The sequence below is a fragment of the Acidisphaera sp. S103 genome (assembly GCF_009765975.1).
Taxonomy (GTDB): Bacteria; Pseudomonadota; Alphaproteobacteria; order Acetobacterales; family Acetobacteraceae; genus Rhodopila.
Genome location: NZ_LMUJ01000032.1, coordinates 196,853 through 246,423 on the forward strand (window position 1 = coordinate 196,853; position 49,571 = coordinate 246,423).

50 protein-coding genes and 1 pseudogene (1 of these 51 cut by a window edge) are annotated in these 49,571 nt (G+C 64.8%); 20 read left to right on the forward strand and 31 right to left on the reverse strand.

Going from position 1 to position 49,571, the window contains the following annotated elements; all coding sequences use genetic code 11:
- Positions 1-1,926: the beginning of a Hint domain-containing protein gene (locus tag GSQ89_RS06930; RefSeq protein WP_158923365.1), read on the reverse strand. It extends 3,003 nt beyond the left edge of the window; only the first 1,926 of its 4,929 coding nucleotides appear in the window; the start codon lies at positions 1,924-1,926; its stop codon lies off the left edge, out of view.
- A gap of 735 nt (positions 1,927-2,661) precedes the next feature.
- Here GSQ89_RS06930 and GSQ89_RS06935 point away from each other — a divergent pair.
- From GSQ89_RS06935 to GSQ89_RS06945, 3 genes are read left to right on the forward strand one after another with little or no spacing between them, the layout of a single operon-like run.
- Positions 2,662-3,852 (forward strand): phosphoglycerate kinase, encoded by a 1,191-nt coding sequence (locus tag GSQ89_RS06935; RefSeq protein WP_158923367.1) that lies wholly within the window; start codon positions 2,662-2,664, stop codon positions 3,850-3,852.
- A 10-nt stretch (positions 3,853-3,862) separates the two neighbouring features.
- Positions 3,863-4,450 carry a nucleoside 2-deoxyribosyltransferase gene (locus GSQ89_RS06940; protein ID WP_158923368.1) on the forward strand — a complete coding sequence of 196 codons (588 nt, stop codon included), beginning with the start codon at positions 3,863-3,865 and terminating at the stop codon, positions 4,448-4,450.
- Positions 4,447-4,902, forward strand: coding sequence for a DUF3237 domain-containing protein (locus GSQ89_RS06945; protein ID WP_158923370.1), 456 nt, complete (start codon positions 4,447-4,449; stop codon positions 4,900-4,902). Before GSQ89_RS06940 ends, GSQ89_RS06945 begins: the two co-directional genes overlap by 4 nt.
- Here the strand turns inward: GSQ89_RS06945 and GSQ89_RS06950 are convergent.
- The 3 genes from GSQ89_RS06950 to GSQ89_RS06960 all read right to left on the reverse strand — a co-directional run bounded on the left by GSQ89_RS06950 (position 4,899) and on the right by GSQ89_RS06960 (position 6,730).
- A complete protein-coding gene (locus tag GSQ89_RS06950; RefSeq protein ID WP_158923372.1) occupies positions 4,899-6,029 on the reverse strand; it encodes a M20 family metallopeptidase in 1,131 nt (376 codons plus the stop codon). The two genes, GSQ89_RS06945 and GSQ89_RS06950, sit on opposite strands and share 4 nt — an antisense overlap.
- 121 nt (positions 6,030-6,150) lie before the next feature.
- Positions 6,151-6,450, reverse strand: a complete 300-nt coding sequence (locus GSQ89_RS06955) for a BrnA antitoxin family protein (protein ID WP_158923374.1) — start codon at positions 6,448-6,450, stop codon at positions 6,151-6,153.
- A complete protein-coding gene (locus tag GSQ89_RS06960; RefSeq protein ID WP_158923376.1) occupies positions 6,431-6,730 on the reverse strand; it encodes a BrnT family toxin in 300 nt (99 codons plus the stop codon). Before GSQ89_RS06960 ends, GSQ89_RS06955 begins: the two co-directional genes overlap by 20 nt.
- A gap of 234 nt (positions 6,731-6,964) precedes the next feature.
- Here GSQ89_RS06960 and GSQ89_RS06965 point away from each other — a divergent pair, with 234 nt between their 5' ends.
- The 3 genes from GSQ89_RS06965 (at position 6,965) to GSQ89_RS06975 (ending at position 9,797) form a co-directional block, all read left to right on the forward strand.
- The gene (locus tag GSQ89_RS06965) at positions 6,965-7,885 is read left to right on the forward strand and encodes a bifunctional riboflavin kinase/FAD synthetase (protein ID WP_158923378.1); all 921 of its coding nucleotides are present in this window, start codon (positions 6,965-6,967) and stop codon (positions 7,883-7,885) included.
- 179 nt (positions 7,886-8,064) lie between these two features.
- Positions 8,065-9,021 carry a bifunctional GNAT family N-acetyltransferase/(deoxy)nucleoside triphosphate pyrophosphohydrolase gene (locus GSQ89_RS06970; protein ID WP_371734223.1) on the forward strand — a complete coding sequence of 319 codons (957 nt, stop codon included), beginning with the start codon at positions 8,065-8,067 and terminating at the stop codon, positions 9,019-9,021.
- A gap of 11 nt (positions 9,022-9,032) precedes the next feature.
- The gene (locus GSQ89_RS06975; RefSeq protein ID WP_158923382.1) at positions 9,033-9,797 is read left to right on the forward strand and encodes a molybdopterin-binding protein; all 765 of its coding nucleotides are present in this window, start codon (positions 9,033-9,035) and stop codon (positions 9,795-9,797) included.
- Here GSQ89_RS06975 and GSQ89_RS06980 read toward each other — a convergent pair.
- Both GSQ89_RS06980 and GSQ89_RS06985 read right to left on the reverse strand, forming a co-directional pair.
- Positions 9,748-10,872, reverse strand: a complete 1,125-nt coding sequence (locus GSQ89_RS06980) for an FUSC family protein (RefSeq protein WP_158923384.1) — start codon at positions 10,870-10,872, stop codon at positions 9,748-9,750. The two genes, GSQ89_RS06975 and GSQ89_RS06980, sit on opposite strands and share 50 nt — an antisense overlap.
- A complete protein-coding gene (locus GSQ89_RS06985; protein ID WP_158923386.1) occupies positions 10,869-11,840 on the reverse strand; it encodes an HlyD family secretion protein in 972 nt (323 codons plus the stop codon). Before GSQ89_RS06985 ends, GSQ89_RS06980 begins: the two co-directional genes overlap by 4 nt.
- A 250-nt stretch (positions 11,841-12,090) precedes the next feature.
- Between GSQ89_RS06985 and GSQ89_RS06990 the strand changes: the two genes are divergently transcribed.
- Positions 12,091-13,413, forward strand: coding sequence for a replication-associated recombination protein A (locus tag GSQ89_RS06990; protein ID WP_371734224.1), 1,323 nt, complete (start codon positions 12,091-12,093; stop codon positions 13,411-13,413).
- Between the two features lie 240 nt (positions 13,414-13,653).
- Here GSQ89_RS06990 and GSQ89_RS06995 read toward each other — a convergent pair whose 3' ends face one another.
- Positions 13,654-14,727, reverse strand: coding sequence for an LLM class flavin-dependent oxidoreductase (locus GSQ89_RS06995; RefSeq protein WP_158923388.1), 1,074 nt, complete (start codon positions 14,725-14,727; stop codon positions 13,654-13,656).
- 95 nt (positions 14,728-14,822) lie between these two features.
- Here GSQ89_RS06995 and GSQ89_RS07000 point away from each other — a divergent pair, with 95 nt between their 5' ends.
- From GSQ89_RS07000 to GSQ89_RS07020, 5 genes are all read left to right on the forward strand, one after another.
- Entirely contained in the window at positions 14,823-15,812 is a 990-nt protein-coding gene (locus GSQ89_RS07000; RefSeq protein WP_158923390.1) for an RluA family pseudouridine synthase, read from the forward strand.
- Complete coding sequence (locus GSQ89_RS07005; protein ID WP_158923392.1) at positions 15,809-18,349, forward strand: AsmA family protein; 2,541 nt, start codon at positions 15,809-15,811, stop codon at positions 18,347-18,349. Before GSQ89_RS07000 ends, GSQ89_RS07005 begins: the two co-directional genes overlap by 4 nt.
- A 10-nt stretch (positions 18,350-18,359) precedes the next feature.
- Positions 18,360-19,073: an ATP12 family chaperone protein gene (locus GSQ89_RS07010; protein ID WP_158923394.1), complete on the forward strand. Its 714-nt coding sequence runs from the start codon at positions 18,360-18,362 to the stop codon at positions 19,071-19,073.
- Positions 19,070-19,339: an acylphosphatase gene (locus GSQ89_RS07015; RefSeq protein ID WP_158923396.1), complete on the forward strand. Its 270-nt coding sequence runs from the start codon at positions 19,070-19,072 to the stop codon at positions 19,337-19,339. The genes GSQ89_RS07010 and GSQ89_RS07015 overlap by 4 nt, the downstream gene beginning before the upstream one ends.
- Before the next feature lie 126 nt (positions 19,340-19,465).
- Entirely contained in the window at positions 19,466-19,924 is a 459-nt protein-coding gene (locus tag GSQ89_RS07020) for a cupin domain-containing protein (RefSeq protein WP_158923398.1), read from the forward strand.
- Between the two features lie 120 nt (positions 19,925-20,044).
- On the opposite strand, the gene GSQ89_RS07025 is transcribed toward GSQ89_RS07020, so the two are convergent.
- Positions 20,045-20,500 (reverse strand): NUDIX hydrolase, encoded by a 456-nt coding sequence (locus GSQ89_RS07025; RefSeq protein ID WP_158923400.1) that lies wholly within the window; start codon positions 20,498-20,500, stop codon positions 20,045-20,047.
- A 73-nt stretch (positions 20,501-20,573) separates the two neighbouring features.
- On the opposite strand from GSQ89_RS07025, the gene GSQ89_RS07030 reads away from it, so the two are divergent.
- Positions 20,574-21,347 carry an MgtC/SapB family protein gene (locus GSQ89_RS07030; protein WP_158923402.1) on the forward strand — a complete coding sequence of 258 codons (774 nt, stop codon included), beginning with the start codon at positions 20,574-20,576 and terminating at the stop codon, positions 21,345-21,347.
- A gap of 36 nt (positions 21,348-21,383) precedes the next feature.
- Here the strand turns inward: GSQ89_RS07030 and GSQ89_RS07035 are convergent, their stop codons facing one another.
- The 4 genes from GSQ89_RS07035 to GSQ89_RS07050 form a co-directional block, all read right to left on the reverse strand.
- The gene (locus GSQ89_RS07035; protein ID WP_158923404.1) at positions 21,384-21,920 is read right to left on the reverse strand and encodes a chromate transporter; all 537 of its coding nucleotides are present in this window, start codon (positions 21,918-21,920) and stop codon (positions 21,384-21,386) included.
- A complete protein-coding gene (locus tag GSQ89_RS07040) occupies positions 21,917-22,498 on the reverse strand; it encodes a chromate transporter (protein ID WP_158923406.1) in 582 nt (193 codons plus the stop codon). The genes GSQ89_RS07035 and GSQ89_RS07040 overlap by 4 nt, the downstream gene beginning before the upstream one ends.
- A 77-nt stretch (positions 22,499-22,575) precedes the next feature.
- Positions 22,576-22,932 carry a winged helix-turn-helix domain-containing protein gene (locus GSQ89_RS07045; RefSeq protein WP_158923408.1) on the reverse strand — a complete coding sequence of 119 codons (357 nt, stop codon included), beginning with the start codon at positions 22,930-22,932 and terminating at the stop codon, positions 22,576-22,578.
- Positions 22,933-22,997: 65 nt separating this feature from the next.
- Positions 22,998-23,339 (reverse strand): tRNA-binding protein, encoded by a 342-nt coding sequence (locus GSQ89_RS07050; RefSeq protein WP_158923410.1) that lies wholly within the window; start codon positions 23,337-23,339, stop codon positions 22,998-23,000.
- Between the two features lie 72 nt (positions 23,340-23,411).
- Here GSQ89_RS07050 and GSQ89_RS07055 point away from each other — a divergent pair, with 72 nt between their 5' ends.
- Complete coding sequence (locus tag GSQ89_RS07055; protein ID WP_158923412.1) at positions 23,412-25,010, forward strand: gamma-glutamyltransferase family protein; 1,599 nt, start codon at positions 23,412-23,414, stop codon at positions 25,008-25,010.
- A 3-nt stretch (positions 25,011-25,013) separates the two neighbouring features.
- Positions 25,014-26,504, forward strand: a complete 1,491-nt coding sequence (locus GSQ89_RS07060) for an amidase (RefSeq protein WP_158923414.1) — start codon at positions 25,014-25,016, stop codon at positions 26,502-26,504.
- A gap of 99 nt (positions 26,505-26,603) precedes the next feature.
- Here GSQ89_RS07060 and GSQ89_RS07065 read toward each other — a convergent pair whose 3' ends face one another.
- The 3 genes from GSQ89_RS07065 to GSQ89_RS07075 form a co-directional block, all read right to left on the reverse strand.
- The gene (locus GSQ89_RS07065) at positions 26,604-27,443 is read right to left on the reverse strand and encodes a nitroreductase family protein (protein ID WP_158923416.1); all 840 of its coding nucleotides are present in this window, start codon (positions 27,441-27,443) and stop codon (positions 26,604-26,606) included.
- A gap of 277 nt (positions 27,444-27,720) precedes the next feature.
- Complete coding sequence (locus tag GSQ89_RS07070; RefSeq protein ID WP_216856043.1) at positions 27,721-29,178, reverse strand: MFS transporter; 1,458 nt, start codon at positions 29,176-29,178, stop codon at positions 27,721-27,723.
- 418 nt (positions 29,179-29,596) lie between these two features.
- Positions 29,597-30,112, reverse strand: coding sequence for an outer membrane protein assembly factor BamE (locus GSQ89_RS07075; protein WP_254073106.1), 516 nt, complete (start codon positions 30,110-30,112; stop codon positions 29,597-29,599).
- Between the two features lie 173 nt (positions 30,113-30,285).
- Here GSQ89_RS07075 and GSQ89_RS07080 point away from each other — a divergent pair, with 173 nt between their 5' ends.
- The 3 genes from GSQ89_RS07080 (at position 30,286) to GSQ89_RS07090 (ending at position 33,562) form a co-directional block, all read left to right on the forward strand.
- Positions 30,286-30,825, forward strand: a complete 540-nt coding sequence (locus GSQ89_RS07080; protein WP_158923418.1) for a ubiquinol-cytochrome C chaperone family protein — start codon at positions 30,286-30,288, stop codon at positions 30,823-30,825.
- A complete protein-coding gene (locus GSQ89_RS07085; protein ID WP_158923420.1) occupies positions 30,822-31,307 on the forward strand; it encodes a DUF177 domain-containing protein in 486 nt (161 codons plus the stop codon). The genes GSQ89_RS07080 and GSQ89_RS07085 overlap by 4 nt, the downstream gene beginning before the upstream one ends.
- A gap of 197 nt (positions 31,308-31,504) precedes the next feature.
- Positions 31,505-33,562 (forward strand): BTAD domain-containing putative transcriptional regulator, encoded by a 2,058-nt coding sequence (locus tag GSQ89_RS07090; protein WP_158923422.1) that lies wholly within the window; start codon positions 31,505-31,507, stop codon positions 33,560-33,562.
- A 20-nt stretch (positions 33,563-33,582) separates the two neighbouring features.
- Here GSQ89_RS07090 and GSQ89_RS07095 read toward each other — a convergent pair whose 3' ends face one another.
- Positions 33,583-33,990, reverse strand: coding sequence for a hypothetical protein (locus GSQ89_RS07095; protein WP_158923424.1), 408 nt, complete (start codon positions 33,988-33,990; stop codon positions 33,583-33,585).
- Between the two features lie 101 nt (positions 33,991-34,091).
- On the opposite strand from GSQ89_RS07095, the gene GSQ89_RS07100 reads away from it, so the two are divergent.
- Positions 34,092-35,378, forward strand: a complete 1,287-nt coding sequence (locus tag GSQ89_RS07100; protein ID WP_158923426.1) for a YcaO-like family protein — start codon at positions 34,092-34,094, stop codon at positions 35,376-35,378.
- Positions 35,379-35,549: 171 nt separating this feature from the next.
- Here the strand turns inward: GSQ89_RS07100 and GSQ89_RS07105 are convergent, their stop codons facing one another.
- The 15 genes from GSQ89_RS07105 to GSQ89_RS07175 all read right to left on the reverse strand — a co-directional run bounded on the left by GSQ89_RS07105 (position 35,550) and on the right by GSQ89_RS07175 (position 48,880).
- Positions 35,550-36,647 carry an FAD-binding oxidoreductase gene (locus GSQ89_RS07105; protein ID WP_158923428.1) on the reverse strand — a complete coding sequence of 366 codons (1,098 nt, stop codon included), beginning with the start codon at positions 36,645-36,647 and terminating at the stop codon, positions 35,550-35,552.
- Positions 36,644-37,840: a CaiB/BaiF CoA-transferase family protein gene (locus GSQ89_RS07110; RefSeq protein WP_158923430.1), complete on the reverse strand. Its 1,197-nt coding sequence runs from the start codon at positions 37,838-37,840 to the stop codon at positions 36,644-36,646. The genes GSQ89_RS07105 and GSQ89_RS07110 overlap by 4 nt, the downstream gene beginning before the upstream one ends.
- A 109-nt stretch (positions 37,841-37,949) precedes the next feature.
- Positions 37,950-38,354 (reverse strand): VOC family protein, encoded by a 405-nt coding sequence (locus tag GSQ89_RS07115; protein ID WP_158923432.1) that lies wholly within the window; start codon positions 38,352-38,354, stop codon positions 37,950-37,952.
- Positions 38,355-38,375: 21 nt separating this feature from the next.
- Complete coding sequence (locus tag GSQ89_RS07120) at positions 38,376-39,275, reverse strand: VOC family protein (protein WP_158923434.1); 900 nt, start codon at positions 39,273-39,275, stop codon at positions 38,376-38,378.
- A gap of 24 nt (positions 39,276-39,299) precedes the next feature.
- Positions 39,300-39,767: a DUF1178 family protein gene (locus GSQ89_RS07125; protein WP_158923436.1), complete on the reverse strand. Its 468-nt coding sequence runs from the start codon at positions 39,765-39,767 to the stop codon at positions 39,300-39,302.
- A gap of 70 nt (positions 39,768-39,837) precedes the next feature.
- A complete protein-coding gene (gene grxC, locus GSQ89_RS07130) occupies positions 39,838-40,098 on the reverse strand; it encodes a glutaredoxin 3 (RefSeq protein ID WP_158923438.1) in 261 nt (86 codons plus the stop codon).
- A gap of 5 nt (positions 40,099-40,103) precedes the next feature.
- The gene (locus tag GSQ89_RS07135) at positions 40,104-41,255 is read right to left on the reverse strand and encodes a CCA tRNA nucleotidyltransferase (RefSeq protein WP_158923440.1); all 1,152 of its coding nucleotides are present in this window, start codon (positions 41,253-41,255) and stop codon (positions 40,104-40,106) included.
- The gene (locus GSQ89_RS07140) at positions 41,252-41,500 is read right to left on the reverse strand and encodes a hypothetical protein (protein ID WP_158923442.1); all 249 of its coding nucleotides are present in this window, start codon (positions 41,498-41,500) and stop codon (positions 41,252-41,254) included. The genes GSQ89_RS07135 and GSQ89_RS07140 overlap by 4 nt, the downstream gene beginning before the upstream one ends.
- A gap of 530 nt (positions 41,501-42,030) precedes the next feature.
- Positions 42,031-42,915 (reverse strand): dTDP-4-dehydrorhamnose reductase, encoded by an 885-nt coding sequence (rfbD, locus tag GSQ89_RS07145; protein ID WP_158923444.1) that lies wholly within the window; start codon positions 42,913-42,915, stop codon positions 42,031-42,033.
- Positions 42,916-42,990: 75 nt separating this feature from the next.
- The gene (gene rfbC, locus GSQ89_RS07150) at positions 42,991-43,548 is read right to left on the reverse strand and encodes a dTDP-4-dehydrorhamnose 3,5-epimerase (protein ID WP_158923446.1); all 558 of its coding nucleotides are present in this window, start codon (positions 43,546-43,548) and stop codon (positions 42,991-42,993) included.
- Positions 43,545-44,420, reverse strand: coding sequence for a glucose-1-phosphate thymidylyltransferase RfbA (gene rfbA, locus GSQ89_RS07155; protein ID WP_158923448.1), 876 nt, complete (start codon positions 44,418-44,420; stop codon positions 43,545-43,547). The genes rfbC and rfbA overlap by 4 nt, the downstream gene beginning before the upstream one ends.
- A complete protein-coding gene (gene rfbB, locus GSQ89_RS07160) occupies positions 44,417-45,493 on the reverse strand; it encodes a dTDP-glucose 4,6-dehydratase (RefSeq protein ID WP_158923450.1) in 1,077 nt (358 codons plus the stop codon). Before rfbB ends, rfbA begins: the two co-directional genes overlap by 4 nt.
- A gap of 66 nt (positions 45,494-45,559) precedes the next feature.
- On the reverse strand, positions 45,560-46,195 hold the full coding sequence (locus tag GSQ89_RS07165; protein WP_158923452.1) for a TetR/AcrR family transcriptional regulator: 636 nt from the start codon (positions 46,193-46,195) through the stop codon (positions 45,560-45,562).
- Positions 46,196-46,622: 427 nt separating this feature from the next.
- Positions 46,623-47,291, reverse strand: coding sequence for a glutathione S-transferase family protein (locus GSQ89_RS07170; RefSeq protein WP_158923454.1), 669 nt, complete (start codon positions 47,289-47,291; stop codon positions 46,623-46,625).
- A 539-nt stretch (positions 47,292-47,830) separates the two neighbouring features.
- A complete protein-coding gene (locus GSQ89_RS07175; protein WP_158923456.1) occupies positions 47,831-48,880 on the reverse strand; it encodes an extracellular solute-binding protein in 1,050 nt (349 codons plus the stop codon).
- Positions 48,881-49,148: 268 nt separating this feature from the next.
- Here GSQ89_RS07175 and GSQ89_RS39080 point away from each other — a divergent pair.
- Positions 49,149-49,347, forward strand: a pseudogene (locus GSQ89_RS39080) (type II toxin-antitoxin system Phd/YefM family antitoxin); the annotation flags it as partial.
- Positions 49,348-49,571 lie beyond the last annotated feature (224 nt).

Here is a 49,571-nt window from a genome sequence, read left to right on the forward strand (position 1 = left end):
GATCACATTTCCGACGCCCTGTCGTCCGATACCGAGCGCGGCGAGGATGCTCGAATTCGCGGTTCCGGAGACGACTGTGCCGCCTTGGGAGACCGTTAGAGTGCCCGAACCGTATTGGCCGACAGCGATGCCGTTGCCGTTGGCGTTCAGCAGCGCACCGGTGCCGCTGACAGTCGCGACCCCGCTTTCCGAGGGATTGGTGCCATTGTTGGATGAAGCGATGTAGACGCCATAGCTGCTGGTTTGCGCCGTCCCGGTCAGTTCCACGGTGCCGCCGGTGCCAATGCTGAGCGTGCCGTTACCGGATTCGGTGGTATCGTTGGCGATCACTCCGCCGGTCCCCGTGATCGTCCCACCGGTTCCCACGGCAAGGGTGGTGCCGACCTGCACCGTACCGCCATTGACTGTGAGTTGGCCGGCGGTTCCCCGCAGGCCGACGATCACATAACCCTGACTGAGCAGGTCGCCGCCGGTCGTGACATCAGCGATACCGGTGCCACCGACGCCGTTATCATTCCCCTCACCGATGATGACCCCTGCGACCCCGGTTGCGTCGGGCGTCGCCAGGAACGTGGCAGAATTCTCCACGGTCAGCGTGCCGGTCTCGGTATGGGCGACATAGACGAGACCGTTGGCGCTGACCCGTGAACCCGGGTCCGTAACGGTAAGAGTTCCGTTGCCAAGCCGGCCGATGGCGATTGAGTTATAGAGGTTCGAATTGTAGGTGGTCGCGTTGACGGAACCACCTTGGGAGACTGTCAGTGCGCCGTTTCCACCATCCTCGGCTATAACGATGCCATTGGCACCCATGTCGATGAGAGACCCTGCACCCGTTACCGTCACCAAGCCGACCGAGGCCGCCAGAGTCCCCGAGGCCGCGTTGCTGGCGATCTCCATATCGTACCCGTCGGGGTTCGCCGGGCCGTTCTGTCGCAGCAATCCGCCGCTGCTGACGGTGAGGGTTCCGTTGCCTCCGGGAGCATTGCCAACAAAAATATTGCCGCCACTGATCAAAATACCGCCGGCGCCGATTGTGAGGCTTCCGGTTGTCCCGCCTCCAACGAACAATCGCTGTGAGGCGAACATTTCTGTTCCGGCCCCGATGGACCAGGTGCCGGCATTGTTAAAAAAGAGCATCTCCGCTGTTATCGTGCCGATGAGTGCGCCGCCGATGCCGTTACTGAAAGAATCAGTATCGGTCGCGACGGGAGGCGCGAGGGCCGGATCCTTGCCATCCGTTTCATCGATCCAGTTGGAGGCCGTGGCAAGATTGCCGCCCGATGTGCCGATCCAAGAGAAATCCCGGGTGGGGAAGATGGCCGGATCATCAGTGGCGGGGTCGTTCTCCCAATTGAATACCGCCACGGTACTCGCCGCGAAGCTTATGTTGGTAAAAGCGTAGCTACTGTTCACACCGCCAGCGTTTTGCAGGTTTATCGTCAGCGTTTGGCCGTTTGTGAAAATGGGTCCAGAAGAGATCACCATGCCGTTGGCGATCTCGATCTTATCCCCGTCGGCGAAGCCGGTGATCGCGTTTGTCGTAGTGGCGGTGGGCGAGCCCAGAATCAGCGTCTCCGGCGCCCCGGGGCTGAAGACAATCGTCTGTCCCGCCCCGAGCGTGCCGTCGATCGCCAACGTTGCACCTGGCTCGATGGTTATGGACCCGTTGCCGCTGACCGACCCCTGGATTTCCAGTTCCCCACCGGTGGAGGAACCCGGGACGCTGTTGTTGGATGCCTCGACGGTGCCGCTATTGATGAGCGAGGCGGCGATCAGCCCGGAACCCACCAAAGTTCCAGTATTGATTGCTGTATCGCCGCTCTCTGGAATGTTTGTGGTGTTGCCTGGGCCGGCGGTCAGCTCCCAGTCACTGGGGCTGTCCACATTGATGGTACCGCCAATCCACGTCCAGGTAGATCCCGACATGAGAAACCACTCCCGGCCAATACGGATGCAATGGAGATATTATTGTTTTTATACTTTTATCGAAACAATTTGGCGTACTCCAAGTCACCCGACACCAGGACTGACTGACGATCCCTTAGCATCCGGTTTGTTCATGCTCATTACCGGCTAACTATGACAGCTGAATAGCTTCAATTATGTCTTATGTCAACTGCGCCAACCGATTGTCTGGCGCTTTCGCTAGGTAATTTTCTATTTTGTGGTTGGCGACGGACGTACAAGGCAGTCGAAATTACTGCCTTGACGGATAGGTGTAAGTTTTTACTTGTATACTACTTTAGTTTGATGTGGTGCCCTGGCATGGCATCTGCCAAGTAATCGTCGTGCGGAACATCCCTGTTCGGGTATCATAGAGGCGTTTGCCGGAGCATCCGCTTGTCTGGGCATTGCCCTCGACTTGTCACGCACCGCCGTAGCGCTTGAGATCGCGTGGTCGGGGAATTTGAGCCGAGCCTTTTGCACCCTATGCTCGGGCAATCTTGTTTCCGGCGAGGCGGAATTCACATGATTATTTGGCATTGCCGCGATGACCTACAATTGTCCTCAGGGCCTGACTCGAAACTACGTGGCCACCCTGGTCGGGGTTTGGCAAATCGCGGTATTATCGCGGCCGGCCGATCCGGCCATGCCGTCCAACACGCCACGCGCCGCCACGACGATCAAGGTCGAGAGGCGCCCATGCAGGAACCCCGTCTGATGCCTTTCCGTACCCTCGATACCGTTGACGTCTCCGGTAAGCGCGTTCTGTTGCGTGCCGATCTCAATGTTCCCATGCGGGACGGCAAAATCTCCGACCTGACCCGGATCGAGCGCCTGTCCCCAACGATTCGCGAATTGTCGGAAAAGGGGGCCAGGGTCATCGTGTGCAGCCATTTCGATCGTCCCAAGGGCAAGCGCGTGCCGTCCATGTCGCTGGCACCGATGGCCGCGGCGCTGGGGCAGGTCCTGGGCCGGCGGGTCCGCTTCGTCGAGGATTGCATCGGTCCTGCTGCCGAACAGGCGGTGGAGCTGTTGAATCCGGGCGATGTGCTGGTACTGGAAAACACCCGTTTCCATGCCGGCGAGGAAAAGAACGATCCCGGTTTCGCCGCGGCGCTGGCCAAGCTGGCCGATATATTCGTCAACGACGCGTTTTCCGCCGCGCACCGGGCCCATGCCAGCACCGAGGGGGTGGCGCATCTGCTGCCATCCTATGCCGGCCGGCTGATGCAAGCCGAACTGGAGGCGCTGGATGCCGCGCTGGGCAAGCCGGTGCGTCCCGTCGCGGCGATCGTCGGCGGCGCCAAGGTGTCTACCAAGCTGGAGCTGCTGGGCAATCTCGTAGCCAAGGTCGATGTCCTGATCATCGGCGGTGCGATGGCCAACACCTTCCTGGCGGCGCAGGGGAAGGGGGTCGGCAAATCCTTGCAGGAAGCCGAAATGCATGGCACCGCGCTGGATATTCTGGACAAGGCGCGGACGGCCGGCTGCAGGATCGTTCTGCCCACGGATGCTGTCGTCGCGCGCGAATTCAAGCCCAATCCGCCTACCGAAACAGTATCCATCGATGCCGTTCCGGCCGACACGATGATCCTGGACGTCGGACCGGCCTCGGTGGCGGCGCTGGGCCAGTTGCTGCCGTCGTTGAAAACCCTTGTCTGGAACGGCCCGTTCGGGGCGTTCGAGACGCCGCCGTTTGACGCCGCCACGGTCGCCGTGGCCAAGGCAGTGGCCGCTGCTACTGAAACGGCGGGGTTGCGCAGCGTGGCGGGCGGCGGCGACACGGTGTCGGCGCTGCGCCATGCCGGGGTCATCGACCGGTTGAGCTATGTGTCCTCGGCGGGCGGTGCGTTCCTGGAGTGGCTGGAAGGCAAGACGCTGCCGGGCGTCGCCGCATTGGAGGGCTGAAAGACGCCGCATGGCCAGGGTCTACCTCGCCGGCCCCGATGTGTTTCTGCCCGATGCCGTCGCGTGGATGGGGCGGAAGAAGGCGATCTGCGCCGGCTTTCGCCTGACCGGCGTCTCGCCGCTCGACGACTTGCCGAATGAGCCGCCCGCGTGGGCCGGACTGCCCGAGTGGCGCCGGATTGCGCGCCGAAACGAGGCGCATATCCGCGGCTGTGCGGCGGTCATCGCCAACCTGACGCCGTTTCGCGGACCCAGTGCCGATGTCGGCACGGTTTTCGAGATCGGCTTTGCACGCGGTCTCGGGCTGCCGGTGTTCGGTTATGCGACGGTGGCGACGGCGTTTCTCGATCGCACTTTGTCGTCGATCGGCGGTGGACGGCAGGCGGCGGACGGGTCTTGGTGGGATCCCGACGGGCTGCTGGTGGAGCAGTTCGGGCTGTTCGACAATCTGATGATCGAGGGTGGTATCACCGAGTCCGGCGGTACCGTGATTTGCGACGATCAGGATCGCTGGCACGACCTGTCGGTGTTCGAACGCTGTGTCCAGACGGCCGCGGATGCGTTGGGCGCTGCCGCCTCGCCGGAGGTGCCGTCATGACGCCGACATTGGTCCATACAGCCGATCTTCATGTGCTGATCGCGTCGCCGATCGTTGTTGGGGAAACCCCTGAGGGATTGCGGCGCGTCATCCCGATTGTCGGCGGGACGATCAAGGGGCCGCGGCTGAACGGTGAGGTGCTGTCGGCGGGCGCCGACTTCCAGGTGATCCGTCCGGACGGCTACACGACGCTGGAAGCTCGTTATATCGTCCGTCTCGACGATGGTGCGTTGATTTATGTCGTCAATACGGGAGTCCGTTTTGGGCCACCGGAGGTGATGGCCCGCATCGCCAACGGCGAGATCGTCGATCCGAACGACGTTTATTTTCGCACGACCCCGCGGTTCGAGACGGCCGCGCCGGACTATCAGTGGTTGACCCGCCCGTTGTTCCTCGCGTCCGGCGCCCGCTATCCGGATCATGTCGAGATCAATGTTTTCGAGGTTGGCTAAGCGAGGGTCTCCAGCAGTCCCGCCATCAGCGCCGCCCGTTGTGCCAGGTGGCCCCACAGGATGTGTTCGTGGCTCGCATGTGCTCCGGCGCCGGGACAGCCCAACCCGTCCAGTGTCGGAACGCCTAGCGCGGCCGCGAAGTTGCCGTCCGATCCGCCGCCGCGATGCTGCTTTGGCAGCGCTAGCCCGACCTGTTGGGCGATTCCCTGTGCGTGCGTGTACAGCGCCGAGATCGCCGGCGATTCGGTGTAGGGCGGGCGGTTCATTCCACCCTCGACGATCACCCGGCATCCGGAGGTCTTTGCGGTCAGGCCGAGCAGCTTTTCTTCCATCAGGACGCCGTCGGCGGCCGAGTTCACGCGCAGGTCGATCTCGCATCCGGCGTCGGGCGCGATCACGTTCGGGCGTGATCCACCCCAGATCGGTGCGGCGTTCAGTGTGATGCCGCGCTCGACATCCACCATGCGGTGCAATCCGATGATCTGGTGCGACAACTCCACGATCGCCGAGGCGCCGTCGTCGAACGCGCTGCCGGCATGGGCGCCGCGCCCTTCCACCCGCATCGTGAACCGCCCGACACCCTTGCGGGCGGTCACACAGGCGCCGCCGCCACCGGCTGGTTCCGGGATCAGCACGGTCGCCGCCTGGGCCGCTTCCTGCTCGATCAGCCAGCGGCTGGTGGGGCTGCCGACTTCCTCATCCGGGGTCAGCAGCAGCACGATCGGCCGCGGCGTCGCGATGTTCTGCCGCAGGATCGAGCGCAGGACATGGAACGCCAGGAAACTGCCGGCCTTCATGTCGTAGATGCCGGGGCCGTGCGCCCGGGAGCCCTCCACCACGTAGGGCATCGAGTTGAGCGTGCCGTGCGACCAGACCGTGTCCAGGTGTCCGGCGACCAGGATCGGCTTTTCAGTTGAGGTGCCGGGTGTACGGGCGATCAGGTTGTCGCCATACCCGTTCCGCCCGGGGATGCGCGTGATGGCCGCTCCGGCTCGGGACAGTTCGCCCTCGGCCACGTCCATCAGCCGGTTGACCGCCGAACCGTCGGTCGTCGGGGTTTCTATTTTCACCCATGCCGATAGTTCGGTCAGCAGGTCTTCGGGTGTTCCAACCTCAGTCGCCGGCATTGTGTTCCTTTCGTGTGCGGTTCGAGGCTGCGTCCGTGCGTCGCTTATCGCATTCTGCCGTGCTGTGACGCTACCACCGGTAACTTTTTACCTCACACGCTCAGTTGCCCGCTGCCTGTATCTATGCGGCTTCGCGTTTCTTTTTCCGCCGCATCTCCAAAAGCATCGTAGCACGTAGTGCTCGGTTCATGCGGGTGAGATGCCCGGGACCTTGCGCTTCGAACCACGCCAACACATCGGCATCGATTCTCAGGGTTTTTTGCACCTTCTTGGGTTTGTAGAACCGTCCCCGCTGCGCCTCGGACCAATCCTTGACTTCCGGCATTTCGCTGGTGTCGATCGCGTCCTCCGGCATGGCTTCCAAAGCCGCCAGTTCCGCCGCGAGATTCGGTGGCAGCGGGTCAGAATTGCCCTTTCTCATACTCTTTCCTTTCGTGCGACGTGGCGCGCCGAGCCGAGATGATCCGGCCTTCTTCCTCTCCGTCCGGCTGGATCGCAGGATCGGTATGCACAACGAAAAGAGTGACATGACTGCCGGCACTTGGCTGGCCGACGGATTGCCATCGCTCCTCCCGTGGATAGGGATCCAGCTTGGTTGCGATCATGGGGTCTCCAAATATCCGCTCAGCGAGCTGGAAGCTGACTTTGTGGCTCAATAAATTCGTTCGGGCCTTTTCTGGGTCCCATGTCCATCGCGCCACGCTCTTTATCCGCCGCTCCAGCCCTGTAGTGCCCAAAACGTAGCTACAGATTAAGTGGAGGGCAATATGTGTTTCTCAGGAGCCACGGCTGTCCAGACACCTGCCCTTGCGGCCTTCGGAAACCACCGATTTGAACCTGTCACCTAAAAGCGGCACCTTACAGCGGACACAGCCTGTCGAGGAGAACGCAGTGACCATCAACGAATCCCATTCCTCGGTTTTCAAGCGCCTCTGATGCGTATTTTCACCAATTGGCGGGATCTGCCGCAAGATGCCCGCGGCGCCACCGTTGCGCTGGGCAATTTCGATGGCGTCCATCTTGGCCACGCCAGCGTCATCCGAGCCGCCCATGCCGCGAGGCCGGACGCTCCGTTGACGGTGTTGACCTTTGAGCCGCACCCGCGGGAGGTCTTTCGGCCGGATGACCCGCCGTTCCGTCTGACGCTGTCCGCCGAACGCGCCGATGCCCTGGCCGCCCTGGGTGTCGACCTCCTGTATGAACTGCCGTTCAACCACGAATTCAGCCTGATGACCGCCGAGGACTTTGTCGGCGAGGTGCTGCACAAGGGCTTCGGTGTTCGCCACCTGGTATCCGGCCAGGACTTCGCCTTCGGCCACCGCCGCGGCGGCAATACCAGTTTCCTGGCCGATCGGGCGGAGGCGCTTGGCATGGGCGTGACGTTGGTGCCGCCGGTGACCGACTCGCAGGGACCGCTGTCGTCCACGCGCATCCGCAGAGCACTGCAGGACGGGTATCCTGAGCGGGCGACCGCCGAACTCGGGCGCCCATGGGCGATCCGCGGCATCGTCAGCCATGGCGACAAGCGCGGGCGGACCATTGGCTTCCCCACCGCCAATGTTCCTCTTGGGCGCCATCTGGAGCCGGCGCGGGGGGTCTACGCGGTCACCATCCGCCTGGCGGACGGGTCGATCCATAAAGGCGTGTCGAACATCGGCCGCCGCCCCACGGTGAACGCCGGCACCGAAAGCCGCCTGGAGGTCAATTTGTTCGACTTCAATCAGGACATCTACGGCACCGATATCACCGTGGCGTTGCACACCTACATCCGGCCGGAGATTAAATTTTCCGGTCTGGACGCGCTGAAAGCCCAGATTGCCGCCGACGCAGCCGAGGCTCGGCGGCTCCTCGGGTGATGGATCCTGCCGGGTCCGCCCTTGCGTCCGCCACCCCCGCTGAGCCAATTTGCGGCAACGCCATGCTGATAAGGTCCGTCCCGATTCCCACCAACGAACAACCGAAACCGCCCCGTAAAACTGCTCGTAAACCCAAGCCGGCTGCCGGGGCGGTCTTCGAACCCCTGAAGACCGAGCGTTTGACACTGCGGCCGCTGCGGCCCGGCGATGCCGAGGCGCTGCACCGTCTGGTCAACGACTGGGAAGTGACTCGCACGCTGGCGGAAATTCCGTATCCCTATCCGCGGGCCCTGGCCGACGAGTGGATCGCCTCGACGCAGGCGGAGCTTGCCGAGGGGGCAGCGTATCATCTGGCCATCACGGGCAAGGAAGGCCGGAAGGAGACAATCGTCGGCGTTGTCGGCCTGCGTCTCGATGCCGCCCGCCGTACCGGCCGGTTGGGTTATTGGGTCGGCCGGTCGTATTGGAAGCATGGGGTGGCGACCGAGGCGGCGCGGCGGATGACAAGCTGGGCGTTCGCCAACCTGCCGCTGGACCTGATTGCCGCTGAGGTCACCGAAGGGAACGACGGGTCCTGCAAAGTGCTGCGTCGTGTGGGGTTTCGGGAGGTGGGGACCGGCGTTCGGTCGTCCCTGACCAACCGTGATGAACACACGGTTATCGTGTTCGAGGCGACGCGCGACGATATTTTTGGCCGTCCCGAAGCACCGGCAGCCGATACGGATAGTCCCGATGCCAAGCCGTTGCTGCTGGTTGCCGCTTGCGCGCTGGTCGATGTCGACGGCCGTGTGCTGCTGGCTCGCAGGCCAGAGGGCAAGAAGATGGCGGGGCTGTGGGAATTTCCCGGGGGGAAGCTGAACCCCGGCGAAACGCCGGAGGTCGCGCTGATCCGCGAACTGAAGGAAGAGCTCGGGATCGACGTGACTGCAGCGTGTTTGGCACCGTTCGCGTTTGCTTCGCACGCCTATGAGGGGTTTCATCTGCTGATGCCGCTGTTCCTGTGCCGCCGCTGGAAAGGTATCCCGACGGGGCGGGAGAACCAGACGCTGGCCTGGGTGCGGGCGTCGAAGCTGACCGAGTATGAGATGCCGCCCGCCGACAAGCCGTTGATCCCGCTGCTGCGCGACTTCCTCTAGGGAACGATCCGATGTCCAAGACAAATCCCACCGCCTGCCTGCTGGTGATCGGCAACGAGGTGTTGTCCGGCCGCACCCGCGATGCGAACATACAGTACCTGGCGACGGGTTTGGGGAACCGGGGCATCCCGCTGCGTGAGGTGCGGGTGATCCCCGACGTGCCCGAAACGATTATCGCGACGGTGAACGAAGTTCGGGCGAAGTTCGACTATGTGTTCACCACGGGCGGGATTGGCCCGACTCACGACGACATCACCAGCGAGTGCATCGCCGCCGCGTTCGGTGTGCCGTGGGAGCATCATCCGGTGGCGTGGCCCCGCATGGAAGCCAGCTACAAGCCCGGCGAATTCAATGCGGCGAGGCAACGGATGGCGACGATGCCGCGAGGTGCGGTGTTGATCGAGAATTCCATCAGCGTGGCGCCGGGTTTCCAGATGGAGAACGTCTACGTCATGGCGGGCGTGCCGCGGGTCATGCAGTCGATGTTCGAGTGGCTGGCGCCTCGGCTGGAAGGTGGCGCCAAGATCGAGATGCGGGCTGTCCATGTCGTCGGGCTGCCGGAAGGCATCATCGCCGAGGGGCTGGAGGCGGTGCAGAAACGCTATCCCGACCTGGATCTGGGCAGTTACCCGTTCTACCGAGCGAGTGGCAACGGGGTGGCTTTGGTGGCGAAAGGGCCGGATGGCGAGGCGGCGGAACGCGCGATCGCTGAGGTGACGGAACTGATCATTGGTTTCGGCAAAGTGCCGATTCCGGGGGAGCCGCCGGAGGTTTGATTTCCGGACTGGTCAGCATCACGACGGCCAGCAGGATCACCACGCCACCCGTGATGCCGACGAAACGCTCGATCCCCGGCCAGATGCTGGCCGGCGGTTCACTTCCCTGCACCAGCGTCGAGATCAGCACCACGGCGAACTGCGTGCCGACATAGCTGACCCCGCGTTCGCTGGCCTGCACATGCGCGGCGACCCATATCCCCGCGCTCAGTGCCAGCAACCACAACAGGAAATTGTCGATCGACAGGGTCAGGCAGGCCAAGCCCGCCACACCGCCCAACAGGCAACCCAGGATACGATGTATCGCACGTTCAGTGATCTTCGCCTGGTCTATCGCCGCATCGTTGGTCAGTGCCGGAACCGCCATCGCGGCCGCGACCGTGATCGCCGACTGTCCCATGTTCGGCAGTTCCAGCCAGCGCCATACCAGCGGAATCAACATCACGCCGACGCCGGCCTGTATGGCATGCCGCATGGAAGGCCATTGCTCGCCTAGCAAATCCGTCCATTGGGATTCACGTATCGCCGGTGCCGCGGCGGCCGGTGCCCCCAGCAGCAGAGCCACTGTCATCGCCGCCACGGTGCCGATCGTCACTTCAGCCGAACGGTTCACCCCGACCGCCAGCGCCGAACCGGGATCGCTCAGCAGTGCCATCAGCACCATGTCGGCGGTCACGGCCCCCAGCAACCATGCGTAACCATACCGGCCGACAAGTTGCCCCAGCACTCCGGCTGTGCTGACAGCCAGCAGCGTCAGGATCAGCGCGACGTCGTCGCCCGCGAGCAGTGGGCTGGCCAGAACCGCCAGCGTCGCGCCGCCGAATGTGCCGAGGATGCGGAGAGCGCCCCGCTGGACCGAGGCCGGCGCCGTCGCCTGCGAGCAAACGAACGCACTGATCGCCGCCCACAACGCATCATCGACGTGCACGGCCAGCGCCACGACCACGGCCAGCGCGACGGCCAGCGTCGTTACCGCGCACCGCCGTCCGCGCGGGCCGGTCAGCCGAACTTCTCCGAGGTCGCGATATGTGCCCGCGATCGCCTCCCGGACGATACGGATCGCGACGGCACTCATGGCAGGATCAGGACACGGGCATCCGCGCCCATGTAGAGTTTCAGGTCCGGCGGCGGATCGACCAATGTCAGCGTGACCGGAAACCGGCGCTGCAGCCGGATCCAGTCGGTGGTCGGCGCGACATAGGGCAGCAGCACCCCCGCCGACGGATCGCGGCTGATGCCCCGCGCCACGCCGTCAACCCGAGCGCGATGCAGATGCCACGGTTCGGAGTCGAGCCACACCCAGGCGGTGTCGCCCACAGTGAAGCCGCGAATGAAATTCTGCTTGTAGTTGGCGATTATGCGCCAGGCATGCGCGTCGACGATCCCGATCAGCGGCACGTCCTGCGTCGCGGTATCGCCCACCCGCACTGTCAGGTTGGTGATCGTCCCACTCGCCGGTGCGATCAGTTTCGTCCGCGCCAACTGCCACTGCGCCTCCACCAGGGCCGCTGTTGCCCGCACCTGGCCTGCTCGGTGCATCGACGCCATGGCCTGCGCCCGTTCGATCGCCGCCTGACTGGTTTGCACCGCCGCATTCGCCCGCAGCGCTTCGTTCTGGGCTTTCTGCAGATCGGCGCGAGACGCATCGTCGGCCGTCGCCAGCGCTGTCACTCTGGCTTGCGTCTCACGGGCGAAAGTCGCCGCTGATGTCGCTGCTGTCAGGGCCGCTTGAGTGGATGCGATCGTATCTTCATCCGCGGACACCTGCGCATTGGCTTCCGCTACCTCGGCCTGATGCTGGTCCGCGGCCAACTGGAACGGGACCGGATCGATGCTGGCCAGTAGGTCTCCCGCTGCCACGGTCTGGTTGTCCACCACGCTGACGCCGACGATCCGCCCGGTGACCTGGGGTGCCACGGCTATAAGATCGGACCGCACATAAGCATCCGATGTATAGGCGACGAACGACGTCACGATCTCGTACAGCACGAACAGCACGACGATCGCTGTTCCGGCGATCCAGATGCGCCGTCGCCGGGTCATGTCCTGGTATCGCGCTTCATGGAACATGGGCGTTCGTTGGACGGGCATGATTTACGCGACGGATCGTGGCCGCCTGCGTGACGTGGGCTTCTCCGCGATCGGATATCAGCCGGCGGTGCGAAATCGATCCCACGGACCGTCATCCGGCTCCCCCTCTGTGTTTGTTCGTCCACGATGATTTACTGCCGCGGCGGTGTTTGTCGAGCCGTCCCCATTCGCCTGATGGCTGCATTCCCTGTATGCTGACCTCGTGTCAGAACCTGATGACCTGTTCGGCGCCCCCGATCCCGTGGCGCCGCCTCAACCCGACGGCAACCGTCCGCTCGCGGATCGGCTGAGGCCTGCCACGCTGTCCGAAGTCGTCGGACAGGACCATCTGCTGGGTCCCGAGGGCGCGCTGACACGTATGTTGGAGCGTGGGTCGCTTGCCTCGCTGATCCTTTGGGGGCCGCCGGGTGTCGGTAAGACGACCATTGCGCGGTTGCTGGCGTCGCGGGCCGGGTTGGCGTTTGTTCAGTTGTCGGCCGTGTTCTCCGGCGTCGCTGACCTGAAGCGGGCGTTCGATGATGCCACCAAGCGGCGGCGGGTGGGGCAGGGGACGCTGTTGTTCGTGGACGAAATCCACCGCTTCAACCGGGCGCAGCAGGACGGGTTTTTGCCGGTGGTGGAAAACGGCACCGTCACGCTGATTGGGGCCACCACGGAAAACCCGTCCTTCGCCCTGAACGGCGCGCTGCTGTCCCGCTGCCAGGTCATGGTGCTGCGGCGGCTCGACGACGCGGCCCTGGACCGGTTGCTGATCCGCTCCGAGGAAGAAATCGACCGTCCGTTGCCGTTGACCGAGGATGCCAAGGCGACGTTGCGTGCGATGGCCGATGGTGATGGGCGGTATCTGCTGAACATGGTGGAGCAGATTATTGCGTTGCCGCGGGATACGCCGCCGTTGGACACTGCCGCGCTGTCCGAATTGCTGTCTCGGCGGGCGGCGCTGTATGACAAGGATCGGGAAGAGCACTACAATCTGATCTCGGCGTTGCATAAGTCGTTGCGTGGATCAGACCCCGATGCCGCGTTGTACTGGTTCGCGCGCATGCTGAACGGTGGTGAGGACCCTCGTTATATTGCCCGGCGGCTGGTCCGGTTCGCGGCTGAGGATATCGGCATGGCCGATCCCAATGCGCTGACACAGGCTTTGGCGGGTTGGGAGACCTATGAGCGGCTGGGCTCGCCGGAGGGCGAATTGGCGATTGCGCAGGTCGTTGTGTATCTGGGGACGGCGCCGAAATCGAATGCGGTTTATACCGCATTCGGGCAGGCGAAGGCGGCGGCGAAGAATACCGGCAGCCTGATGCCGCCGGCGCATATTCTCAACGCGCCGACGAAGCTGATGAAGCAGCTTGGGTATGGCGCGGGGTATGAATACGACCACGGGGCCGAGGATGCTTTCTCCGGCCAGAATTACTTCCCGGACGGCATGGATCGTGTGTCGTTCTACCAACCGCGAGACCGCGGGTTCGAGCGTGAGATCGGCCGGCGCCTGGAATACTGGGCGGAACTGCGGGCGAAACGATAGCGCCGATCTTATGGTAACAGCCATTGACACATCGGTCTGGTCATGGCCCGGCGCCACGTCAGTCCGGGCCATCTGCGCACCAGCCGATGAAGCGTGGATGGCCGGGACACGCATAGCGCGCGCCCGGCCATGACGGCATCCAAGAATCGGTATCAACGGCGCTTGGTATAAGATGCTGGATCAGATGGCCCGGACTGACGCCAGGCCAGGACGGCGTTGGTATGTCGGCGTCAGCGGTCGTTAGTGAAACGCCTTGGCGATCCGGCCCCAGTCCTCGATCGCCGATTCATGGCCGGGGACGATCGGGATGACCAGTTGCGACAGGCCGCCGTCGCGCATTGCCTCGATCCGCTGCTTGATGTCCTGCTCTGTCCCGGTGAACGTGGTCTGGCGGATCAGTTCGGCGCTGATGAAGCGTTCCTCCTCGGGCTTGATCGCCACGCAATGGCCGGTGTGGTTCATCAGATAGCGTGCGTCCGCCGGTTCAAATTTGCGTGCCGCTTCGACATAGCCTTGCAGCACCGCTTTCACGCTGTCCGGCACCGGGGATGTGTTCAGCCAGCCCTCCATGTCGACGTCGGCGGCGCGATGCAGCAGCACCGCCGCGCGTGGTCCCGCCTCTGCCCGGACGCGGGGGCTGTCCAGGGTTTCTCCGTCGCGCAGCAGGCACCCCCAGACCCAGGCGGAGGCATACAGATCGCCGGCGGCGCGGCCGCTGTCGGTCCAGGTTTTCTGCATGCCTCGGAGGGCGGCCAGGCCGTCGTCGACGCCGGACATCACCGTTTTCCAGGCGGCGCCATGCCGAGCGGTCATCTGCCGGCCTTTGGGGCCGAGGGCGGAGATATGCAGCCGGACCGGGTCCTTGATGTTGATCAGGCCGAGTTCGGGGTTGAGGAACCTGATCTTCTTGCGCACGCCGGGATCGACTTCCGCCTCGGTCGTCTCGCCGTTCAGCAGGGCGTAGACGACGCGGATGTACTCCTCCATGTCGGCGAGCTTCATGGCGCCCAGGCCCATCGCTCGGCGGGCGGAAAATCCGGTGCCGACGCCGAAATCGATGCGGCCGGGGGCCATGGCGTTCAGGGTGGCGAAGCCGGCCGCGGTTACGGCGGGGATGCGGTTGGTTGGCACCAGCACGCCGGTGCCCAGGCGGATGCGGGAGGTCTTCAGGGCTGCCCCGCCCATGGCGACGAACGGGTCGGCCACCAGCATCTGGGTGTCATAGAACCAGGCATGGGTGAACCCGAGTTCCTCCGCCCGCTGTGCCACTTTCCAGCTATCGCCGGCTGTCGGAATCCCGATGCCAAATTCCATGGTCGTCGCTCCCTTGGGTTTTGCCGGCAGCCTATCGCGCGACCGGCGGAGCGTTCAACCTTGACCCCACCGTCCCCAAACCCCAAACCCCGCGCATGACCCTCAAAACCCGCACCGTCACCGAAGATGAGGCCGATATCCGGCTGGACCGCTGGGTCCGCCGTCATTTTCCCGGCACGCAGCAAAGCCTGATCCAGAAATGGTGCCGCACCGGGCAGATCCGTGTGGATGGTGCGAAGGTTGACACCAACACGCGGCTTACCGTCGGCCAGTCCGTCCGTGTTCCGGAAATGGATGCTCCGGCTGAGCCCAAGCCCGTCAGCCGGGTTGATCCGCATGATGCCAAGGATTTGCAGCAGGCGGTCATCTACCAGGACGACCAGGTGCTGGTGATCAACAAGCCCTATGGGCTGCCGGTCCAGGGCGGGCCGGGGATCACCCGGCATCTGGATGGGATGCTGGACGCACTGCGGTTCGGGTCCGAACATCGGCCTCGGCTGGTGCACCGGCTGGATCGGGACACGACCGGGGCGCTGCTGCTGGCCCGTACGCCGGGCACCGCCGGAAAGCTCGCCGCCCTGTTCAGGGGGCGTGACATCGACAAGACCTACTGGGCGGTGGTGGCTGGACGGCCGGTCCCGGTGGAGGGCCGCATCGACCTGCCGCTGAAGCGCATCGGTGGTGCTCGCGGCGAACGCACGGCCCCTGCCGATCGCGACGATCCGGATGGCGCCCGAGCGATTACGGATTATCAGACGCTGGATCATGCGGCGCGGAAGCTGTCGTGGTTGGAACTGAAGCCGCTGACCGGGCGCACGCATCAACTTCGCGTCCACTGTGTCGCCATCAAGGCCCCGATCCTGGGCGATGAGAAATACGAGGAACCGGACCAGAACCTGGCGTTTTCCGCCCTGATCGAGGGCCTGTCGTCCGACCTTCACCTGCATGCGCGGCGGTTGGTGCTGCCTCATCCGGCCGGGGGTACCCTGACTGTCGAAGCCGACCTGCCACCCCATATGAGGGCGACCTTCAAGACACTCGGCTTCCATGCCCCGCCGGCCCAACCACCCGGGAGACAACGATGACCATGCGCCGTCCCTTGCGCATCGCACTGATCGCCGTCGCGGCCGTCATTGTTCTTGCGGTGGGGGGCGGGGCGGTGTTCCTCGCCAGCTTCGACCCGAACACACTCAAGCCCCGTATCATCGAGGCGGTGAAGCGTGCCACCGGCCGGGACCTGGTGCTGAACGGCAAGATCAGCCTGGAATTCGCCCTGCGGCCGACGATCCAGGTGAAAGATGTCGCCTTCGCCAATCCGCCGGGTTTTTCCCGTCCGCAGATGGCCACGCTGCAGTCCATGGCGTTGGAACTCGGTCTGCTGCCGTTGCTGTCCCACCGGATCGAGATCGATCATCTGGTGCTGATCCATCCCGATATCCTGTTGGAGACCGCGGCCAACGGCCAACCCAACTGGCTGATGAAGCCGGAGGTCTCGCCTGAAGCACCTGCCAGTCCTCAGACCAGCGCACCGTCCACGCCCCGGGCGCCGACGACCGTCAGCGTCAACACGATCCGCATCCAGGACGGCACGATTGCTTATCGCGACGATGTGACCGGCAAGGTCACCGCCGTCGGCGTCTCGAAACTGGACGCGACATCCGCATCGCCGGACGCGCCGCTGCACCTGGACATGGACGCCGTCTACAACGGCACGGCATTCAAGCTGGCCGCCGATACCGGCAGCCTGTCCCGCTTGCAGGACCCGGCCGCGACGTCACCCTGGCCGGTGAAGCTGGCGTTGACCGTGGGGGCCGCGAAGCTGACGGCCGATGGATCGATGACCCAGCCGCTGCAGGGCAAGGGCTATCAATTGGCGGTCAGCGGCACGGTGCCCGACGCCGCGGCACTGACTCCCTTGCTGCAAGGCTTTGTGCCGCCACCGCTGCATGATGTCAGTTTTGCCGCCAAGGTCGCTGACACGGGCGGCCGGTTGCCCGAATTTTCGACCTTGACCCTGCATGTCGGGACCTCGGACCTGGGCGGCCAGTTCGCTGGCCTCAAGATCGACAAGCTGGATGTCGAGGCCCCGAGGACCGACCAGCCGATGAAGATCGCCGCCGCTGTCCGGGTGGGCGACACGCCGCTGACCGCGACGGGCACGTTCGGCCCGCCGGCGCTGCTGTTGCCTGATGCCAAGCCGGCTCCGTTCCCGGTCGATCTTGCGATTCAGGCGGCCTCGGCGACGGTTTCCGCGAAGGGCTCGATCGCGGATGTTCGGGCGATGACCGGTATGAACGTCGCGGTGACCGGGCAAATTCCCGATCTGTCGGCGTTGTCGCCTTTGGCCGGGCGGCCGTTGCCGGCTATCAAGACGGTGGCGTTCCAGGGCAGTTTGACCGATGCCGATGGCGGTTTCCGGCATGGTGCGGCGTTGCATGGCATCACCCTGACCAGCGCGGACGGTGACCTGTCGGGCGATGCCGCGATTGCCCTGGCGGCCCGAGCGTCGTTGACCGCCGACCTGAAATCGAACCGTATCGACCTCGACGCCCTTCAGGCCGCTATCGACCAGACACCGGCCGCCGCGCCCTCCGCCCCATCGCAAGGCGCTGCGCCGCCACCGTCACAACCGCAGAAGCGGCGGGGCAACCCCCTGTTTTCCGGCCAGCCGATCCCGTTCGCCCCGCTGCGTTCGGCCGACGCCGACCTGAAACTGCACGTCGCCGACCTGCATACGGGTGGCACAGACTACAAAGCGATCGACACCCGCGCTGTCTTGTCGCACGGCAAGCTGACCGTCGATCCCTTCGCCGCCGATGTGCCGGGAGGCCATTTGTCCGGCACACTCTCCATCGATGCCGCGCAGCCCAGCCCCGCGGTTCATCTTGTCCTTCATGCGCCCGGCCTGGCGCTGAAACCCATCCTCGCCGCCACGCATCAGCCCGCTTACGCGACGGGCAACGTCGAGATCTATGCCGATCTCAGCGGCAGCGGCGACACGCCGCATGCCATCGCCGCGTCGCTGAGTGGCTCGCTCGGCCTCGCCATGGCCGGCGGCACCCTGGACAACCGCCTGATGGGCAATCTGCTAGGCAAGGTGATGGACTCGCTGAACGCGCTCAACCTTGTGGGCAAAGGCGGAACCAGCGACCTGCGGTGCTTTGGCATGCGTATGGATGCTCAGCGCGGTATCGGCACGATCAAGGCACTGGCCCTGAGTTCTTCGCTGCTGACGATGAGCGGAGGGGGAACCGTCAACCTGGGTACCGAAACCCTGGACATGACGATGCGCCCACAGGCACGGATTGCTGGCACTGGCGTGGTGATACCGCTCACCGTCACTGGCCCGATCCGCGATCCGGCCGTTAAAATGAACGATCTTCGCACGGCGGAAGCCAATGCCGGCACTGTCGCGGGTGCTGTAATCGGTGGCGCTACGGGTTTGGGTATTGTCGGTGGCCTGCTGGGCACGGATAAGCTTCTCGGCGGCGGATCGGGCGATGTTTGCCCCGCGGCGCTGGCTGCGGCGCGCGGTCAGGCGGTTCCGGATGCTGCCCCCGCCAAGGCGGGCAAACCGAGCATGCCCAATCCGGGGGCGTTGCTGAAAAATCTGTTTCGGTAAAGGGTCGTTGGTGAAGCGCTTCTGGGACACCGCCTCGGTTCAAGGGGCTGAAAAAGGGTATTCGATCCTGCTGGACGGCAGGCCGATGCGCCTGCCGAGCGGAACCCCCCTGGTGGTGGGAAAGGCACGGTTGGCGGACGCGATCGCCGAGGAATGGCAGGCGGCCGGCGGTATCAAGGGCGGCGAGATGTCGTTCAAGGACACGCCGCTTACCCGCCTCGCCGGCACTGCGCTGGAGCGGATTGCTCCCGATCCGGCCCCCACTGTCGATGCCATCGCCCGTTATGGCGAGACTGACCTGCTGTGCTACCGCGCCGAGGCGCCGCAGAACCTGGTGGAGCGGCAGCAGCGCCAATGGCAGCCCTGGCTGGATTGGGTCGCGTTGGCCTATGATGCGCCGCTGCGTGTGGCTTCCGGCGTTGGCTATGTGAAGCAGCATCATGACAGCATCGCGGCCTTGCGGCGCGCGGTGGCGGCGCTGGATGTGGACGCGCTCGCCGGCCTCGGCATCGCGGTGCCGGCCCTGGGCAGCCTGGTGCTCGGCCTGGCGCTGGCGGCGGGTGAGATGGATGCGGAGACAGCTTACGCCCTGGGTGCCCTGGACGAACTGTTCCAGGCGGAGCAATGGGGTGAGGACTTTGAGGCCGCGGACCGGCGCACGGGCATGTTGGCGGATATCGTGCTGGCGGCGCGGTATATCGACCTGACACGGGGGAATGGGTGAACGCGAAACGGCTGGTGATCACGGGCCGGGTGCAGGGGGTCGGCTACCGGGCCTGGATGACGCACAAGGCGACCGAACTCGGCCTGTCGGGGTGGGTGCGCAACCGTCCGGACGGGTCTGTGGATGCGTTGATCGCCGGCGACGTCGCGTCGGTGGAGGAACTGTCCCGGCTTTGCCGCCGAGGCCCCCGGTTGGCGGAGGTGTCGTCGATCGATGAGGATCTGGCGGACCCGCCGGAGGAACCGGGGTTCCACCAGGTGGGGTGAGCGTACTCGTTGTTTTACAATCGGGATCGGCACGCCGGCATCCCGCGGTCGCTGTATCGGCAGCCCCGATGACAGGGGGAAATACCAAGGTTCAGCTTCTTTTCAGCGGTGGGAAGGAACACGGACATGAATGCGGCAACGGGCTTTGTCATACCGGCGGGCGGCGGGAAGATTATCCAATCGCCGACCCCCGGTCGCTTCTTTGCACTGAAGCTTCTCGGGCGCGAGACCAACGAGAGCATCATGATGTTCGAGGAGACCCTGCCAGCCGGTACCGCGAGCATCCATCATTTGCACCACGATAGCGATGAGGTCGCCTGGGTGATGTCCGGCGAAATGACCTTCAAGATCGGCGAGGCGGTGACCGTCGGTGGCCCCGGCACCTGCGCGTTCATGCCGCGCAACGTCCCGCACGCGTGGAAGAACACGGGCAGGGAGACGGCCCGCGTGTTGTTTCTCTATACGCCGGCGAACGCTGGCGGCCTGATCGAGAAACTTTCGGAACATCACGCAATGAATGACGACGAACGCGCCGCATTCTTCGAGCGTCACCACTGGGAAGTGGTCGGCCCGAACCCGCTTTGAGGACACCCATTTCGGGCCGATGGGTAGCCGCCTGGGCGCACAAGGGGCAGGTGTTGGAAACGGTTCCCCGGATCCGCGTGATGCCTATGTCCCATCAGTAACCATCGGCCGAATTGAGTATCAGGATTTTCCATACACGATCAATCGTGCGTACGACCCGGAAAAGCGGTCGATGATCTCGGCGAGACCGCCTTCCTCCACTAGGTCGACGGCCTCTTCGGCATCGAACCATTTGGTTTCCCGTTGGCCTTTTTCCCGGTAGTTATCGAGCTGGCGTTCGACGCGGAACAGAAACACCCAGACTTGGCATAGGACTTCTCCGTCGGGCAGCCGCTTCGGATAGTGGAAGTTGCCGATCGGGCGCTTGTCGATGTGGCCGATCAGGCCGGCTTCTTCGTATGCTTCCTGCGCGGCTGCCTCGGCGGGTTTGCGGCCCTTCATCGGCCAGCCTTTGGGGATGACCCAGCGGTGTGTCTCCCGCGAGGTCAGCAGCATGACCTGGCGCGTGCCGCCCGGGCTGAGGCGCCAGGGCAGGGCGGCGAACTGGGTGGTGCCATCTGAGTTGTGCTTTGCCATGCCGTGGCCTGTCGCGTTTCATCCTTGGACCGTCATGTTAGGCCGGATGGCGGGCGATGGAAGAGGAATGTGGATGTCGGGTTTCGTGGATTTTACCGGGCAGGGATGGTTGCAACTGGGCGAGCTGACGCTGGCCTTCGTCCTGTCGGCTCTGGTGGGGGCGGAGCGGGAGATCCGGCAGAAAAGCGCGGGGCTGCGGACCCATACCCTGGTCGGGGTGTCCGCCGCGCTGATTATGCTGGTGTCGAAATACGGGTTCATGGATGTCCTGGCGAACGGGCGGATCGTGCTGGATCCGTCTCGGGTCGCGGCGCAGGTCGTTTCGGGAATCGGCTTCATCGGCGGCGGCGTCATCTTCATGCGGCGCGACGTGGTGCGCGGGTTGACCACGGCGGCGTCGGTCTGGCTGACGGCGGCGCTGGGGATGGCGTGCGGGGCGGGACTGCTGGTCCTGGCGGTGGCGACGGTGATCGGGCATTTCGTGATCATGCTGGGGTTTCCGATGCTGACGCGCCGGCTGCCCAGGCCGCGGCGCATGGCGACGGATATCCAGATCGCCTACGAGGACGGCCATGACCTGCTGCGGACCATTCTGCTGCGCTGTTCGGAGCTTCGTTTCGCGATCAACCATGTGCGGCTGGATCGGGAAGGCAACGGGGTGGAGGAGGCGCTGGATCGGGCGGATGAGGAGGGCGTGGAGGTTGGGCCTCGGCGTGGCGGCGGGATGATGATGTTGCGGATGCAGGTGAAGGGGAAGCGGCCGGTTTCGCAGTTGATCTCGGCGTTGAGTGAGGTCGTGGGGGTGCGGGAGGTGGGGACGGTGGAGGAGGATGTGGAGTTGGATTAGGGGGACTTGATCCCGGAAGCGGGCGGTGTAGCAAGTTCAGGTGATATGAGCGACGATCCCAAGAGACGACGCCGATAGAGAAATGATCGCGGCGCCGAGAATAATCCAGAGCGTGTCGATTTCCGTTGTCAGCAAAAGAGCCAGGCTGACCGCCGCAATTCCCACCGTTACCCAGTCGGTAAGCGCCTGGTGAGCGAGAGGGATAGCCGCCGCGAGTAGAAGGCCGGCGCTCGCCAGCACGACGGCTTGCAAGATCGCCTTGACGCGGGGATGTTCGATATGCCGTCCGGTATAGTGGACGAGGGGGATCACCAGCAGCGCTGGGGTAATCATGGCGAGCCAGCCGGCGATCGCGCCAGGCAGACCAGCGACGAAATAGCCGACGCTAACGACGTAAAGCCCGACCGGTCCGGGTGTGCTTCGCGTAATTACCACGGCTTCGTTAAGTTGCTGGTCGGTCAGCACATGGTAGTGGACCACCAGTGAGTCCTGGATCACCGGCAAGGATGCAAGCCCCGCGAAGGCGGTCACCGTCCCCTTGAGCAGCAGAAGATACAGCAGAACGGCGTTCATGACCGGCCCTCCGGTAGAAACGCGCCCACGACGCCCGCGAGCAGCAGAATGTAGATCGCCGAAACACCCAGGCCGACGTAGGCTCCGAACGCTACCGCCCCGATGATGACAACACGCAGCCGGGCGCCGGCCTTGTAATGGGGCCGCGCAATCGTCCAACTGGTCTTGGCGGTGATCGCCACGGCCGCCGCGACCGCGCCATGGATGGCGGCTTGTGCGATGCGGTTCTGCTGCCACTCGCTGAACAGGCTGGTCAGCACGACCACCATCAACGTGCAGGGGATCGAGGCGGCGAGCAGCGCGCAGATCGCGCCGGGTAAGCGACGCAGCAGCCAGCCGAGGGCCGTGCAGTTGGCAAGCAGATTGGTTCCCGGCGTCAGACGTCCGAGCGCAAAACAGAGGGCGAAGCTATCGTCTGACAGCCAGTGGCGTTTCGTGACCAGCTCCCGGTGCATCACCGCCGAGGTCGCGCTGCCGCCCCCCAAGGTGAAGTTACCGTAGCGAGCAAAAAAATCGATGATCCGCCCGAGGCTGGGAGTTCGCCTGACCTCGCTATCTACCCGCGCTTGATCAATCATCTCGCACCGCTATGTCTTTATGCCATAGCGATACTCAAAAAACGTTCAGGCCGCTAGCCCTGTGGTCTCCTGTGGCCTCATACTTTTTGGATTGGTCCTGTCTTCGCCCGTTGCTCAAGACCGGCGAGATCGGACACAGCGAGGTCCCGCATGGCGGTTTCCAAACGTCGATACCGCCCAAGAATATCTTGCCCGAGCGGCGTCAACACTGCGCCGCCGCCGCGCACGCCGCCGAGGGTCCGCTCGACTGTCGGGGTGATGAATGTCTGGTTAAGGCTATCGATCAGCAGCCATGCACGCTTGTAGTCCATCCCCATTGCGCGTGCCGCCGCAGCAATCGAGCCGGTTGCGTGGATGCTTTCGAGCAAGGCCGCCTTACCCGGGCCAATGCGTGCACCTGAATCCAGCACCAGGGTGATTTGCAGATGGGCCATATCAGAACGTTACGGCATCGATCCAGACGGGAAGCCCGCGCGCCGGTTCCGAACAATCTTCATCCTCAGAACAGCTTCCCCCCATCCGGCACCCGCAGGTCCGGGCGCACCAGCACGACGGCCCCATCCTCGTCCGGCATGCCCAGCGTCAGGACCTCGCTGATGTAGGGGCCGATCTGGCGCGGGGGGAAATTCACCACCGCGCAGACCTGGCGGCCGAGCAACTGGTCGGGGCGGTAGTGGACGGTCAGTTGGGCGCTGGACTTTTTCAGCCCGATCTCCGGGCCGAAATCGATGATCAGCTTGATTGCCGGTTTACGGGCCTCGGGGAAAGGTTTGGCCTCGACGATGGTGCCGACGCGGATGTCGACGGCCTCGAAAGCGTCGTAAGTGATCTGTTCCGCCATTTGTCTGCTCCCTCCGCGTTGCCTTGTCCGTCACCTGGACTATTGTGACGGTTTCTCGACCGAAGGATCACCATGCGCGATTACCAGCTTCCCGGCCGCAGCCCGGTCTATGCCACTCACGGGATGGCGGCAACGTCAATGCCGGCCGCGACGCTGACAGCGCTGGATGTGTTGCGCGCCGGCGGCAACGCGCTGGACGCCGCGGTGGCCGCGGTGGCGGTGCAATGCGTGATCGAGCCGCAGTCCACCGGCATCGGCGGTGACTGCTTCTGCCTCTACGCTCCGGCGGGGACCGGGAAGGTGTTCGCGCTGAACGGGTCGGGCCGAGCGCCCGCGGCGGCGAACATCGATTGGTATGAAAGCCGGCAGATGCGGGCGCTGGAGGCGACCTCGGCGCATTCGGTGACCGTGCCGGGGGCGGTCAACGCGTGGGAAACGCTGCTGAAGGCGCACGGCCGTAAGGGGTTGGATGAGCTGCTGCAACCGGCGATCCGGTTTGCTCAGGATGGCTGGCCGGTGTCTCCGAAAGTGTCCTGGGACTGGGCGCGCGGGGTGGAGAAGCTGCGCAAGGGCGGGTCGACGCCGTTTCTGCCGAATGGTGCCGCGCCGAAGGTGGGCGACATTTTCGCCAATCCGGCGCTGGCGGAGACGCTGCGATCGATCGCTCGGCATGGGGCGAAGGCGTTCTATGAGGGGCCGGTGGCGGCGGACATGGTGGCTACGCTGCGGGAGCATGGCGGGCTGCATACCGAGGAAGATTTTGCGCTTGGCCTCCACAATGCGGAGTTTGTCGATCCGATCACGCTGAACTGGAAGGGTTACGACGTGTACCAGTGCCCGCCGAATGGGCAGGGACTGCTGGTGCTGATGATCCTGGGGATGCTCGGCGGGTTGCCGACGGCGCCGGACGGACCGGCCGGGATTGTGCGTGCGCATCGGCATATCGAGGCGGCTCGGCTGGCGTATCGGGACCGGGATGCGTTCCTGGCCGACCCCGGCCAGGTCGATGTTCCGGTGAAGAAACTGCTGAGTCCGGCGTATCTGGCGGCTCAGCGGGCGCTGATCAGCGATACGGCGGCAATGCCTGTGCTGCCGGCGGCTGGTGAGTCGATGCTGCCGCCGCATAAGGACACGGTTTATTTGTGTGTCGTTGATAAGGACGGCAATGCGTGCAGCTTCATCAACTCGTTGTTTGAGAATTTCGGCAGCGGCATCCTGGCACACAAGTCGGGCGTGATGCTGCAGAACCGCGGGTTCGGGTTCCGGCTGGAACGGGGGCATCCGAACTGTATCGCGCCCAGGAAGCGGCCGATGCACACGATCATTCCGGGGATGCTGATGAAGGACGGACGCGCGGTGATGCCGTTCGGGGTGATGGGCGGGCACTACCAGCCGGTCGGGCAGTCCTGGTTCCTGACCAATTTCCTGGAGTACGGGCTGGATATCCAGCAGTCGATGGATCTGTTCCGGATGTTCCCCACGGGCGGGAAGTTGCAGGTGGAACGGGGCGTCCCTGCTGAACTGGTACGTGAGTTGGCGGCGATGGGGCATATGCCGGAGTCGACGGAACGGCCGCATGGCGGCGGACAGGCGATCTGGATCGACCATCAGCGCGGTTGCCTGGTTGGCGGGTCGGAGCCTCGCAAGGACGGTCTGGCGCTGGGGTATTGAGCGATGGAACCGTGTGAGCTGACAGCGGTCGAGGCTCGGCGGTTGATCGGGACGAAGAAGCTGTCTTCGTCCGAGTTGCTGGCGAGCTGTATTGACCGGATTGAGGCGGTCGATCATGCGGTCAACGCGATGGTTGCCCGGGATTTCGACCGGGCTCGGGTTGCGGCGAAGGCCGCCGATGCGGCGGTGGTTCGTGGCGACCGACTGCCGGCGCTGCATGGGCTGCCGATCGGGATCAAGGATTTGGAGCCGACCGCCGGGCTGCGCACGACTTTCGGCAGCCCTTTGTTCCGCGACAATGTTCCCGCGAAGGACGCTCGGCTGGTCTCGGCGATCCGGGCGGCGGGGGCGATCGTGGTGGGAAAGACCAACACGCCGGAGTTCGGCGCGGGGGCCAATACGCGGAATGCCGTCTATGGGGCGACCGGTAATCCGTTCGATCCGGAAAAATCGTGTGCCGGATCATCCGGTGGATCGGCGGTGGCGCTGGCGACCGGGATGGTGCCGATCTGCCAGGGGTCTGATACCGGCGGGTCGTTGCGTAATCCGGCTTCGTTCTGCGGGATTGTCGGGTTCCGGCCGACTCCGGGGCTGGTGCCGACCGAACGGCGGCCGCATGGGTGGAGCGGGCTGCCGGTGGTGGGTCCGATGGGGCGGACCGTGGCGGATACGGCGTTGCTGCTCAGCGGCATGATCGGGAACGATGCGGGCGATCCGCTGGCGACCACGATTCATGGGAAGACGGTGCGGAAAGCGAAGGATTTCTATCCGCTGGCGCCGATCGATCTTGGCGGGTTGCGGGTCGCGTTGACCCCGGATTTTGGGTTCGCGCCGACGGAGCAGCACATTGCCTCGGTGTTTGGTGAGAAGACCGGGCTGTTCCGGCATGTGTTCGCGCGAGCGGATGATGCGACGCCTGATTGCGCTGGCACGGATGAGGCGTTCGAAGTGCTGCGCGCGCTGACGTTCCTCGCCGCGCATTTGGACAAGGTGCGGAATACGCCGGATCGGGTCGGGCCGAACGTGCGGGCGAATGTCGAGGAGGGATTGCGTTATAACGCCGAGGACATCAGCCGCGCATTCGCGATCCAGACCGCGCTGTATCATCGGTGGCAGTCGTTTTTCGGCCAGTACGATGTGATCCTGACGCCGTCAATCACCATCAGTCCTCGGTCGTGGCGGGAACTGTATCCGGCGGAGATCGACGGTAAGCGGACCCGGACGTATTTCCATTGGCTGGCGATGGCGTATGCGGTCACGGTCGTGGGTCATCCGGCGGTGTCGCTGCCGGTGGGGGTGGACCGGAATGGTATGCCGTTTGGGTTGCAGATCGTGGGGCCTCGGGGTGGGGATGCGCTGGTGTTGCGGGTGGCGGCGGAACTGGAGGCGCTGCTGGCCGGGGACCCGCGGACCGCTCGGCCGGTGCCGGATGTGGCGGCGCTGAAGGTTGCGCCGCCGATCAGTGGGGTTGAGGGGTTCCTGGGGTTCGATTAGGGGTTGTAGGAAGGCGTGGATGGCAGGCCTTCGCCTGCCATGACGATTCTGCAATGGCGTTGATGGCAGGGCTTCGCCTGCCATGACGGGGACCGACCGCTACTTCAGTTCAAAGCCCATGGCGTGCAGCGTTGCGACTTGTTTGTCGCGGCCGGCCATGGCGGCGATCTTGCCCATGCGGCCGATGACGCGCTTGGTCCAGGTGTCGACCGCCATGTCGTTGCGGGTGGAAAATCCGCTCAGCAGGGCGTCGTAGGCGGCGCGGTGGGCTTGCTCGCCGGTCGTGTCGTAGGTGTTGTGGTGGACGATCACGTCCTGGGGAAGGCGGGGTTTGACCTCGGTGGCGCCGGCGGTCGAGGCGTAGCCGACGCACATGCCGAATACACCCATCGCTCCGCTGGGCAGGCCGACGATGCGGGCGACTTCCTGCGGGTTGTTGCGCAGGGCGCCGATGTAGACGCAGGACAGGCCGAGCGACTCGGCGGCCACGGTGGCGTTCTGGGCGGCGAGGGCGGCATCGATGGCGGCGACCAGGAAGGTTTCCTGGTAGGGCATCGTTTCGAGTGTGACGTTTTCCTGGGCGCCCAGCCGCTGATTGCGGGAGATGTCGGCGACCCAGACCAGGAACAGCGGGCATTCCTTGATGTGCTTCTGGTTTGCCGCGACGACCGACAGCGCGGCCTTTTTGTCCGGATCGGTGACGGCGATCACCGACCAGGTCTGCAGGTTGGAACTGGTGGCGGCCGATTGCGCCGCAGCGATCAGCGTTTCCAGCGTGCCCACGGGCAGCGCGTCCGGACGGTAGCCTCGGACGGAGCGGTGCGACAGCAGCAGGCTGAGGTGGTCGTTCCACGGGCCGGCGGCGGGGGCCGCGTCGGCGCCGTAGCGCAAGGCCAGCGAGTCCGCGGCCGTGAGGACGGTGGGTTGGGAGACATCCATGATGAAAGACCTGTTCTACGGTGCCAGGACGCGGTCGGCCTCGGTCAGGCCGGGGTCGCGCGTCCATTCGGGATGGCGGTAAAGCTGCCCGAGACATTGCTGTATGGCAAGATGGACGCTGTAAAATAGTGGGTTAGGTGCGCTCGCTTGCGGCCCGCCATCGCCGATTTGCGGTGCGGGCCTCAAGGCAAGGCGTGGATGGCGTGCCTGCGCACGCCATGACGGGAGGGGCTGGTGGCGGTTGCCTCCGCCTCCAGCCGGTGCGTGGGTTGAGACGCTAATGCGCGATTGCTTCCACCTCCAACCGGTTGGTGCGTGGGCCCAGGGTGGCGACCGACAGGATCACGATCCCCATGCACACCGCGACGAAGGTGAACACACCCGTGGCGCCGAAATCGCGCAGGAAGAACGCGATGAAGAACGGCGTCAGGATGCCGCTCAGCCGGCTCCAGGAATACACGAAGCCGACGCCGCGGGCTCGGATTCGTGTCGGGTACAGTTCCGCCTGGTAGTTGTGCAACCCGTAGGACAGCCATTGCGCCGCCATTGCCAGACAGGCGCCCAGGGCGATCAAAGCCAAGGTGCTGTCGACGCTGGCGAACCAGATACCGAGCACGGCGATGGCGAAGCAGGCCAGGCAGCAGTGCCATTTTCGCTCGATCTTGTCGGCAAACGACATCAGCACCAACGGAAAGGCGACCGCGGCGACGTTGATGATCGTGCTGTACTCCAGGCTTTGGGTGACGTGGATGCCCTTGGCGATCAGCAGCGTCGGCGTCCAGGCGACGAAGCCGTAAAAGCCGACGGTCTGGAAGAAGTTGAACAGCATCAGCATGACCGTGCGCTTGCGGTATTCCGGGCTGAAAATCTCCCACAGGCTGCCTTTGCGCGGATCCTGGTAGTGCGGCACTTCCGGCTCCGGCAGCGGTTTGCCGTAATCGCGGGCGACGCGCGCCTCGATATCCGCCATGACCCGTTCGGCCTCTTCCATGCGGCCCTGCTGCGCCAGCCAGCGCGGGCTTTCGGGCAGGCCGAGCCTGATCCACCAGATCACGACGGCGGCGATCGAGCCGATCCAGGTGACCCAACGCCAGCCGTCATAGCTCCAGATGCTTGTGGGGATCAGTTGCCAGGACAGGAAATAGGACACCAGGAAGGCGATGGCGCTCATGGCCTGCAGGAAGCCGAACGCGGCGCCGCGGGTCTTTTTGGGCACCAGTTCGGACAGGTACGCGTCCACCGTGACCAGTTCGAGGCCGACGCCCAACGCGCTGATGAAGCGCCACAGGTTCACACCGTCGGCAGTGGTCTGCATGCCCATGATGAAGTTGGCGATGCCGAACCACAGAAGCGAGTAAGCGAAGATCGCTCGACGGCCGAAACGATCGGCGATGTAGGAAACGAACAGCGTGGCGATGAAGAACCCGGCGAACAGCGCGGCGACGAAGCTGGCGAAGCCGCTGAGGCCGAAGAAGCTGACGGTGGTCGGGGTGAAGATCTGTGCTTTGAACAGTCCCGGCCCGAGGGCGCCGATCAGGCCGATCGCGTAGCCGTCGAAGAACCCGCCGAAGGTGAGCAGGAGCGCCATGATCCACAACGATCGGGTCATCGGCAGCCGGTCGAGCCGGGCGGTCAGTCTCTCGGCGGCGGTGGTGGTGCGGGTGGAACGTCCGTCCTCGGCGATGCTCATCGTCGGGCCGGTTCCGAGACCGGACATGGGGGGTGGGCTGGCCATTTGGTGTTTCCCTGGACTTGATTCTTTATTGCCGCGGTGTCCGGTGCTGTGGGCACCGGTTCATGCGCGGCAGTGCGTCCGTTGGTGAACGCGCGCGACAAGACTGCGGGCAATCGTGCCGGTATGTAAAGGGTGGGCGTGGCGTCGGTTGTCGGGCATCCGCCGCCGGTGGTGGCTGGCCGGTGTGCGGATGCCCGCATTTCGTCATGAACCGGACGCCAGCCCGATCGGTTACTCCACCGCCACAGGCATGAAACCGCGATCAATGGCCTGCTGGACGGGATCGATTGTCACGGATGAAAAACCACGACTGGGGGTGTTCGGACGCTGAGGAAGCCCGGCCATGGTCAGGCTTGGCTTACGCACCCATTGGGGATGGCGGCAAGGCTGCCCGAGACACCTCCGTGGCAGTTGGCCGCTACATCCCGCTCAGGCCGCTGCCTGGTGCGCCGCCGCCGACGCCGGAACTCGCCCCTGCACCCGTCGGGTTGAAGCGGCCGATATTGCCCAGAAGCTGTTGCAGGAACGATGCCTCGGTTCCTGGCGATGCCGTGGTGCGCGCGATCATCGGGGACGGCAGGGCGGCATCCTTGTCCAGCTTGCCGATGGATTTCAGCACGCCCTTGTCGTCGAAATTCAGCACCACGACGTTCTGGTTCAGCTCACCCAGCACGCGGCCGATGCGCGGCTGGGTCACTTCGGAGATATACAGCCAGGTGTTGTCGTCGAACGTGTCACGCGCGGTGGGCGACCCGATGACCGCCGTGACGTCGGCCTTGGTCGAAGTTCCGAGTACCAGTTCCTTCATCGACTCGGGGTCCACCTTGTTGCCGCGCAACTGCGGTGCCGGCATCAGCCACCCGCAGGAGGACAACAGCAGGCAGGAGATCAGCATCAGCCGGCGGAGAGTGATTGGCCGAAGGGGCGTTGACATGGGTAACTGGTATATCCCGCGAATTTTGGTGACCGGCTGGTTGGATCGGCGGCCGGTGTTATCTATAGGTGCGTGTCACGGTCGCCAAGGCCGTGTCAATGAGCATGCGGCCATCTGGTCGTTGAAATGAGCCCGCGGCCGTCTTGGCCGTGGCAATGAGCATAGAGGTGTGATTGGCCGGTTTCCTTCGCAGACGCGGCAAACACGAACGGGCCGCCTTCCAGCTTTACGGTTCGGCGGTTGCCGCGGCACGCGATCCTTACCTGTTTGCGACCTTGGGTGTGCCGGATACGCTGGACGGGCGGTTCGACGCCATCGTCCTGTACGTTTATCTGATCGTCCGCCGCCTGGACGGCGAACCCGAACCGGGTGCGACGCTGGCCCAAGCGGTGTTTGACGCCATGTTCCTGGATATGGACATCAATCTGCGGGAAATGGGCGTGGGCGATCTGTCCGTCGGCAAGCGCAATCGCGCGATGTGGGAGGCTTTTCACGGCCGCAGCGCAGCCTATGCCGCGGTATGGGAGGACGCGCCGGCCTTGGAGGCCGCGATTGCCCGGAATTTCTGGCGCGGCGCCGAACCGCCGGCCGGTTCGCCGGCTGCGCTGGTTCGGCTGGCCGGAAGCCAGGCTGCTTGCCTCGCCGCGCAGGCACTGGACGTGCTGTCGCGGGGCGACATCCGGTTCCTGCCGGCGGAGGAGGCGGCGCGATGATCCCCGAATTTCACCGGCCGCTGTCGTTGGATCGCGTCGGACCGCAGGGGCTGGATATGACAGTCGAGGCCACCCAGGCCGAGTGTGCCGCGCTGGCTGAACGGATGAAGCTGCCGGCGGTGCTGGCGCTGACCTGCACGTTCCACCTGATCCGCGAGGGGCGGGACATCGTCCAGGCGCGCGGCGTGCTGCGGGCCGAGATCACGCAAACGTGTGTCGTCAGTCTGGAAGACTTCGATGCGCCGGTGGAGGAGGTTTTTCAGGTCCGCTTCGTCCCGTCGGGCGAGGAATCCGACGATATCGACCCGGACTCCGACGACGAGATCCCGTTCGAGGGCAACCAGATCGACCTGGGCGAAGCGGCGGTGGAGCAACTCGGGCTGGCGTTGGATCCGTATCCGCGGATGTCAGGAGTCGAGATGCCGGCAGCGGAAGATGAGCCGGACCCACATCCGTTCGCGGCATTACGCCGTTTGAACTGAGGCGGGAATTACGCGTAGGCAAAGGGGTGGCCGCCGTGGTCCGCCGAGTTCGATACCTGCGATTACTCCACCAATCTTGATCGGAAAGGCGCACGGTTGCGTCGGGGTCAAGGCATCGCTCTTGCATGCCGGGTCCCTTTGATCGGGTTGACCGCGAAAGGACATCGCGCTTCGATGGCATCGGCGGGAGTAGGTAAATGGCGGATATGGAACGGGGGGACGGCGCCGTGGACACGGTGTTGCGGATGCGGCTGTTCGGGCCTGCATCTTTCGTCATTGGGGGGCGGGAGCTTCGTTTCAAAAGCTTGAAACTGCGCGCGGCGCTTGGCTACATCGCCCTGAGCGAGTCGCAGACCGAGACGCGTGAACGGTTGGTCGGCCTGCTGTGGAGCGAGTCGGGCGAAGAACATGCCAGGGCCTCGCTGCGCCAGAATATCCGGGAATTACGTGTTACCTTGCAGGGTCTGAACCATGACGGCCTGCACATCGTCGCCCGCGAGATCGGTTTCGAGTTCGGGACGGTCGAGGTGGATGTCCTGACGGCCATCAAGACAGCCGAAGCCGGCCAGGTTCATCCGCTGCTGTTGGAACGGCGCAATCTGGCGGCCGATCTGCTGGCCGGGCTGGAAGACCTGGATCCGTCCTTCCGGTCGTGGCTGCTGGCGAAGCGGCAGACGGTGCATGACCGGCTGCTGCGCGCGCTGGAGGCGGCGCTGGCCGACGAAGCCAATGATCTGACCGCGCAGGGGAACCTGGCGCAGGCCATCCTGAACCTCGACCCGACGCATGAGGATGCCGCGCGCCGGCTGATGCGGGCTCGGGCGATGATGGGCGACACGGCGGGGGCGCTGCGCGTCTACAAGGCGCTGTGGGACCTGCTGGACGACGATTACGGCATGGAGCCGGCGGAGGCGACGCAGAAGCTGGTCGCCGACATCAAGACCGGGTTGTTGGAACCGGCGGAGCCGGCGGCGGCGAAGCCCGCCGCCCTGCCGGTGCCGGCTCGCACACCCGATCCGGCGTCGGTCCGGACGCGCGAGACCCGCCTGTGGCTGTTTGTGCAGAATGTCGCGCTGCGGGAAGTCGATCCCGGCAAGGCGCATCTGGTGATGGAGTTCCGGCAGCACCTGATTGCCTCGCTGGTTCGCTTCCGGGAATGGCAAATCACCGATCCGCCGGTTTCGATGCCGACGGCCGAACCAACGCCCGGGACCGCCGGACGCTACGACGTGCAAATGGTCGCCTACCAGATCGGCAACGGCGTGAACATGATGATCACGCTTAAGGAGGTCGATTCGGGGCTGTATGTCTGGAGCCAGAATTTCGAACTGAATCTGGAGAACTGGTTCGTCGTCCAGCGGCAGGTGGTGTCCCGCATCGCAATGGGGCTGAATGTCCATCTGTCCGCCGAACGATTGCGGCGATTTTCGGACAGCCCGGACGTCTCGCTCGCCCTGTACGATCGCTGGCTTCGGTGCCAGACGCAACTCCGTACGTTCAATCCGATTGTTTGGAGCCGCCTCAAGGAGCAGTTCAAGGAGATCGTTCGTGAGGCTCCAGCGTTCGGGCCGGCTTATCAGGGTTTGGCCGGCCTGGAGAATCTGGAACACATCACCCATCCCGGCGTGTTTCGGACGCCCGATCGGGAGAGGAGCGCGTTGAGTTACGCGCGTGAGGCGGTCCGATTGGACCCGTCGGATGCGCATGCCCATCGCTGCATGGCCTGGTCCAACAGTCTGATCAAGCAGTTCGATCAGGCGATCATGCACGTCGAGGTGGCGCATGAACTGAATCCCAATGATTCCTGGTTCACCATCTCGGCTGCCAACCTGCTGGCATTTTGTGGAGAACTCGAACGCGCTTCGGAATTCGCGGCGCTTGCGATGGATAAGGTTTTGGCGCCCAGCCCGAGCCATTGGGCGTATCGTGCCGAGATCCATTATCTGTGCGGCGATTATGAGGCCGCGATCCATGCGGCGGACTTGTCGCGCAACGTCATTCCCGACATTCCCGCTTGGCGCGCCGCTGCGTATGCCATGCTCGGCCGATCGGCGGAGGCAAAGGCGGAGGCCGACCATTTCATCGAGAGCATCCGGGCAAGCTGGTACGGGTCCCAGCCGCCGACGCCCGAGGCAATCATGAAATGGCATCTGCACATTCACCCAATTCGCCGTCGCGAAGAGTGGAGCCATCTCCGCGACGGATTGGCCGCTGCTGGTTTGCCGACCGAGTCGATCGAACATGGCGTCTGGTAGGCAAACCGAGCCCGACGCCACTACTCGCAGTTGTTGATCGTGTATTCACCAATACGGCACGCGGTGAGAAGTGTGTTTTCGTCGGCCGTGAAGGACTTTCGCGAGCCGGTGTAGACGGCATCATAGAATGTCGGAAGCGGGTAGGGTTGGCCGGCAACGGCGGTCTTGCGTCCCTCCTTCATCATCGCCTCGGTCGGCAGCAGCATGATCAGGGGATCGTCGTTGCCGTACTGATAGAACTGCACTTGCCGGTCTGGTGCGCCGTAGACGCTGGCACCCTTGATGCCATGAGCCGTCATCTGGTTCACCAGCTTCCCGGTATCCGTGGGTCGCGGATGCAGGTTGCAGATCCACAATTCGACAAGTTCGCCCCACAGGCGCCAGTTTTCCTCGGTATCGTCGAAATCGACCTTCATGGGGGTTTTCATGTTTGTTGCTCCACCTTTTGCCGAACAGCAGATATTTAGCTCATATGGCCGAAATGAACAATGAGGCTTCAACCGTGATTCGAGCGTGATTGGAAATGCCGGTGGCAGGCGTCGAAACCTCTTTCGCCGATCGGTTGCGGGCGGCGGCAACTGCTTTGGCCGGGGCGTCTGGTGCAGCCGATTTGTTACGCATCCTGGGATACGGGGATGGTGACGTCGGCGCAACCGACGGTCGTGTCCGGATGCTGCGGGCTGCCGCGCTATTTCGCCGGCTGTTCCGGTGGCCGATGCCGGATGCACCGGGTCTGACGTTCTTTGGCGCCGAGGCTGATCCCGCGTGTCTGGGACTGCATGATGCGGGATTGCCGGTCGGCGGTGCCGCCGGTTCGGGGCTGGATCCGCGGCATGCTTTCGAGTCCTGTGTGGGCGAGGGCATCGAGTACCTCAGCCAGTTCGCGCAGCCGGACGATCGGTTTGGCGCGTGTCCGGAGACGCTCGATCCCGGGGTGCGCGGCTTTGTCGAGGCGGTCCTGTCAGCGTGCGGCGTGCCCGCCGATCGTGCCATCGACTGGATGCCGGTGCGGCGGCTGACGGATAGTGCGGTGTCATGGTATCCGGCCGATCTGTGCCTGCGACGGGCGGCGCGCGATTTCGTTCCGCCGATGAAGTTGAGCACCGGGTGTGCCGCCGGAGCGACGCGTGAGGCCGCGACGCTGCGGGGCTTGCTGGAACTGATCGAGCGCGATGCCGTGGCGTTGTGGTGGCGGGGTGGCCGCCGCGGCCGTTCGATGCCGGTTGCTGGTGAAACCACCACATTGTTGGATCGAGTTCGGGCCGGGCAAGGCGGCCGGGAGACCACGTTGCTGGATCTCACCAGCGATCTTGGCATCCCGGTGGTCGCGGCGTTTTCCACCCGCCCCGATGGCCACGGTTTCGCGCTCGGAATGGCGGCGCGGGTTGATTTCGCGGATGCTGCCCGTTCGGCGATTTTCGAGATGTGTCAGTCGGAACTCAGCCTGCATGTGATCGCGGCGAAGCAGCGTGAAGCGGGGCAGGCGGCGTTGAATGAGAGTGATCTGCGGCAGTTAACGCGGGCGTCGTCACTGAACCCGAACGGGTGTTTGTTGTTGCGACCTGATGATGAGGCGCCGGCGCCTCGGGTTGTTTCCGGAGAAACTGTTGATGCGATGGTTAGCCGGTTGGCGGAACGCGGGATTGTTGCATGGTCGGTTGATCTAACCCGGCCGGCGTTCGGGGTGCCGGTGGTACGTGTGATTGCACCGGGATTGCAGTTGGAACCTTGCGAGATCGTCGGTGATCGGTTGGCCCAAGCTATCGGTGAGACCGGTGGGGGTGCGCAATATTCGGGTGGTGTGGCGTTGTTGTAGGGTGTTGTTGCCTGTGAAACAAAGGCGTGGATGGCGTGCCTTCGCACACCATGACGGTTACGCGACGGTGCCCAGGCCCGATGGATGGGGATTGCCGCGAATGCCTATGGGGCCTGACCCGACGTCGCTCCGCCCCTTGCAATGATAGGGGTGGGGAGAACTGCTGGCTCGTTATGCGACGGCGGTTTGGTTGAACCGGGTGCTGGCGAATGGCGAGAGGGCGTCCGGCAGGGTGCCGCCCAGGATCGCCGGGGCCAGGGCTAGGGCGTGCGCGCCGGCCAGGGTTACGCCGCTGTGGCACGTCGCGGCGAAGGCGCCGGGGAAGCGTTCGGATTGTTCGTAGATCGGGAAGCCGTCTGGCGACATGACTCGTAGTGCGGCCCACATGCGGATGATGGATGCGTCCTTCAGCGCGGGGAAGATGCGTGTGTTGCGGTCGGCGATCTGCTTCAGTACTGCGACTTTGGTGGTGATGTCGAAGCCTACGTCCTCCTGGCTGTCGCCGAGCATGACGGTGCCTTCGTCGGTTTGCCGCAGGACGTGGGTGGGGTAGTCGATCAGCTTGCGCATCCGTTCGGTGACGATGATCTGCCCTTGCAACGGAGATACCGGCATGTGCAGGCCGACCATCGGTGCCAGGTCTCGGCTGCCCAGGCCGGCGGCGATGACGATGCGGGGGGCGATGTATGTTTCTTCACCGGTTCGGACTGTGAACAGGCCTGGCCTTGCATCGATGTGGGAGACTTTGCGGTTCGGCCGGTAAGTCAGTGTCTGGTGCAGGGCTTTCAGCAGGTGCAGCGGGCTGGCGTGGCCGTCGATCGGGCAGAAGCTGGCGCCGGTGACCTCATCGCCGAGGCCGGACACCATCGTGCGGACCTCTTCGCGGGACACCATGCGGGTGCCGATGTCGCCGCTTTCGTTGTGCATGCGGTGGATCAGGGCGGCGCGTTGGTCGAACTCCTCATCGGACAGGCAGAAGGCCAGGCCGCCGGGCTGGTGCAATGCCGTATCGGTTCCGGTGGCGGCATGCAGGCGGGCGGCGAGGTCCGGCCACAGCGCCGCCGACTGGCGGGTCCACTGGGCATAGGGCGGCATGCCGGCGCCTTTGCTCTGCACCCACACCAGCCCGAAGTTGCCCCGAGCGGCTCTGTAGGCGATGTCGCCTTCGTCGAGCAGGACGACGGAGGCGCCCTTGGCCTGCGCGCCCCAGGCGATGGCGCCACCGACCAGGCCGCCGCCGATGACGATCAGGTCGTGGGTCTCGGTCATTGCGCGCCGTCCACGATGACGCCGGCGGCCGCCATCCGGGTGATCTCGGCGTCGGGGTAGCCGAGTTCCAGCAGCACCGGGCGGCTGTGTTCGCCCAGCATCGGCGGCGGGGTGCCGGGCTGGCGCGGGGCACCGTCGAACACGATGGGCTGGCCGATGGTCTTGATCGGGCCGAGGACGGGGTGCGGATATTCCATAACCAGGCCGCGGGCGGCGGTGTGCGGGTGGTCCAGCACGTCCTTCAGGGTGTTGATTGGGGCGCAGGGCACGCCGAGGCCGGTCAGCAGCTCGATCCAGGTGTCGCGCGAGCGGGTGCGTACGATGTCCTGTACGATCCCTACGGTCAGTTCCCGATTTGCCGCTCTGTCCGGGCTGGTGCGGAAACGCGGGTCGTCGGCGAGGTCGTCGCGCTCTACCGCCTTGCAGAAGCGGCGCCATAGGTTGTCGTTGGCGACGCCGATCAGGAGGGGGGCGTCGGCGGCCTCGAACGCCTGGTAGGGCACCAGGGATTCGTGGCCGGAACCGCATTTGTCGGGCAGCACGCCTTTTTCCCAGTAGACGTGGAAGTTGTAGTTCAGGAACGACATGGCGGTTTCGTAGAGGGAGACTTCGAGTTGTGTGCCCTCGCCGGTCTGGCCGCGTTTGATCAGGGCGGCCATGATGCCGGACACGGCGTGCAGGCCGGTGGTCTGGTCGATGGGGGAGAACGGGCTGCGAATGGGTGGGCCGCCTTCTTCGCCGGTCATGCCCATGATGCCGCTGAACGCCTGCAGGATGACGTCGTAGCCCAGTGCGTGGCCCAGCGGACCGGTGCGGCCGAAGCCGGAGATGCTGCAGTAGATCAGGCGGGGGTTCAGGGCTTGCAGGGCCGGGTAGCCGATGCCCAGGCGTTCGGCGACGCCGGTGCCGTAGCTCTCGATCACCACGTCGGCTTTGGCGGCCAGCTTGTGGATGATGGCCTGGCCCTCCGGGGTTTTCAGGTCCACCGCCAGGCTGCGCTTGTTGCGGTTGACGCTGAGGAAGATGGCGCCGGTCTGGTCTCGGAAGGGTGGCCAGCGGCGGGTGTCGTCACCGATCTGGCAGGGTTCGACCTTGATGACCTCGGCACCGAGGTCGCCGAGGTATTGTGTGCAGAGTGGCCCGGCCAGAACCTTGGTCAAGTCCAGGATGCGGATGCCGGTTAGGGGTTTCATCGATTGGGGTCCTGCCATCTGTCTGACGCGCGATGCGAATGCCGCCTCGTTCGGAAGAACCGTAACGCGGACTCTGTGGGGATGAACATCCGCTAGCGTGGCGAATGCGTTACCCCTGGACGATGACCATCCAGCCCACGCCGAACCGATCGGTCAGCATCCCGAACGATGACGCGAAAAACGTCTTTGCCAGCGGCATTGTCACCGTTCCACCGTCTGCCAGCGCGGCGAATGTCTTCTGTGCGGCGGCGTCGTCGGCCGGCGATACGGCCAAGGAAAAGCCTTGGAACGACGGCTTGCCCTGGCACATGCCGTCGGACATCAGCACCTCGGTCTCGCCGATGCGCACGGAGGCGTGCATCACCTTGTCGTCGGAGGCCGGTGGCTGCGATGTGGCGACTGGGCTGTCCTTGTAGTGCATCAGCATCTGGACCTCGGCGCCTACCGCCCGGTGGTAGAAATCGATCGCCTCCTGGCAGCGGCCGTCGAAAAACAGGTAGGGCTGGACTTGCATGTTGCGCTCCCTTCGTTGGTTTCAGATCGGATCGCGCTGCACCAGGTGGAACAGCACGCCGCCGAAGCTGGCGGGATGGATGAAGCCGATGCGGGCTCGGCGGGATCCCGGGCGGCCGATCCGGTCGATCATCCTGGCACCGGATTGTTCCAGCGCGCCGAGTGCTTCGTCGATGTCCGGCGTCTTCAGGGCCACGTGGTGCAGTCCCGCGCCTTGGGCCGCGATGAATTTGGTGATCGCGCCCTGATCCTGCCGCGTGGTTCCCGCTGTCCCGTGCCCCAGCGCGGCGCCGTGGGAGGGATCGAAGTTTTGTAGGAATTCCAGGTCGCAATCGCCTGCTGTCAGGAAGGCGACGCGCAGGCCGCCGACCACCCGAGGCGTGCGGGAATGGTAGACTACGCCGTATTTGTCGGAGGTAAAACTTTCGAGCACGGTCTCGACTTCGACGTCGGTCTGCTGGCTTTCCACGGGCAGCCCCAACCGGCCGTTGAACAGGGCGATGGCGGCCTGGTTGTCCGCGCTGGCGATGCCCAGGTGGTCGATTCGCTCGATCAGTGGTGTGCTGCTGTGGGCGATGTCCAGTCTGGGTGTCAGAAAGACCCGCACGCCGGCGGTTTCCATGATGGGCAGCGGCTGCCGGATGCCGCCGCCTAGGGCGGTCCTGGGCGCATCGGTCGTGGGTGGGGGGGCGCCGGGGTCCAGCCCGATATGATGCACGCCGGTGCGGGTTTCGCCGTCGACGAAACGGCTGCCGGGTGCGAACAATGCCAGCGCCGACTGGCCGGCGGCGAAGACGGGGACGTCACCGTCCTCGGTGGGGCAAAGGGATTGGCGCAGACCCAGGACGTCGCCCAGCAGATGGGAGGCGGCCGCGGTGTCGCGGGTGATCAGGGCGACATAGGTCAGCTTCGGTTCGGTCATCGCCTCCCCAAGCGTTTGGCGGTTTCAGCCGTCGGCGCGGGGTACCCAGGGGATGCGGGAGACGGAGATGCCTTCCTCGGCCAGGCTTTCCGCCTGTTCGTCGGAGGTTTCGCCGTAGATGGCCTTGGGTTCGGCCTCGCCGCGGTGCATGGCGCGCGCCTGGTCGGCGAAATCGGGGCCGACATAGTCGCAGTGCTTTTCCACCTCGGCGCGCATGCGCTGCAGGGCGGCGACCATGCGGGCCGGCAGGCGGACGGCCGGGACATTCTCGGGCGGCGCGGCAGACGGAGCGGGCGGTGGTGCTTCGACGACAGCCGGGACCGCCTCGCGGCGGCCCAGGGCGGGGGCCATCAGTGCGCGCTCGATATCGGTGCCGCCGCATTCGGGGCACTCGATCAAGCCGCGTTTGGCCTGCTTCTCGAAGCTGGCGCTATCCTTGAACCAGCCATCGAATCCGTGGGCCTGGCCGCATCGCAACTGGTAGTGAATCATTCCTGGCCCTGACAGAGACCCAATTTCAAACGGTAATCTGGCACTCCTGCCACGTGAGTGCCAGCGGATTTCATGTCAATCCCAACATAGTGTCGAGTTTTCCTGCGCGGTCCAATGCCATCAGGTCGTCGCAGCCGCCGACGTGCTGGCCGCCGATGAAGATCTGCGGGGCGGATGTGCGGCCGCCGGAGCGCTGCCGAGCCTCGGCTCGGGCGGTGGAGCCTTGGGGGGCGTCGATCTCGCGGAACGGGACGCCTTTGGTGTTCAGGATGTGCATGGCGCGCTCGCAATACGGGCACCAGGCTTGGGTGTAGATTTCGATATCCGGCATGTGTGTCACCTCTTGCCCTCCATCTTGGTCACGTTTGCGAGACGCGCAAGTTCTGCCAGGCATGCGGTTCGATTTGCGGTGCAGCCGCCGTCCATCCACCATTGGCGCACAGTGCGCAGCAGGGCACCGACGGCGGGGCCGGCGGGGATGCCTTGGGCCACGACGTCGCGGCCGATCAGCGGGAAGACGGGGCGGGTCATGGCGGACAGGCGTTGCCGGGCGTCGGGGCTGGCGTCCAGCCATGTGCGGTCGATCAGGTCGGTTTTGTGGTGGTCGGCGAGCAGGCGGCGCAGATCGGCGTCGGAGCCGGTGGTGTGTGGCGTTGCCAGCAGGCGCAGCAGGCGGTCGCGGTCCTCGTTGGATAGTTTCAGCCGGGTTGCGAGGCCCAGGGCGTCGCCGGTCAGCATCGCGGCCAGGCGCAGCACCGGGTCGGTGGGTAGGCCGGCCAGGCGGGTGACGGCGGCGGCCTCGGGTACTGCTGCTTGCCAGATGCCGAGTTGGTTCATCAGTTCGACAGCGTTGGCCGGATCCGGAGCGGCGAGGATGAGGCGTATTTCGTGCCAGACGCGCTCGATCGATAGCGTGGCCAGGCCGGGGATGCCGGTTCGCAGTGCTGTTAGCGTGTCGGGATCGGGCGGCATGCGGCCAAAGCGGGCGAAGAAGCGGAAGAAGCGGAGGATGCGCAGGTAGTCCTCGGCGATGCGGGTGGCGGCGTCGCCGACGAAGCGGATGCGGCCGGCGGCGAGGTCGGTGGTGCCGTCGAAATAGTCGAACACCGCACCGTCGCGGGTCATCGACATGGCGTTGATAGTGAAATCCCGGCGTGAGGCGTCCTCGCGCCAGTCCGTGGTGAAGGCGACGGTGGCGTGGCGGCCGTCCGTCTCTATGTCGCGGCGTAGGGTGGTGACCTCGAACCCGCGGCCGTCGACCACGGCGGTGACTGTTCCGTGCGACAGGCCGGTCGGGACGACTTTGAGGCCGGCGCGCTTCAGGGTCTGGGTGACGGCGTTTGGTGGGTCGGGGGTCGCGAGGTCGAGGTCCGCCACGGGCCGTCCCGCCAGGGCGTCGCGCACGGCGCCGCCGACGACGCGGGCGTGCGGCAGGGCGTCCCAGATCCTGGCCAGGGCGGGGTCGGTCAGGAAATCGGCGCGAGTCATGGGGATGCCGCCGGGTGGCCTTCGATGATGCGGCCGTTCTGCATGACAGCGGGGACGTAGGCTTGGTGCCCATCCTCGGCATCGAGATGCGAGGTCCAGAGCAGTGCCGCCAGCATCAGCCCGACGAAGACGGCCAGGCCGTAGATCAGGCCGGGCGGCGGCAGGGGGGAAGGGAACCACAGGCGCCATGCCGCGAACGCCACGAAGGGGGTGAGGAAGAGTATGATCTCGATGAGACGCGGCATCGGACGCCAAATTCCTCATTTCCGTTTGGTGGTCGTCGCGCGGCGTTGGAGCGGCTTGGGGCCGGAGTGGAGGTATGTCGGGACGAGAGTGCCGCCGTGCCTCGGTTCTCGCAATCGGGGGCGGTGGCAGGGGGCGGCGCCTGGCTGAGGGCGGGCGGGTGACGAAAGCGGGAGTCGGTCTGATCTCAGCATCCGTTGCGTCGGGAGAGGCGCTTCTCCGGCGGTGCCCTATTCGGTTTGCCGCCGGGTTCGCGATCGCCAATTCAACGCCAAGACGCCAATGTCTGGTGGCCACGCACCACGCCTGACAGTCTGCCTCCGGACGAGCATCCCAAATCTTGGCGTTCTTGGCTTCTTGGCGTTGAATTGGACGGTGCGACCGTTCGGAGTGTCCGAATGTCGCTTTGACTTGGCCCAGGTTATGCCCGGACGGCCAGCGCCGAAGCGGCTTCTTACAGGTGGGCCGTGACGGGAGCGAGAGTGGCGCGCGGCGGGCAGCCGTTACAGGTCTTGATCGAATGCTTTGTTTATCAGGGCGGCGCGGTTGCGAAAATCGTCTTCACCGTCCGGGTCAGGCTGTCGCGCCAGGGGGGCAGGCGGACGCCGAAAACGTCGTGCAGCCGGGTGCAGTCCAGCCTGGAGTTGGCGGGGCGTTTGGCCGGGGTCGGATATTCGGCGCTGGTGATCGGGGCGACCTCCGGCACGGTGGCACCGTGGCGGCTTGCTTCCTCGAACGCGGCGACGGCGAGGCCGAACCATGTGGTCGCGCCTGTGCCGGCGGCGTGGAAAATACCCTGGTAGGCTGGTTGCCATCCCGTCGCATCCACCCGAGCGATCACGCTCAGGATGGCGTCGGCGAGGTCGGCGGCGGTGGTTGGGCAGCCGTGTTGGTCGGCGACCACGGTCAGCCGCGGCCTGGTCTTGCCCAAGGTCAGCATGGTGCGGACGAAATTCTTGCCGGTGGCGGCGTAGACCCAGGCGGTGCGCAGGATGATCGCATTGGCCCCGGATTCCAGCACTGCCTGCTCGCCCGCCAGTTTGCTGGCGCCGTAGACGCCCTGCGGTGCCACCGGGTCGGTTTCGACATAGGGGGCCGGTTTGGCGCCGTCGAAGACGTAGTCGGTGGAGATGTGGATCAGCGGAACGTCGGCCTCGGCGCACAGGCGGGCCAGGGTGGCCGGTCCGTCGCGGTTGGCGCGATAGGCGGCGTCGGCGTTGGTCTCGGCTGCGTCCACTGCGGTGTATGCGGCGGCGTTGATCACCAGCCGGGGGGCTGTTGTGCGAAATGCGGCCTCGATCGTCTCGGGGTGGTCGAAGTCGAAGGCCGGACGGCCGACGCGGTGGATGCCGGGGGCGGTCGCGAGGGCGGAGGCGAGTTGGCCGGTGCCGCCGGTGACCAGGATGGGGGCGGTCATGGCTGGGCGCGCCCTGACGGTTCGTGCGTGGATGGCCGGGACACGCCCGGCCATGACGGTGAGGGCATCGCGCCGTCAAACATGGAACAGCGCCGACAGGTCGCGCAACCTCGGCAGCACCTTGTCCTTGTCCGACAGGATCACGCTGTCTGTGGCCACCGGCCACTCGATGCCGATATCGGGGTCGTTCCAGATCACGCCGCGCTCCGCTGGCTTGTCGTAGGCGCCGGTGACTTTGTAGATCACCTCGGTTTCCGCGGTCAGCGTGCAGTAGGCGTGCAGGAAGCCGATCGGGACCCAGATCTGGGTCCAGTTGTCGGCGCTGATCTCGGCGCCCACCCATTTGCCGAAGGTCGGCGAACCCTGCCGCACATCCACCGCGACGTCGTAGATCGCGCCCTTTATGCAGCGCACCAGTTTGCCTTGGGCGTTCGGACCGATCTGGCAGTGCAGGCCGCGTAGCACGCCGATCCCGACCGACATCGCGTGGTTGTCCTGGACGAACGGTCCCGGGACGCCGGCGTCGGCGAAGCGGCCGGGATTCCATGTCTCGGAGAAGAAGCCCCGCGGGTCGGTGAAGCGTGGCGGCGTGATCAGTTTGACGTCGGCGATCGCCAGCGCTTCGACTTTCACGCGCTTTCTCCCTCGGCCAGTTCCATCAGTACCCGGCCCAATTCGGTTTTTCCCAGATGGGTGGCGTGGTGGCGCAGTCGGTCGGCGTCGATGAAGCCCATGCGGAAGGCGACCTCCTCCGGGCAGCCGACCAGCATGCCGGTGCGGGACTGGATGGTCTGCACGAAGGTCGCCGCCTGCAACAGGCTGTCGGGCGTGCCGGCATCCAGCCAGGCACAGCCGCGCGACAGTTTCTCCACGTGCAGCGTGTCCGCCTCCAGATAGACGCGGTTCAGGTCGGTGATCTCCAGCTCGCCGCGGGCGGATGGCTTGATGGACCGAGCGATGTCGCTGACGTTGTGGTCGTAGAAGTAGAGGCCGGTGATCGCCCAGTTGCTGGTGGGCGCGGCGGGTTTTTCCACGACCTCCACCGCCTTGCCGTTGGCATCGAAGGCGACCACGCCATAGCGCTCCGGATCGCGCACCTGGTAGGCGAACACGGTGGCGCCGACCGGCCGAGCGGAGGCGGCGCGGAGGAGGGTGGAGAGGTGGTCGGCGTGGATCAGGTTGTCGCCGAGGGCCAGGGCGCAGGCCTCGCCGGCCAGCCAGTCGCGGCCGATCAGGAAAGCCTGGGCGATGCCGTCCGGGCTTGGTTGCACGGCGTATTCGAAGCGGACGCCGAAGCGGGACCCGTCGCCTAGCAACCGGCGGAACTGCGGCAGGTCGTCGGGCGTCGAGATCAGCATGATGTCCTTGATGCCGGCCAGCATCAGCGTGGACAGCGGGTAGTAGACCATCGGCTTGTCGTAGACCGGCAGCAGCTGCTTCGACGCCGCCAGGGTCATCGGATGCAAGCGCGTGCCGGAACCGCCGGCGAGTAGAATGCCCTTCATGCCGCTTTTCCCTTGTCGTCTACCGATGTGCCCAGGCGCTGCCCGGCGTATTTCGCGGCGCGCAATGCCTCCCACCAGGTTCGGTTGGCGAGGTACCAGTCGATGGTGCGGGCCAGGCCGGTTTCGAAGTCGTGCGGGGCCTTCCAGTCCAGGGCCTGTTCGCTGCGGGAGGGGTCGATCTCGTAGCGGAAATCGTGGCCGGGGCGGTCGGTGACGTAGCGGATCAGGCGCTCGCGGGGGCCGGCCGGATCGGGGATGCGGGTGTCCAGGTGGGCACAGATCGCTTTCACCACCTGCAGGTTGGTGCGTGGCTGACGGCCGCCGATGGCGTAGGTCTCGCCGGGGGTACCGCTTTCCACCACGCGCACCAGGGCGGCGGCGTGGTCTTCGACGAACAGCCAGTCGCGCATGTTCGACCCGTCGCCGTAAACCGGCAGGTCCCGGCCTTCGAGTGCGTTCAGGGTGACCAACGGGATCAGTTTCTCGGGGAACTGCCAGGGGCCGTAGTTGTTGCAGGTATTGGAGACGATGGTGGGCAGTTTGTAGGTGTGACTCCAGGCTCGGACCAGGTGGTCGGAGGCCGCTTTGGTCGCCGAATAGGGGCTGCGTGGGTCGTAGGGCGTGGTTTCGGTGAACGGCGGGTCGTCGTGGTCGAGCGCGCCAAACACCTCATCGGTGGAGACGTGGTGGAAGCGGAATGCCGCCTTCCTGTCGGCGGACAACGCAGCGTAGTGCCGGCGGGCGGCTTCCAGCAGGATGAAGGTGCCGACGACATTGGTCTGGACGAAGTCGGCCGGGCCGTCGATCGAGCGGTCCACGTGGCTTTCCGCCGCCAGGTGCATTACCGCGTCCGGATCGTGGGTTTCGAACACCTGGCGCATCGCTGGGGCATCCGCGATGTCGGCTTTGACCAACAGGTGGCGGTTGTGGCGGAGGCCGTCTTCCAACGCGTCCTCGGACGCGGCGTAGGTCATCTTGTCGACATTGATCACGACATGGTCGGTGTGGCGCAGCAAATGCCGCACCACCGCGGAGCCGATAAAGCCACACCCGCCGGTCAGCAAAAGCTTCATACGGCCTTACATCCCTGCCATTTCATGCCCCGTGCGGTAACATCAATCCGACCGGCGCGGCAACTATCAGCTTCGGACTCCCGATAGAAACAGCGCCACGGCAGCCTGTCCCCACACCTGTGTCTGCTCGTCGTCGAGCGGGCGGCCCAGGCCCAGGGCTCGCCGTTGCGGACCGGCCAGCACCAGATGGAGGAATTGTTCGGCCGCCAGGGTGGTATCCCGCACTGGAATGTCTCGGCGGGCGATGGCTCGGTCGAGCAGGGCGGCGATGCGTGTCGTGCCGGCGTTGGCGCCGGCCTGGCGCATCATCAGCGGCAGTTCGGGAAAGCGGGCGCTTTCGGCGATCAGCAGGCGGTGCAGCGCCACGGCTTCAGGTGTGAGTGCCACCGCCAGAATGCGGGCGGCGGCCTCATTGAGCGCGGTTTGCAGATCGTCGTTTTCCACCCAGTCCTCGGCGGTGGACAGCCAGCGTGTCATCAGCCGTTCCACCACCGCTCGGAACAGGGCGGGCTTGCCGCTCCAGCGGGCGTAGAGCGTGCGCTTGCCGATGGCGCTGGTGCGGGCGATGGCCTCGATCGTGGTCGCGGCGTAGCCGTGGGCGAGGAACGCGGTCGTGGCCGCGTCCAGGATGGTGGTTTCCAGCTTGGCGGCGGCCTTGGCCGTGGGCCGGCCGCCGGAGCGGCGCGGCGCGGGGACGGTCACGCTATTAGTAATAGTGCCAATGATACGGGTGATAGTACGGGCCGGCCGGGTAGACGACGCAGCCGGACAGCATGACGGCGAGGCCCAGTACGGCGGCCACTTTGATCAGGGACATAGAGGTCGCTCCTGTTTGGTGAGGTGCAGCCTGAATATAGCGCGTCGAATGAAACGCAACGGGTTCGATGCAATTCTAATTGTAACAGGGATGACGTCCGGTTGCGGCTTGGCCGGGTCGTGCCGGTGCTGGGTCGGGGTTCGCGGGCGATAGCGGGGGAAGATGGCCCCTTTCACCGTCACGGCCGGGCGTGTCCCGGTCGCCTTCGCACCAACGGACGAAGCGCGGATGGCCGGGACATGCCCGGCCATGACGGTGAGCGGGTCTCCGCCCATCCGTTACCCTGAGACCTGTGGGGCACGGACTTCGGATTCAGAAATCCAGGTCGGCGTAGTGTTCCGGCGGGGTGGTGCCGGCGACGCGGTCGGCCAGGATGCCGCGGAAGCTCGGACGCGACTTCATCCTGGCATACCAGTCCTTCGCCGGGGGGGAGATCGTCCAGTCCAGTTCACCGATGAAGTCCAGGGTGGACAGATGCGCCGCGGCGGTGAAGTCGGCCATCGACAGAGCGCTGCCGGCCAGCCATTTCCGGGTCTCGGCCAGCCAGCCGATGTAATCCAGGTGATAACGCAGGGCGGTGTAGCCGGTGCGGATTGCCGACGGATCGGGATTGCCGCGGCGGGTGAGGCGGCGGAGGAATTTCTCGCCATACAGATTCTGCGTCACCTCGAGGGCGAACTTGCCGTCGAACCAGGCGGAGAGGCGGCGGACCTCGATCCGCTCCGCCAGGGTGCGGCCGAGCAGGCTGCTGTCGGGGTAGGCTTCGTCGAGGTATTCGCAGATCACCGCGGAATCGGGGATGACGAGGCCATTGTCCTCGACCATGGTCGGCACGGTGCCGGCGGGGTTCAGTTCGAGGTATTCCTCGCGGCGTTCCCACACTTTTTCCAGCCGCAGCTCGAACGGCAGTCGCTTTTCCGCGAGCACGAGGCGGACCTTGCGGGCGTAGGGCGACAGTGGGAGGTGGTAAAGAACGCGCATCGGCGACTTTTATCGCACCCAATCGCGCGTCGCGCAAAGCGCCGATTGCGGGGGTGGAGGCTGGATGGTGTTGAATCTGTATCTTTCTTGGCCGAAGCGGGGCTGATGGTTCGGCGCGCGGGCCTGGCCGCCGGGGCGATCGATGTTCAGTCTGCGACGGGACCGGCTGGCCGTGGTGGATCGGAAAGCAATCAAGCGCACACAGAGTTACACTGAGTTCGGCACAGAGTTGCACTGAGAAGAATTATTGCGCTTCGCGCGAAGGGGCGGCTTGCGCAGGTAGGAAGCGATTACGGAAGGAAAATAACTGCGCGAAGCGCTATATTTTTTTCTCGGTGCAACTCTGTGCCGAACTCAGTGTAACTCTGTGTGCGCTTGATTGCTTTTCGTCGACGGGATCGAAGCCGGCGGATGACGCCGTAGTCCTTTCGAATAAACGGCGTCGGAATGTTTGGCAATAAACGAATTCGTCACGTGATCGGAACCAGGGACGGCATCAGGTCTCGTGGCTACCGAAACAATCTGAAATCCCGAAGCGCCTAATGCCCCTGCCAGGCATCGAAGCGTTGCCGCAGCTTGGGCAGGTTGTCGTGCCAGAAGCCGGTGTCGACCTTCAGCCCGGCGGCCAGATTCGCCGGTGCGCTCGCCGAGACGGCGGCCAGGTCGGGCGGCAATCCGTCGTTCAGTCCCTTGACCAGCCCGGCATCGCCGCCTTGCTTCAGCAGCCGAAGCTCGACCGCCGGCATGCCGGTGAAATACAGGAACTGCTGCGCCGAACGCGCGGCCTGGCTGCCTTTCATGATGGCCCAGCTTTGCACCTCATTGAGGCTGCCGGCGAATTGCAGGCCGAAATTCTTATGTTCCTGGTCCGCCGTCGCGGCGATCTGCCCGCTGGGTCCGGTGGTCATCAGCACGTCGCCGGAGGCCAGGATATGCGCTGCCTCGGTGTCGGTGGACCACCAGACGATGTAGGGTTTCAACTGGTCGAGCTTGCGGAACGCCCGGTCCACGCCCTCGGCGGAGGACAGCGTCTTGTAGACATCGGCCGGTGCCACGCCGTCCGCCATCAGGGCGAACTCCAGGTTGCCGCGCACGCCTTTGCGCAGGCCGCGCTTGCCGGGATATTTCGCCACATCCCAGAAATCCGCCCAGGTCGGGGCGACCGGCAGCTTGTCCTTGTCCCAGGCCAGCACGGTGGTGTCGACGACGGCGCCGACGCCGCAGTCGCTGACCGCCTGTGGCAGATAGTGGTCCTTGCCGCCGATCGCCGACCAGTCGAGCTTCTCGAACAGGCCCTCGCCACAGCCGGCGGACAGTTCGTCCGCGTCGACCAGGACCAAATCCCAGGGGTTGTTGGGCGTCTTGGCCTGGGTGCGCAGCTTGTCGATCCCGCCGTCCCAGACCTCTTGCTGGACCGGATCGCCGGTGAGGGCGGTGAACGGCTGCACGTAGGCTGACTGCATCGCTTGCTGCAGCGACGCGTCGCGCGTGACGATCGTCAGATCGTTCGGGCTGGCGAGGGCCGAGGGTACGGCCAACGCCGGGGCGGCAAGCAGCGCCACGGTGACCAGAAGCGAGCGGGCGGGCATGAACAGACTGATATCCGGCTTCCTGATGATGGATCGACGCTACAGGTCGCCGCCTTTTTGAGCAACGACCCCCCATGGCGCCACGGTAAACAATCGCCTGTCACAATATGTTGCCGAATCATATCGGCTATCGACAGAATCGGGGTTTTCCGGGTTCGGACGAAAGAACCCGCACCAGGGCGTTGGGATCGCCAGGGCGAAATTTATCTTTCGATGCGCCAGGCATGGCCTAAACTAAGTGGACTTAGTATGGTGAGACACGCTCATTATGCGCTGTGTCAACATCCACCAAGGCCAAGACCCATCTGTCCAGGCTTCTTGAAGAGGCGGTCAGGGGTGAGCCTTTCATCATCGCCAAGGCCGGCAAGCCATTGGTGACGGTTACTCGTATTGAGGATTCCTCCGCCCCGCGGAAAACCCGGCTGGGTTTCGCGGCGGGCCGGTTCAAGGTGCCGGATGACTTTGACTCCTGGTGCGTCATGTCTGAGCGTACAGCCGGACGTTCAGGCCCGGACATCGGGCCGTCGCCCATCGTGACGGCGAAAGTGAATGCAACCACCGGTTTCTGCCACAGCGCTGCGGTCGAAGGCCGCTGAGGAACGCCGTCACAAGAAGGTCAGCGGCGGTTGTCTCACGCGGGCGCTGCTCCACATCTTGTGTTGCCACGATGATGCAACAAAAAATCACCAGA

Excerpts from the sequence above, each read along its gene's own strand:
- GSQ89_RS07035 (WP_158923404.1), bottom strand. The coding sequence starts at position 21,920 with ATGAACGCCGTTCTGCTGTATCTTCTGCTGCTCAAGGGGACGGTGACC.
- GSQ89_RS06995 (WP_158923388.1), bottom strand. The coding sequence starts at position 14,727 with ATGGAATTTGGCATCGGGATTCCGACAGCCGGCGATAGCTGGAAAGTG.
- GSQ89_RS06950 (WP_158923372.1), bottom strand. The coding sequence starts at position 6,029 with ATGCCGGCGACTGAGGTTGGAACACCCGAAGACCTGCTGACCGAACTA.
- GSQ89_RS07050 (WP_158923410.1), bottom strand. The coding sequence starts at position 23,339 with ATGGCGGAACAGATCACTTACGACGCTTTCGAGGCCGTCGACATCCGC.
- GSQ89_RS06965 (WP_158923378.1), top strand. The coding sequence starts at position 6,965 with ATGCGTATTTTCACCAATTGGCGGGATCTGCCGCAAGATGCCCGCGGC.
- GSQ89_RS07115 (WP_158923432.1), bottom strand. The coding sequence starts at position 38,354 with ATGCAAGTCCAGCCCTACCTGTTTTTCGACGGCCGCTGCCAGGAGGCG.
- GSQ89_RS07085 (WP_158923420.1), top strand. The coding sequence starts at position 30,822 with ATGATCCCCGAATTTCACCGGCCGCTGTCGTTGGATCGCGTCGGACCG.
- GSQ89_RS07000 (WP_158923390.1), top strand. The coding sequence starts at position 14,823 with ATGACCCTCAAAACCCGCACCGTCACCGAAGATGAGGCCGATATCCGG.
- GSQ89_RS07090 (WP_158923422.1), top strand. The coding sequence starts at position 31,505 with ATGGCGGATATGGAACGGGGGGACGGCGCCGTGGACACGGTGTTGCGG.
- GSQ89_RS07060 (WP_158923414.1), top strand. The coding sequence starts at position 25,014 with ATGGAACCGTGTGAGCTGACAGCGGTCGAGGCTCGGCGGTTGATCGGG.
- GSQ89_RS07070 (WP_216856043.1), bottom strand. The coding sequence starts at position 29,178 with ATGGCCAGCCCACCCCCCATGTCCGGTCTCGGAACCGGCCCGACGATG.
- GSQ89_RS07055 (WP_158923412.1), top strand. The coding sequence starts at position 23,412 with ATGCGCGATTACCAGCTTCCCGGCCGCAGCCCGGTCTATGCCACTCAC.
- GSQ89_RS07110 (WP_158923430.1), bottom strand. The coding sequence starts at position 37,840 with ATGAAACCCCTAACCGGCATCCGCATCCTGGACTTGACCAAGGTTCTG.
- GSQ89_RS06980 (WP_158923384.1), bottom strand. The coding sequence starts at position 10,872 with ATGAGTGCCGTCGCGATCCGTATCGTCCGGGAGGCGATCGCGGGCACA.
- GSQ89_RS07025 (WP_158923400.1), bottom strand. The coding sequence starts at position 20,500 with ATGGCAAAGCACAACTCAGATGGCACCACCCAGTTCGCCGCCCTGCCC.
- GSQ89_RS07170 (WP_158923454.1), bottom strand. The coding sequence starts at position 47,291 with ATGCGCGTTCTTTACCACCTCCCACTGTCGCCCTACGCCCGCAAGGTC.
- GSQ89_RS07120 (WP_158923434.1), bottom strand. The coding sequence starts at position 39,275 with ATGACCGAACCGAAGCTGACCTATGTCGCCCTGATCACCCGCGACACC.
- rfbB (WP_158923450.1), bottom strand. The coding sequence starts at position 45,493 with ATGAAGCTTTTGCTGACCGGCGGGTGTGGCTTTATCGGCTCCGCGGTG.
- GSQ89_RS06955 (WP_158923374.1), bottom strand. The coding sequence starts at position 6,450 with ATGAGAAAGGGCAATTCTGACCCGCTGCCACCGAATCTCGCGGCGGAA.
- GSQ89_RS07030 (WP_158923402.1), top strand. The coding sequence starts at position 20,574 with ATGTCGGGTTTCGTGGATTTTACCGGGCAGGGATGGTTGCAACTGGGC.
- GSQ89_RS06945 (WP_158923370.1), top strand. The coding sequence starts at position 4,447 with ATGACGCCGACATTGGTCCATACAGCCGATCTTCATGTGCTGATCGCG.
- GSQ89_RS07175 (WP_158923456.1), bottom strand. The coding sequence starts at position 48,880 with ATGCCCGCCCGCTCGCTTCTGGTCACCGTGGCGCTGCTTGCCGCCCCG.
- grxC (WP_158923438.1), bottom strand. The coding sequence starts at position 40,098 with ATGCCGGATATCGAAATCTACACCCAAGCCTGGTGCCCGTATTGCGAG.
- GSQ89_RS07105 (WP_158923428.1), bottom strand. The coding sequence starts at position 36,647 with ATGACCGAGACCCACGACCTGATCGTCATCGGCGGCGGCCTGGTCGGT.
- GSQ89_RS07135 (WP_158923440.1), bottom strand. The coding sequence starts at position 41,255 with ATGACTCGCGCCGATTTCCTGACCGACCCCGCCCTGGCCAGGATCTGG.
- GSQ89_RS07140 (WP_158923442.1), bottom strand. The coding sequence starts at position 41,500 with ATGCCGCGTCTCATCGAGATCATACTCTTCCTCACCCCCTTCGTGGCG.
- GSQ89_RS07095 (WP_158923424.1), bottom strand. The coding sequence starts at position 33,990 with ATGAAAACCCCCATGAAGGTCGATTTCGACGATACCGAGGAAAACTGG.
- GSQ89_RS07125 (WP_158923436.1), bottom strand. The coding sequence starts at position 39,767 with ATGATTCACTACCAGTTGCGATGCGGCCAGGCCCACGGATTCGATGGC.
- GSQ89_RS07075 (WP_254073106.1), bottom strand. The coding sequence starts at position 30,112 with ATGTCAACGCCCCTTCGGCCAATCACTCTCCGCCGGCTGATGCTGATC.
- GSQ89_RS06935 (WP_158923367.1), top strand. The coding sequence starts at position 2,662 with ATGCCTTTCCGTACCCTCGATACCGTTGACGTCTCCGGTAAGCGCGTT.
- GSQ89_RS06940 (WP_158923368.1), top strand. The coding sequence starts at position 3,863 with ATGGCCAGGGTCTACCTCGCCGGCCCCGATGTGTTTCTGCCCGATGCC.
- GSQ89_RS07065 (WP_158923416.1), bottom strand. The coding sequence starts at position 27,443 with ATGGATGTCTCCCAACCCACCGTCCTCACGGCCGCGGACTCGCTGGCC.
- rfbA (WP_158923448.1), bottom strand. The coding sequence starts at position 44,420 with ATGAAGGGCATTCTACTCGCCGGCGGTTCCGGCACGCGCTTGCATCCG.
- GSQ89_RS06985 (WP_158923386.1), bottom strand. The coding sequence starts at position 11,840 with ATGACCCGGCGACGGCGCATCTGGATCGCCGGAACAGCGATCGTCGTG.
- GSQ89_RS07020 (WP_158923398.1), top strand. The coding sequence starts at position 19,466 with ATGAATGCGGCAACGGGCTTTGTCATACCGGCGGGCGGCGGGAAGATT.
- GSQ89_RS06975 (WP_158923382.1), top strand. The coding sequence starts at position 9,033 with ATGTCCAAGACAAATCCCACCGCCTGCCTGCTGGTGATCGGCAACGAG.
- GSQ89_RS07045 (WP_158923408.1), bottom strand. The coding sequence starts at position 22,932 with ATGGCCCATCTGCAAATCACCCTGGTGCTGGATTCAGGTGCACGCATT.
- GSQ89_RS07040 (WP_158923406.1), bottom strand. The coding sequence starts at position 22,498 with ATGATTGATCAAGCGCGGGTAGATAGCGAGGTCAGGCGAACTCCCAGC.
- rfbD (WP_158923444.1), bottom strand. The coding sequence starts at position 42,915 with ATGACCGCCCCCATCCTGGTCACCGGCGGCACCGGCCAACTCGCCTCC.
- GSQ89_RS07005 (WP_158923392.1), top strand. The coding sequence starts at position 15,809 with ATGACCATGCGCCGTCCCTTGCGCATCGCACTGATCGCCGTCGCGGCC.